The 49,230-nt window shown below is 69.5% G+C and carries 47 protein-coding genes and 3 pseudogenes; 18 read left to right on the top strand and 32 right to left on the bottom strand.

Translation table 11 applies throughout. The annotated features are described in order from the left end of the window. Positions 1-172 precede the first annotated feature (172 nt). The 3 genes from tkt to JHN63_RS17945 all read right to left on the bottom strand — a co-directional run bounded on the left by tkt (position 173) and on the right by JHN63_RS17945 (position 4,130). On the bottom strand, positions 173-2,389 hold the full coding sequence (gene tkt / locus JHN63_RS17955) for a transketolase (protein WP_200682078.1): 2,217 nt from the start codon (positions 2,387-2,389) through the stop codon (positions 173-175). A 69-nt stretch (positions 2,390-2,458) separates the two neighbouring features. Beyond that, entirely contained in the window at positions 2,459-2,932 is a 474-nt protein-coding gene (locus tag JHN63_RS17950) for a hemerythrin domain-containing protein (protein WP_200682077.1), read from the bottom strand. 364 nt (positions 2,933-3,296) lie between these two features. Continuing rightward, positions 3,297-4,130 (bottom strand): SigB/SigF/SigG family RNA polymerase sigma factor, encoded by an 834-nt coding sequence (locus JHN63_RS17945; protein WP_200682076.1) that lies wholly within the window; start codon positions 4,128-4,130, stop codon positions 3,297-3,299. Positions 4,131-4,384: 254 nt separating this feature from the next. On the opposite strand from JHN63_RS17945, the gene JHN63_RS17940 reads away from it, so the two are divergent. The 3 genes from JHN63_RS17940 to JHN63_RS17930 all read left to right on the top strand — a co-directional run bounded on the left by JHN63_RS17940 (position 4,385) and on the right by JHN63_RS17930 (position 6,645). Further along, positions 4,385-4,555 carry a DUF5670 family protein gene (locus JHN63_RS17940; RefSeq protein WP_200682075.1) on the top strand — a complete coding sequence of 57 codons (171 nt, stop codon included), beginning with the start codon at positions 4,385-4,387 and terminating at the stop codon, positions 4,553-4,555. A 268-nt stretch (positions 4,556-4,823) separates the two neighbouring features. Beyond that, complete coding sequence (locus JHN63_RS17935) at positions 4,824-5,669, top strand: SDR family oxidoreductase (RefSeq protein WP_200682074.1); 846 nt, start codon at positions 4,824-4,826, stop codon at positions 5,667-5,669. 100 nt (positions 5,670-5,769) lie between these two features. Continuing rightward, positions 5,770-6,645: an alpha/beta fold hydrolase gene (locus JHN63_RS17930; protein ID WP_200682073.1), complete on the top strand. Its 876-nt coding sequence runs from the start codon at positions 5,770-5,772 to the stop codon at positions 6,643-6,645. 241 nt (positions 6,646-6,886) lie between these two features. Here JHN63_RS17930 and JHN63_RS17925 read toward each other — a convergent pair whose 3' ends face one another. The 4 genes from JHN63_RS17925 to JHN63_RS17910 all read right to left on the bottom strand — a co-directional run bounded on the left by JHN63_RS17925 (position 6,887) and on the right by JHN63_RS17910 (position 10,817). Then, positions 6,887-8,041 (bottom strand): aromatic acid exporter family protein, encoded by a 1,155-nt coding sequence (locus tag JHN63_RS17925; RefSeq protein ID WP_200682072.1) that lies wholly within the window; start codon positions 8,039-8,041, stop codon positions 6,887-6,889. A 195-nt stretch (positions 8,042-8,236) separates the two neighbouring features. After that, on the bottom strand, positions 8,237-8,515 hold the full coding sequence (locus tag JHN63_RS17920) for a GlsB/YeaQ/YmgE family stress response membrane protein (RefSeq protein WP_200682071.1): 279 nt from the start codon (positions 8,513-8,515) through the stop codon (positions 8,237-8,239). A gap of 136 nt (positions 8,516-8,651) precedes the next feature. Further along, positions 8,652-10,268, bottom strand: coding sequence for an NAD(P)/FAD-dependent oxidoreductase (locus JHN63_RS17915; protein ID WP_200682070.1), 1,617 nt, complete (start codon positions 10,266-10,268; stop codon positions 8,652-8,654). 69 nt (positions 10,269-10,337) lie between these two features. Further along, entirely contained in the window at positions 10,338-10,817 is a 480-nt protein-coding gene (locus tag JHN63_RS17910; RefSeq protein WP_200682069.1) for an SRPBCC family protein, read from the bottom strand. Positions 10,818-11,056: 239 nt separating this feature from the next. Between JHN63_RS17910 and JHN63_RS17905 the strand changes: the two genes are divergently transcribed. The 4 genes from JHN63_RS17905 (at position 11,057) to JHN63_RS17890 (ending at position 15,426) form a co-directional block, all read left to right on the top strand. Further along, entirely contained in the window at positions 11,057-13,336 is a 2,280-nt protein-coding gene (locus JHN63_RS17905; protein ID WP_200682068.1) for a catalase, read from the top strand. Between the two features lie 188 nt (positions 13,337-13,524). Then, positions 13,525-14,514 (top strand): iron-containing redox enzyme family protein, encoded by a 990-nt coding sequence (locus JHN63_RS17900; protein WP_200682067.1) that lies wholly within the window; start codon positions 13,525-13,527, stop codon positions 14,512-14,514. Positions 14,515-14,573: 59 nt separating this feature from the next. Then, positions 14,574-15,224: a HemK2/MTQ2 family protein methyltransferase gene (locus JHN63_RS17895; RefSeq protein WP_200682066.1), complete on the top strand. Its 651-nt coding sequence runs from the start codon at positions 14,574-14,576 to the stop codon at positions 15,222-15,224. A 19-nt stretch (positions 15,225-15,243) separates the two neighbouring features. Further along, on the top strand, positions 15,244-15,426 hold the full coding sequence (locus JHN63_RS17890; protein WP_307781910.1) for a CDGSH iron-sulfur domain-containing protein: 183 nt from the start codon (positions 15,244-15,246) through the stop codon (positions 15,424-15,426). A 168-nt stretch (positions 15,427-15,594) separates the two neighbouring features. On the opposite strand, the pseudogene JHN63_RS53945 reads toward JHN63_RS17890, so the two are convergent. Next, a pseudogene (locus JHN63_RS53945) lies at positions 15,595-15,713 on the bottom strand (LPFR motif small protein). A 110-nt stretch (positions 15,714-15,823) separates the two neighbouring features. On the opposite strand from JHN63_RS53945, the gene JHN63_RS17885 reads away from it, so the two are divergent. Continuing rightward, the gene (locus tag JHN63_RS17885) at positions 15,824-16,168 is read left to right on the top strand and encodes a DUF6479 family protein (RefSeq protein ID WP_200682065.1); all 345 of its coding nucleotides are present in this window, start codon (positions 15,824-15,826) and stop codon (positions 16,166-16,168) included. Between the two features lie 68 nt (positions 16,169-16,236). Here JHN63_RS17885 and JHN63_RS17880 read toward each other — a convergent pair whose 3' ends face one another. Together JHN63_RS17880 and JHN63_RS17875 are read right to left on the bottom strand one after the other, a co-directional pair. Then, complete coding sequence (locus tag JHN63_RS17880; protein WP_200682064.1) at positions 16,237-17,223, bottom strand: YihY/virulence factor BrkB family protein; 987 nt, start codon at positions 17,221-17,223, stop codon at positions 16,237-16,239. Positions 17,224-17,320: 97 nt separating this feature from the next. Continuing rightward, positions 17,321-17,809: a flavin reductase family protein gene (locus JHN63_RS17875; RefSeq protein ID WP_200682063.1), complete on the bottom strand. Its 489-nt coding sequence runs from the start codon at positions 17,807-17,809 to the stop codon at positions 17,321-17,323. Between the two features lie 206 nt (positions 17,810-18,015). Between JHN63_RS17875 and JHN63_RS17870 the strand changes: the two genes are divergently transcribed. Beyond that, a complete protein-coding gene (locus JHN63_RS17870; protein WP_234477294.1) occupies positions 18,016-19,194 on the top strand; it encodes an AI-2E family transporter in 1,179 nt (392 codons plus the stop codon). Positions 19,195-19,271: 77 nt separating this feature from the next. Here JHN63_RS17870 and JHN63_RS17865 read toward each other — a convergent pair. From JHN63_RS17865 to JHN63_RS17845, 6 genes and pseudogenes are all read right to left on the bottom strand, one after another. Next, positions 19,272-19,466, bottom strand: a pseudogene (locus JHN63_RS17865) (cysteine hydrolase); the annotation flags it as partial. A gap of 346 nt (positions 19,467-19,812) precedes the next feature. Beyond that, positions 19,813-21,348 carry an FAD-dependent oxidoreductase gene (locus JHN63_RS17860; RefSeq protein ID WP_200682062.1) on the bottom strand — a complete coding sequence of 512 codons (1,536 nt, stop codon included), beginning with the start codon at positions 21,346-21,348 and terminating at the stop codon, positions 19,813-19,815. 632 nt (positions 21,349-21,980) lie between these two features. Further along, positions 21,981-22,622 carry a hypothetical protein gene (locus JHN63_RS17855; protein ID WP_200682061.1) on the bottom strand — a complete coding sequence of 214 codons (642 nt, stop codon included), beginning with the start codon at positions 22,620-22,622 and terminating at the stop codon, positions 21,981-21,983. Between the two features lie 241 nt (positions 22,623-22,863). Beyond that, the gene (locus JHN63_RS53940; RefSeq protein ID WP_266775348.1) at positions 22,864-22,992 is read right to left on the bottom strand and encodes an LPFR motif small protein; all 129 of its coding nucleotides are present in this window, start codon (positions 22,990-22,992) and stop codon (positions 22,864-22,866) included. A gap of 106 nt (positions 22,993-23,098) precedes the next feature. After that, entirely contained in the window at positions 23,099-23,665 is a 567-nt protein-coding gene (locus tag JHN63_RS17850) for a type 1 glutamine amidotransferase domain-containing protein (protein WP_200682060.1), read from the bottom strand. Positions 23,666-23,725: 60 nt separating this feature from the next. Continuing rightward, positions 23,726-24,052: a plasmid stabilization protein gene (locus tag JHN63_RS17845; protein WP_200682059.1), complete on the bottom strand. Its 327-nt coding sequence runs from the start codon at positions 24,050-24,052 to the stop codon at positions 23,726-23,728. Positions 24,053-24,381: 329 nt separating this feature from the next. Between JHN63_RS17845 and JHN63_RS17840 the strand changes: the two genes are divergently transcribed. Continuing rightward, the gene (locus tag JHN63_RS17840; protein ID WP_200682058.1) at positions 24,382-24,648 is read left to right on the top strand and encodes a DUF5133 domain-containing protein; all 267 of its coding nucleotides are present in this window, start codon (positions 24,382-24,384) and stop codon (positions 24,646-24,648) included. Positions 24,649-24,828: 180 nt separating this feature from the next. Here JHN63_RS17840 and JHN63_RS17835 read toward each other — a convergent pair whose 3' ends face one another. Continuing rightward, on the bottom strand, positions 24,829-25,605 hold the full coding sequence (locus tag JHN63_RS17835) for a response regulator (protein ID WP_200682057.1): 777 nt from the start codon (positions 25,603-25,605) through the stop codon (positions 24,829-24,831). Positions 25,606-25,726: 121 nt separating this feature from the next. Between JHN63_RS17835 and JHN63_RS17830 the strand changes: the two genes are divergently transcribed. From JHN63_RS17830 to JHN63_RS17820, 3 genes are all read left to right on the top strand, one after another. After that, positions 25,727-27,331 (top strand): CHASE3 domain-containing protein, encoded by a 1,605-nt coding sequence (locus tag JHN63_RS17830; protein ID WP_200682056.1) that lies wholly within the window; start codon positions 25,727-25,729, stop codon positions 27,329-27,331. Positions 27,332-27,357: 26 nt separating this feature from the next. Next, on the top strand, positions 27,358-28,521 hold the full coding sequence (locus JHN63_RS17825; protein WP_200682080.1) for a PP2C family protein-serine/threonine phosphatase: 1,164 nt from the start codon (positions 27,358-27,360) through the stop codon (positions 28,519-28,521). A 791-nt stretch (positions 28,522-29,312) separates the two neighbouring features. After that, on the top strand, positions 29,313-29,480 hold the full coding sequence (locus JHN63_RS17820) for a hypothetical protein (RefSeq protein WP_200682055.1): 168 nt from the start codon (positions 29,313-29,315) through the stop codon (positions 29,478-29,480). 2 nt (positions 29,481-29,482) lie between these two features. On the opposite strand, the gene JHN63_RS17815 is transcribed toward JHN63_RS17820, so the two are convergent. Then, complete coding sequence (locus JHN63_RS17815; protein WP_200682054.1) at positions 29,483-30,034, bottom strand: ABATE domain-containing protein; 552 nt, start codon at positions 30,032-30,034, stop codon at positions 29,483-29,485. Positions 30,035-30,147: 113 nt separating this feature from the next. On the opposite strand from JHN63_RS17815, the gene JHN63_RS17810 reads away from it, so the two are divergent. Together JHN63_RS17810 and JHN63_RS17805 are read left to right on the top strand one after the other, a co-directional pair. Continuing rightward, positions 30,148-31,476, top strand: coding sequence for an MFS transporter (locus JHN63_RS17810; protein WP_200682053.1), 1,329 nt, complete (start codon positions 30,148-30,150; stop codon positions 31,474-31,476). Continuing rightward, positions 31,473-31,901 (top strand): hypothetical protein, encoded by a 429-nt coding sequence (locus tag JHN63_RS17805; protein ID WP_200682052.1) that lies wholly within the window; start codon positions 31,473-31,475, stop codon positions 31,899-31,901. Before JHN63_RS17810 ends, JHN63_RS17805 begins: the two co-directional genes overlap by 4 nt. Before the next feature lie 168 nt (positions 31,902-32,069). On the opposite strand, the gene JHN63_RS17800 is transcribed toward JHN63_RS17805, so the two are convergent. From JHN63_RS17800 to JHN63_RS17760, 9 genes are all read right to left on the bottom strand, one after another. Next, positions 32,070-32,432: a glutamate ligase domain-containing protein gene (locus JHN63_RS17800; protein WP_200682051.1), complete on the bottom strand. Its 363-nt coding sequence runs from the start codon at positions 32,430-32,432 to the stop codon at positions 32,070-32,072. Further along, positions 32,432-32,953, bottom strand: a complete 522-nt coding sequence (locus JHN63_RS17795; protein ID WP_200682050.1) for a C39 family peptidase — start codon at positions 32,951-32,953, stop codon at positions 32,432-32,434. Before JHN63_RS17795 ends, JHN63_RS17800 begins: the two co-directional genes overlap by 1 nt. Positions 32,954-33,016: 63 nt before the next feature. After that, entirely contained in the window at positions 33,017-34,081 is a 1,065-nt protein-coding gene (locus JHN63_RS17790; protein WP_234477292.1) for an ATP-grasp domain-containing protein, read from the bottom strand. Beyond that, on the bottom strand, positions 34,078-34,878 hold the full coding sequence (gene dapF / locus JHN63_RS17785) for a diaminopimelate epimerase (RefSeq protein WP_200682049.1): 801 nt from the start codon (positions 34,876-34,878) through the stop codon (positions 34,078-34,080). The genes JHN63_RS17790 and dapF overlap by 4 nt, the downstream gene beginning before the upstream one ends. A gap of 386 nt (positions 34,879-35,264) precedes the next feature. Continuing rightward, positions 35,265-35,804 carry an NUDIX domain-containing protein gene (locus JHN63_RS17780; protein WP_200682048.1) on the bottom strand — a complete coding sequence of 180 codons (540 nt, stop codon included), beginning with the start codon at positions 35,802-35,804 and terminating at the stop codon, positions 35,265-35,267. Then, positions 35,801-36,076: a hypothetical protein gene (locus JHN63_RS17775; RefSeq protein WP_234477291.1), complete on the bottom strand. Its 276-nt coding sequence runs from the start codon at positions 36,074-36,076 to the stop codon at positions 35,801-35,803. The genes JHN63_RS17780 and JHN63_RS17775 overlap by 4 nt, the downstream gene beginning before the upstream one ends. 210 nt (positions 36,077-36,286) lie before the next feature. Continuing rightward, positions 36,287-37,132: a helix-turn-helix transcriptional regulator gene (locus JHN63_RS17770; protein WP_200682046.1), complete on the bottom strand. Its 846-nt coding sequence runs from the start codon at positions 37,130-37,132 to the stop codon at positions 36,287-36,289. Between the two features lie 27 nt (positions 37,133-37,159). After that, complete coding sequence (locus JHN63_RS17765; protein ID WP_200682045.1) at positions 37,160-37,672, bottom strand: DUF6879 family protein; 513 nt, start codon at positions 37,670-37,672, stop codon at positions 37,160-37,162. After that, entirely contained in the window at positions 37,650-37,880 is a 231-nt protein-coding gene (locus JHN63_RS17760) for a hypothetical protein (protein WP_067022411.1), read from the bottom strand. The genes JHN63_RS17765 and JHN63_RS17760 overlap by 23 nt, the downstream gene beginning before the upstream one ends. Positions 37,881-38,523: 643 nt before the next feature. Here JHN63_RS17760 and JHN63_RS17755 point away from each other — a divergent pair. From JHN63_RS17755 to JHN63_RS17745, 3 genes are all read left to right on the top strand, one after another. Continuing rightward, positions 38,524-38,940, top strand: coding sequence for a hypothetical protein (locus JHN63_RS17755; protein ID WP_307781909.1), 417 nt, complete (start codon positions 38,524-38,526; stop codon positions 38,938-38,940). Beyond that, a complete protein-coding gene (locus JHN63_RS17750) occupies positions 38,937-43,424 on the top strand; it encodes a caspase family protein (protein WP_200682043.1) in 4,488 nt (1,495 codons plus the stop codon). Before JHN63_RS17755 ends, JHN63_RS17750 begins: the two co-directional genes overlap by 4 nt. A 486-nt stretch (positions 43,425-43,910) precedes the next feature. Next, positions 43,911-44,657, top strand: coding sequence for a DUF317 domain-containing protein (locus JHN63_RS17745; RefSeq protein WP_200682042.1), 747 nt, complete (start codon positions 43,911-43,913; stop codon positions 44,655-44,657). Between the two features lie 82 nt (positions 44,658-44,739). Here JHN63_RS17745 and JHN63_RS17740 read toward each other — a convergent pair whose 3' ends face one another. The 5 genes and pseudogenes from JHN63_RS17740 to JHN63_RS17720 form a co-directional block, all read right to left on the bottom strand. Further along, complete coding sequence (locus JHN63_RS17740; protein WP_200682041.1) at positions 44,740-46,455, bottom strand: relaxase/mobilization nuclease domain-containing protein; 1,716 nt, start codon at positions 46,453-46,455, stop codon at positions 44,740-44,742. Then, a complete protein-coding gene (locus JHN63_RS17735) occupies positions 46,452-46,793 on the bottom strand; it encodes a plasmid mobilization relaxosome protein MobC (RefSeq protein WP_200682079.1) in 342 nt (113 codons plus the stop codon). Before JHN63_RS17735 ends, JHN63_RS17740 begins: the two co-directional genes overlap by 4 nt. A gap of 397 nt (positions 46,794-47,190) precedes the next feature. Continuing rightward, positions 47,191-48,120, bottom strand: coding sequence for a DUF2637 domain-containing protein (locus JHN63_RS17730; protein ID WP_200682040.1), 930 nt, complete (start codon positions 48,118-48,120; stop codon positions 47,191-47,193). 322 nt (positions 48,121-48,442) lie between these two features. Beyond that, positions 48,443-49,129: a hypothetical protein gene (locus tag JHN63_RS17725; RefSeq protein ID WP_200682039.1), complete on the bottom strand. Its 687-nt coding sequence runs from the start codon at positions 49,127-49,129 to the stop codon at positions 48,443-48,445. A gap of 7 nt (positions 49,130-49,136) precedes the next feature. After that, positions 49,137-49,230 (bottom strand): annotated as a pseudogene (locus JHN63_RS17720) (helix-turn-helix domain-containing protein); the annotation flags it as partial.

Raw genomic sequence — 49,230 nt, 5'->3', positions numbered from 1 at the left:
CGTCGGGCATCGCGGTGGCGTCGGGCATACGAACCTCCAGGAGGTGCTGGGCATCGGTCGCGCGAGAGCCGCGCGGCCCGCCCGTCCCCTGCGGAGGCGGGCGTTTTGGAGCAGTCCTACGGGCGGGTACCGGGTACGGCGGAAGCCGGACAGACCGTCCGTGTGCGCGCTGTCAGGGACGGTCGCCGGTGCCGCCGTCGGTCGGCGCGGACGTCTGGTGGTGCCCGCCGGGGCGCGGGGCGCGTTCGGCGTCGTGGATGCTGTCGCGGGCGGCTGTGGCGACGGCCTCGGGGGTGATGCCGAACTCGGAGTACAGGCGCTCGTAGTCGGCGGAGGCGCCGTAGTGCTCCAGGCCGACGATCCGTCCGGCGTCGCCGACCACGTCGCGCCAGCCCTGTCCCACCGCGGCCTCGACGCTGACCCGGGCTCGTACGGACGGCGGGAGCACCTCGTCCTGGTAGGCCGGGGGCTGGGCGGCGAACCACTCCCGGCAGGGCATCGACACGACCCGCACAGGGAGACCGTCGGCCGCCAGCAGCCCGCTCGCCTCCAGGGCGATGTGCACCTCGGAGCCGGTCGCCACGAGGATGACGTCAGGCGTGGTGTCGTGTGCGGTGTCGGTGAGGACGTATCCGCCGCGGGCCGCGTCCCGGGCGGGAGCGCAGGCACCGTTGCCGCGGTCGAGGACGGGCACGTTCTGCCTGGTCAGGATCAGCGCGGCAGGGCGGTCCCGGTGTTCCAGGACGGTGCGCCAGCAGGCGGTGGTCTCGTTCGCGTCGGCGGGGCGGACCACGTCGAGGCCGGGGATGGCGCGCAGTGCGGCCAGGTGTTCCACGGGCTGGTGGGTGGGGCCGTCCTCGCCGAGGCCGATGGAGTCGTGGGTCCATACGTAGGTGGTGGGCAGTTTCATCAGTGCGGCCAGGCGGACGGCGGGGCGCATGTAGTCCGAGAAGGTCAGGAACGTGCCGCCGTAGGGGCGGGTCAGGCTCTGCAGGGCGATGCCGTTGAGGATCGCGCCCATGGCGTGCTCGCGGATGCCGAAGTGCAGGGTGCGGCCGTAGGGTCCGCCCTTCCAGTCCTTGGTCTGGCGGTCGGGGGGCACGAAGGACGGCTCGCCGTCCATGGTGGTGTTGTTGCTCCCGGCCAGGTCGGCCGAGCCGCCCCACAGTTCCGGCAGTACCGGGGCGAGCGCGCTGAGCACCTCGCCCGACGCGGCGCGGGTGGCCATCCCTTTGGGGTCGGCGGGGAAGGCGGGCAGGGCCTCGGTCCAGCCGTCCGGCAGCCGCTGCGCCTGAAGGCGGTCCAGCAGTTCAGCCCGCTCGGGATGGGCCGCCCGCCAGGCCCCGAACCCCTCGTCCCACGCGGCATGCGCCTGGCGCCCGCGGTCGGCGGCTTGGCGGGTGCGGGCCAGCACGGCGTCCTCTACGGCGAAGTGCTGCTCGGGGTCGAAGCCGAGCAGCCGCTTGGTCGCGGCGACCTCGTCCTCGCCCAGCGCGGAGCCGTGGGCCTTGCCGGTGTTCTGCTTGGTGGGCGCGGGCCAGCCGATCAGCGTGCGCATCATGATCAGCGAGGGCCGGCCGTCCTCGTCGCGCGCGGCGCGCACCGCGGCCAGCAGGGCGTCCACGTCCTCGACGTACTCGCCCGTGCGTGTCCAGTCGACGGTCTGCACGTGCCAGCCGTAGGCGGCGAAGCGGGCGGGTACGTCCTCGCTGAAGGAGACGTCGGTGTCGTCCTCGATCGAGATGTGGTTGGAGTCGTAGAAGACGACGAGGTTGCCCAGCTCCTGGTGCCCGGCGAGCGACGCGGCCTCGGCGGTGACGCCCTCCATCATGTCGCCGTCGGAGGCGATGACGTAGACCTGGTGGTCGAAGGGACTGCTGCCGGGGTCGGCGTCGGGGTCGAGCAGACCGCGCTCCCGCCGGGCCGCCATCGCCATGCCGACCGCACTGGCGAGCCCCTGGCCCAGCGGGCCGGTGGTGATCTCCACGCCACGGGTGTGCCGGTGTTCGGGGTGCCCGGGGGTGGCCGAACCCCAGGTGCGGTACGCCTCCAGGTCCGACAGCTCAAGGCCGTAGCCGGTCAGGTAGAGCTGGATGTAGAGGGTCAGGCTGGAGTGCCCGCAGGAGAGCACGAACCGGTCGCGGCCCAGCCACTGGTCGTCGGCCGGGTCGTGCCGCATGACGTTCTGGAACAGCAGATGCGCCAGCGGGGCGAGGCTCATCGCCGTGCCGGGATGCCCGTTGCCGACCTTCTGCACCGCGTCGGCCGCCAGCACCCGGACGGTGTCCACCGCCCGCACATCCATCGCGTCCCACCCCGCGCTGTCCGCCACGGGCATCGTCACGGACCGGCCCGATGAGGTCGTGTTGCCGGACTGCTCACTCGTCATGCCGTCGCTCCTCGGAAAGGCCGCTGGTCGGTTCTGCCGTCGTGGCTGCCCTTCGTGGGCGCGTGTCCGTCATTCGTGCGCGCTGGGCACCAGCAGGGGGTCGTGAGGAGCGTCGGGCTTGGCGGCGGCGAGTTGTTCGCCCAGCTCACCCAGCCGGTTGCGGCCGAGAGCGGAGCGGACCTGCGGGAACCACTCCTTCTCCTCTTCCTCGACGTGGTGCCGCACGTTCTCCATGAGGACGGTCATCTTGGCGTCGAAGCGCTCGTCCTCCGGGTCCAGGCCCGCCAGCTCAGACAGCATCCACAGCACGACGTGGTGCTCCTCGACGCTCTCCAGTACGTGATCGGTGGTGTCCGGCACGGCGGCACGGGCGGCGGGGTAGAAGATCTTCTCCTCGATCCAGGTGTGGACCGTCAGCTCCTCGATCACCTTGTCGGCGATCTTCCGCTTGGTCTTGTAGGCGCGGTCCCCGGCCTGCTCGAACTCCTTGAAGAGCTTCTCTACCGTCTGGTGATCTTCCTTCAGCAGCACAATCGCGTCCATGAGCCCGCCTTCGCCTAGTCCGGTATTCCGGGAGCCGATCGGCTCCCAGGGTCCGGCTACCCCCGGCATCGCGTCCGACCCACCTGAAGCGCACCTTTTGCCGGGTTCGGTGATGGTGTCATCGTCGATCTCCGGGGCACCCGTTCTGCACCAGCGCTCAGGAGACAGAACAGGTTCTCTTCCTGCTGTTTCTCCTGATCGCCCTCGTGCTGGGAATCGTCGGGGTGACCGCGAACGGCCTGGGCTACCTGCTGGTGATCGGCATCGCCGTTCTTGTGACGGCCTTGGCCCTCGTCGCCGTGCGCTGGTCCCGGCACTCCGGCAGCCGCCCGTTCGATAGCGGCGACAGCGCGGCAACCAGGGACTACGCGTCCAGGAGACCGGTGCGGAGCTTGGCCAGGATGCGGTTGAGCAGGCGGGAGATCTGCATCTGGGAGACGTTCAGCGCGCTGCCGATCTCGGCCTGGGTCAGCTCCTGCCCGAAGCGCATCTCGATGATGGCCCGCTCCCGCTCGTCGAGTTGACGGAGCAGCGGGCCGAGCGCGTTCAGGTCCTCGAACAGCTCCAGGGCCGGGTCGTCGAGGCCCATGGTGTCCGTGTACGTCGGCCCGCTTTCGCCGGTCTCGGTGTCGCCGCCCGGGGTGTCGATGGAGCCGGCGACATAGCCGTTGGCGGCCATGAGACCCTCGACGACCTCGCCCTCGGTCAGCCCGAGATGGGCGGCGAGTTCCTTCAAGGTGGGGCTGTGGCCGAGCGTGGTGGTGAGTGATTCCTTGCCTTTGGCGAGGTCGACGCGGAGCTCTTGCAGGCGTCGGGGTACGTGGACGGCCCAGGTGGTGTCGCGGAAGAAGCGCTTCATCTCGCCGGTGATGTAAGGAATCGCGAAGGAGGTGAACTCGACCTCGCGCGTCAGGTCGAAGCGGTCGATGGCCTTGATCAGACCGATCGTGCCGACCTGGACGACGTCCTCCATGTCGCCGCTGCCCCGGTTGCGGAACCGGCGGGCCGCGAACCTGACCAGGGACAGGTTCATCTCGATCAGGGTGTTGCGGACGTACTGATACTCGCCGGTGCCCTCTTCCAGCGAGGGCAGCCGGTCCAGGAACAGCCGGGACAGCACACGGGCATCCTTGGGGGCGACCTTGTCGGCGTCCTCGATCCACGGCAGTGCTTCGACGACGTTCACGGTGGGCGTCATGGCGCCGCCTCAGGTGCAACAGCAGGATGAACGCTTTCTGTGCGCTCCGACCGCATCCGTCTCGGCGAGGCCCCGCCAGTCCGTCGGGGGTTGGAACGCTCGGCACGGTGGTTTCCACCACACTACTCCTGGGCTCTCATCCGGCCGCCCGATGGAAAATCCGAATTCCCTGGAATCGCGGAAATACGCGCTCGAAATTCCAGGGCGTGAAGCGGGAAACGCGGGGCAGATGAAGGGGCGGAGGTTGATGAATCATGGTTCCCCTGCTTGTAGTTCTGCTCCTCGCGCTGATCCTTTTCGGCGCCGGTTTCGCTCTCAAGGCGCTGTGGTGGATCGCCGTCATCGTTCTGGTGGTCTGGGCGCTGGGCTTCGTGGTCCGGCCCGCCGGCAGCGGCGGCCGTAAGGGCCGCTGGTACCGCTGGTAAAAAGCGCAGCTCATGGGCCCCGTCGGCCACCGTCGACGGGGCCTTCGGCATGTCATGGCACACACTGATCCGCTGAATTCACCGATCTGGCCGGTAGAGGCGTATTTGCGGGGCAGGAGTATCCGTGCGGCCGGAGCGATCGGTGTTTCGCAGGGACACCCGCGGCCTCCAGCGCCTTCCGTTCCGGCCGCTTTTCGACGGGTGCACGCAGACCAAGGCATCTGGTGTCCGGAGAGACCGGACACCAGAAAGGGAAGGGCGCGACGACATGGCGGGACCGATACTTATCACCGGTGCGGGCAGCGGCTTTGGAAAAGAGGTGGCGCTACGGCTCGCCGCGGTCGGGCACGAGGTGATCGCGGGCGTGGAGATCATCGCCCAGGTCGGCGCGGTACGGGCCGAGGCCCGACAGCGGGGTGCGGAGCTGCGGGTCGAGAAACTGGACGTGGCCGACCCCGGCGACCGGGAGAACGCCTGGACCTGGGGCGTCGAGGTCCTCCTCAACAACGCCGGCGTCTCCGAAGGCGGCGCGACCGCCGACATCCCCGAGGAACGGCTGCGCCGCCAGTTCGAGGTGAACATCTTCGGCCCCGTCCTGCTCACCCAGGGCATCGCCCGGCAGATGGCGGCCCGCCGCAGCGGACGGATCGTCTTCATGTCCTCGGTCGCCGGACTCACCGTCGACCCGTTCACCGGCGCCTACGCGGGCTCCAAGCACGCGGTGGAGGCGTTCGCGGACGCGCTGGACCAGGAACTCGCCGAGTTCGGTGTCACGGTGGCCACGATCAACCCCGGCCCTTTCCTCACCGGCTTCAACGACACCATGTTCGAGACGTGGAAGGAATGGCGCGACAACCCCGCCGACCGTCTCTACGACTACACGGCACTCGCCTTCCCGCACGAGCAGTACGACCCCGAACCGGTCTACGAGCGGACCGTGCAGGTCCTGCTGGGCGAGGACCGCCGCTACCGGCACCTGCTCCCCACTGAACTGGAGCCGCAGGCCCGCGAACAGGTCGATGCCCTGTGGAACCGGCAGCTCAACGACGGGCACCGCCAGCCCCTCGTGCAAAAGGCTTACGACAGCAGCCCCGGAACGCGGGTCGGGTCCTGACTGTTCCACCGACGCCCGGCGTTCCGCCGGTGCGATCGGGAGTGGCGGCAGCGCGCCGACGGCAGGACGCGGTACATGAGCCGAGTGCTGGGGAGGCCAGATGTTCGAGGGTTTCGAGACGGCGCAGGTCGACGTCGGTGAGGCTTCCGTCTTCGTGCGTTTCGGGGGTGCTGGTCCGCCGGTGGTGCTGTTGCACGGTCATCCGCGTACATCGGCGACGTGGCACCGGGTCGCTCCGCTGCTCGTCCAAGCGGGTCACACTGTGGTCTGTCCTGACCTGCGGGGGTACGGGCGCTCCAGGGGTCCGCGCTTCACGGCGGACCACGTGGGTTATTCCAAGCGGGCGGTCGCTGGGGACGTGGTGGCCGTGATGCGCCGCCTCGGACATGACCGGTTCGCGCTGGTCGGGCACGACCGTGGGGGCGCTGTGGCGCTGCGCCTCACGCTCGACCATCCCGAGATCGTCTCGCGAGTGGCGTTCGTGGACTGTCTGCCGGTGACGGAGCATCTGTCGCGGATCACCGCCGAGTTCGCCACCCGGTGGTGGCACTGGTTCTTCTTCGCCCAGCCCGACATCCCCGAGCGAGTCATCACCGCCGATCCCGACAGTTGGTACTGCGGTGACCCCGAGGTGATGGGACGGGAGAACTACGACGAGTGGCGGCGGGCCACGCGCAATCCCGACGTCGTGCGGGCGATGCTTGAGGACTATCGCGCCGGCCTCACCGTCGACCGAGGGCAGGAGGAGGCCGATCGAACTGCCGGTACTCGTATCGCTTGTCCGGCACTGATCCTCTGGTCCCTTCAGGACGACCTGGAAGAACTGTACGGAGATCCGCGCGAGGTGTGGAGCCGGTGGGCCGACGATGTCCGGGGCCACGGCATCGACTCGGGACATCACGTCGCCGAACAGGCGCCCGAAGCGCTGGCATCCGCCCTCGGCGACTTCTTTCAGCGGGGGCCCGGACGGCCATGAGCAGTGGCCACCCGTGGTGCCCTCTCGCGAAAGTCCCCGGGGGCTCGCGGGGAGTGAAGGCACGGCCCGGTCTGCCCGACCCTGGACCTTGCCCGGGTCTGGCTGTGAGCGCCCGTCATGTCTTGGCCGATACGTCTGCCCAGGCGGCTGACGCGAACCCGCTACCACTTTGCCCCGGATCTGTCCGTCGCTGTACCGCACGCCCTCTGGACACGACGATCGCCTTCCTTGTGCCACGGTGTCAGTCCTGCACGAGCTGATCGGCCAGCCGACGTGCCTGGACCAGCAGTGCGCCGTGTGTGGCCAGTGCGTCGGGATCATCGCGGACGGTGCCGGGCAGCTTTCGGTGGAGTTCGTCGAGGCTGCGGCGGAGTTCGTCGACGGCGTCGCGCAGGGCCTTGTGGGCCGGCCGCTCAGTGTCGGTTTCCGCGAATCGGGTCTGGCCGTAGAGCCCGATCGCTTGGGAGGTATGGCGCAGGAAGTCGGCGTAGGGGCCGGTGAGTTGGAGGTCGGTGCGGGCCGCCTCGTCGTCGTGCGCGATCTCCAGCACGGTGCGGGTCACACCGGCGATGTGTACGGCGACCTGGTCCAGGACGGCCAGCGCGTCGTCGTACCCCTTGCCGGGCCGGGAGATGCCGCCCGCGCCGAGCCCGCGGTGATTGCCCCGCATGCTTTCACGGCTCCAGCCGATCGCGGAACGGGCCTGGTCGACCAGGCGTCCCAGCCGCAGCGCGCGCTCGTGCCAGACCCGGGCCGAGTGTTCCTCCCACTCACCGTCGGCGAGCGCCTCGGCCACCGTGGAGAGAATCCGTTCCGCTTCGTCGGCGGCGTCCTTGAGGGCGGCACGGGTGTCACGCAGATACACCGGGGGCCGGACCAGCGCGTTGACCGCAATGCCGACCACCGCGCCGAAGACCGCCTCCGCGATGCGTGCGCCTGAAGTGGCCAGGGAGACCTGGCCGTCCGTCAGGACGAACAGCGCGCCGGTGGCGGCGTAGATGCCCTGGCTGCCCAGGCGTTGCCACTGCGCCAGCAGCAGCACCGCCGGAAGCACCACGGTCATCGAGACCATCGTGCCGCCCAGCACCAACGCGACGGCTGTCGCCACCACCGTGCCCACCGCGATCGCCGCCAGCTGCTGTAGACCGTGCGCGAGTGACCGGTACACCGTCGACTCCACCAGCACGACTGCCATCCACGGAGCGATGAACGCTACCGGCGCCCGCAACCACCACCCGGCCACCGCCCACGCCAGACAGGCCGCCAGCGCCGCCTTGCCGGCCTGCACCGTCAGATCCCGTTCACGCCCCGGCTCCCGCCACGCCCGCCGCACCGCCGACACCGCCGTCGCGCCGTGACGACGAACCACCCCTCCCGCACCACCCGCCCACTCCATGACTCACCAAGTGCCCCGCCGGACACGGTGGATGCGTACCTGTGGCAATCTTCATCGGCGGACGGACGCCGCCGGCCCCTGTCCGGGGCGTCACGCGACCTGGCCCTTCATCGAAGCCCTGGGCACGCCGACGGCTCCCGTTCTGTGAGACAGAAGGGAGCCGTTGAGGTGGTGCGGGCGTGTGCCGTCGGTCGGTCAGGCGTGGCGGTGGGAGCGTCGGTTGCCGGTGACGAGGCGGTAGACGAGAAGCAGGATGAGGGAGCCGACGATCGCGGCGATCCAGGTGGAGAGGTCGAAGAACCCGTCGATGGAGTCGACGCCGAAGATCACCTTGCCGAGCCAGCCGCCGAGCAGACCGCCGACGATGCCGATGAGCATGGTGACGATGATGCCGCCGGGGTCCTTGCCCGGCATCAGCATCTTGGCGATGGCGCCTGCGAGCAGGCCGATGATGATCCACGCGATGATTCCCATGGTGTGTCTCCGCTTTCGTTTCTTCGGACAAAGGCTGTGTCAGCTCTTCGTGTGCGCCGAACAGGCCCGAACAAACGTCTCCCTTCTGGATCGCGGCATCGCCGGTTCCTGATGCGTCAGTTGGGCGTGGGGGCCGTCAGCGCTGGCCTTTGCGGTCGCGGTGAGTCAGTCGGCTCTGGAGGTGGGCGAGGGCACCGGTGCGATGCCCGTGGAGGGCGGCGCGTGCGGCGTTGGCGCCGGGGGCGCCGTGGACGCCTCCGCCCGGGTGCGCGGAGGCGGATGCGAGGTAGAGCCCGGGTACGGGTGTCTCGGGGCGGCCGGTGCCGGGTGTGGGGCGGAAGACGAGTTGCTGGTGCAGGGCGGTGGTGCCGCCGTTGATGGCGCCGCCGTGGAGGTTGGCGTTCATGCTCTCCAGCGTCGGCGGGGCGAGGATGCGCCGGGCTCTGATGAGGCCGCGGAAGCCGGGGGCGTAGCGCTCGACCTGTGTCTCGACACGGTCTGCCATGGCTTCCTGCTCCCGGGCGTCCCAGGAGCCGGTCAGTTTGTCGTCGCCGGCGTCGCCCCGCACGTGGTGCGGTACGTGTGTGTAGGCCCAGGCAGACTCGGTGCCCCGGGGGGAGCGGCTGGGGTCGGTGGTGGTCATCTGCCCGAAGAGGGCGAAGGGTTCGTCGGGGACGTGGCCCGTGGCGATCTGGGCGGCGAAGCGGGTGAGGGCGTCGACGCCCTCCGCGAGATGGACGGTTCCGGCCTCTGCGGCCTCCGGACAGGTCCAGGGCACCGGGCCGTTCAGTGCCCAGTCGACTTTGAAGGTGGCGAAGTCCCACTGGAAGCGTTTCAGGTCGGCGAGCAGCCTCCCGGGGAGGTGCTGTTCCGCGACGAGGGAGCCGTAGAGCGAGGGTGCGGACACGTCGGCGAGGACGGCTCTGCGGGCCACTACCGCTTCGCCGCTCGAGGTGCGGACGCCGACAGCCCGGCCGTTGCGGACGACGACCTCGGTGACCCGCTCCCCGCAGCGGATGGTCCCGCCGAGACGCGTCAGTCGGCGGACAAGCGCTGAGGTGAGCGCTCCGGCGCCGCCGACGGGGACGGGAAAGCCGTAGGTCTGGCCGAGCATGGACATGAGCCAGCCGAAGCCGCCGCTGCCCGCCGCCTCCGGCGCGAGATCCGCGTGCAGGGCGTTGCCCGCGAGCAGGAGCCTGCCGCCCTCCCCGCCGAACTCCTCCTCACCCATGCGCCGGACCGGCAGGAGCATCGTCCTGGCCAGCCGCAACCCGCCCGCCGCCCGCAGCCGCAGCGCCAGCCGGGCCCCGGCGCGGACCGGGGGGAACGGTGTGAACAGGGCGTCGAGGATGCCGGGCCGCAGCGTCTCCCAGACGTCCCGCAGCTCCTTCCACGCGGCTCCGTCCCCGGGGGCGAACGCCTCCAGGCTCGCAGCCGTCTCCTCCAGGTCCCGGCTGAGGACCGCGCAGCGGCCGTCCAGCAACGGGTGGGCCAGCACCTTCGGAGCGTGGCTCCAACTCAGCCCCTCCCGCTCCAGCCGCAGGCCGGCCAGGACCGGGGAGGCGGCGGCGAGAGGATAGAAGGCGCTGAAGAGGTCGCTGGTGAAGTCGGGGTCCACCCCACGGTCGTGCCGGACCGCTCCTCCGGGTTCGTCCTGGGCTTCCAGCACCTCCACGCTCCAGCCCGCGTCGGCCAGGAGGTTCGCGGCGACCAGCCCGTTGGGGCCGGCCCCGATCACTACTGCGTCCGGCATGACTCGCTCCCGGCTCGGTGGGTGGTGCCGCACCCGGTGGTGCGGCTGCCTCCAGCGCTCGGCGCTGGTTCAGGCCGTGTGCGGTCGGGGTCGCCCGGCAGCGGTGCGGGACGGACTCTCGTCGTCCTCGCACAGCTGGGCGAGACGGGCCAGCATCGTGCGGCTGCGCACCTGCTGCACGGCGTCCAGCAGAGGATTGTGCAGGAGTCCGCCCGCACCGCGGAGCGGGTGCTCGTCGAGGATGATCAGCGTCTGCTCACCCCAGGGCCGCAGTTCCATCGCGATCCTCGCGGTCCCCAGCGGCCCGCTGTTCGCCTCCAGTTCAAGGATGGCGGGCGGTTCGCTGCGGCGTACCACGGTCTGGTTGTGCAGGGTGAGCGGCCCGATCCTGATCTCGTAGCGGAGGGCCGCTCCCACCTCGGGCCACACCCCCTCGTCCAGCTCGGCCCGTGAGGTACCGACAACCCAGTCCCCGTAGCGCTCGACGTCGGACAGGATCTTCCAGACGTGCTCGGGAGACTTCTTGATCAAACGGTGTCGTACGGCCATAGGGTCCTCCGCCGTTCGAAATGTCTGGTTCCTTGCGCGTTCCCACCCTGGGCCCGGGTACGCACTCCGGTGCGGGGACGGCAGTGATGAAGTCCCCTGCGGTGCCACCGCGACTGTTCGCCCGATGTGTGTGTCAGCTGTCGTGTCGAGGGGCACTCGGGGGCGGTAGCCGGTGACGGTCAGGCTCGAATGCCGATCGCTTCGCGCATGGCGCCACCCCTCCCACCGATCGGAACCCCATGAGCAAGAAGAAGAACCCCGTGTCGGCCGCCGCGGAGAAGGTCGTGGAGAAAGTCCAGGACGTTGTTCGCGGCGGAAACGAGATTCCCGGTGCTCCGGGCACCCAGGCCCCGCCGGTGGAGGAGCCGACCGAGACGCGGGAGCCGCTCCCGCCCAAGCCCGACCAGCGCGGACCGGACCCCTACAGTCCGACCGGCCAGGAGACCGGAATTCCGCAGAAGTCGGTCGCGCAGGGCGGCGAGCGCCTCACCACCGCGCAGGGCGCGCGGCTGTACGACACCGACCACTCGTTGAAGGCCGGTCCGCGCGGCCCGGTGCTGCTCCAGGACCACCACCTGCGGGAGAAGATCACTCACTTCGATCACGAGCGCATCCCGGAGCGGGTGGTACACGCCCGTGGTGCCGCCGCTCATGGTGTGTTCCGGGGCTATGGCGCCGCCGAAGGGATCAGCAAGGCCGCTTTTCTCGGCGAGGGCGTCGAGACGCCGGTGTTCGTCCGCTTCTCCACCGTCCTGGGTTCGCGCGGATCGGCCGACACCGTGCGCGACACCCGGGGCTTCGCGACGAAGTTCTACACCGGCGAGGGCGTCTTCGATCTGGTCGGCAACAACATCCCGGTGTTCTTCATCCAGGACGCGCTGAAGTTCCCCGATGTCATCCACGCGGGCAAACCGCATCCGGACCGGGAGATCCCGCAGGCGCAGAGCGCGCACGACACGTTCTGGGACTTCGTCACCCTCCACACGGAGGCCACCCACCACACGCTGTGGAACATGTCCGACCGGGGCATCCCGCGTTCCTACCGGATGATGGAGGGCTTCGGTGTCCACACCTTCCGGCTCGTCAACGCCGAGGGCGCCACCACGCTGGTGAAGTTCCACTGGAAGCCGAAGCTGGGTGTGCACTCGCTGCTGTGGGAGGAAGCGCAGATCACCGCGGGCGTGGACCCCGACTTCCACCGGCGTGACCTCGCCGACGCGATCGAGGCCGGGGCGTTCCCCGAGTGGGAGCTGGGCGTGCAGACCTTCCCGGACACCGAGGAGCAGATGTTCGAGGGCATCGACCTGCTCGACCCGACGAAGCTCGTCCCCGAGGAACTGGCCCCGGTCCGCCCGATCGGCCTGATGACCCTGAACGCCAACCCGTCGAACTACTTCGCCGAGACCGAGCAGGTCGCCTTCCACGTCGGACATCTGGTGCCCGGCATCGACGTCACCGACGACCCGCTGCTCCAGGGACGTCTCTTCTCCTACCTCGACACCCAGATCAGCCGACTGGGCGGACCCAACTTCGGGCAGCTCCCGATCAACCGCACGCACGCGCCCGTCAACGACATGCTGCGGGACGGCATGCACCAGACAGCCGTCCACACCGGGGTGGCCCCCTACCACCCCAACTCCCTCGATGGCGGATGCCCGTTCCTCGCCGGCGCGGACACCGGGGCGTACATCGAGGTTCCCGTCGAGGTCCCCGCCGCCCGCAAGGTACGGGACGCGGCGGCCTCCTTCGACGACCACTTCAGCCAGGCCCGGCTGTTCTGGCTCAGCATGTCTCCCACCGAGCGCGAACACATCACCGCCGCCTACACCTTCGAGCTCGGCAAGTGCTGGGAGACGGCGATCAAGGAACGGGCACTGAAGGTGCTCGCCGACATCGACGCGGACCTCTGCGCACACGTCGCGGCCGGGCTGGGCCTTCCGGCGCCCGAGGCGAGCCTCGTGCCCGCGGTGGTCGAACCGAGCCCCGCCCTCTCGCAGCTCGGTGGGGACTGGCCGGTCGAGGGCCGGATCATCGGCATCGTCACCAGCGGTGCGGACGACCTGGACGGCGTACGTGAAGTGCGGCGCGCGGTCCTCGACGCCGGCATGGTTCCGCTGGTCATCGCACCGGCGGGCGGGGTGCTGGACCAGGACGGAGACCCGGTCACCGTCCAGCGCACCTTCGCGACCGCCCGCTCCACCGAGTTCGACGCGATTCTGGTGGCCGGGGCACCGGCTCCCGCCGCCGACGCCTACGGGGCCCGCGATGCCAAGGTCGACGACGACATGGCCGTCGTCACCGCCATCGATCCCCGTCTGCTGCTGATGGTCACCGAGGCGTACCGCCACGGCAAGGCCATCGGGGCCTGGGGCGAAGGAGTCGGCGCCCTGGAGGCGGCCGGGCTGCCCGAGGGGCCCGCCGGTGTGGTGTTCGGTACGACCGCGCCCGCCGTGTTGCAGGCAGTGACCCGTCTGCTCGGCGGACACCGTGCCTGGGGCCGCTTCACCCCTGCCCTGTGACCGGGACGGCCGACTACGAGCCCCTCGACGGCTCCCTCGCGTGACGCCCTGATCCCGATCCGACGCAGGGGCAGTTGCTTTCCTCGCCCCCTGGCCATGAACTCGGCCAGGGGGCGACGGGCAGCCGGGGCAGTCACCGCCCGGACCGGCTTACGTGAGAGCTTCTCGATCACGGGTACCCGGTGTTCATGAACGACATAACGCCGGAACCGGCCTTGCCGTCCGCTCGTGGTCGGATCTCGGCGGCGATCATCGCGTACCTGCGGAGTACGGGACCGCTTCCGCACAGCCGGGAGATTCTCACCGCCGCCCCGCTTGGAGACGATCTCCAGCTCGCCCTGTACCTCTGCTACGAGCTGCACTACCGGGGATTCGCGGACGTCGACGCCGACCGTGAGTGGGACCCCGACCTGCTCAGAGTCCGGGCGGCTCTGGAACGACCCTTTCTCGACACTCTCCGCGACGCCGCGACCGTCCACAAGCACACCGACGAGGCACTGGAGGAACTGCTCGTCGAACCCGTCGACGGCTCGGGCGTCAGCCACTTCCTGCGGGACGAGGGAGAACTGTGGCAGATACGCGAGTACGCGGCGCAGCGCTCGCTCTACCACCTCAAGGAGGCCGACCCGCACGCCTGGGTGCTGCCCCGGTTGTGGGGGCGGGCGAAGGCGGGCATGGCGGCCGTGGAGTTCGACGAGTTCGGCGCGGGCCGCGCGGACCGCGTGCACGCCCGTCTCTTCGCCGATCTCATGGCCGACCTCGACCTGGACACCGCCTACGGCCACTATCTCGACGCGGCAGGCCCCGAGGCCCTCGCCACCGTGAACCTGATGTCCCTCTTCGGCCTGCACCGCGCCCTGCGAGGCGCTCTGGTCGGCCATTTCGCCACCGTCGAGATCACCTCGTCCCCGGGTTCACGTCGCCTCGCCCAGGCCATGCGGCGCACCGGGGCCGGACCGGCCGCCGAGCACTTCTACGACGAGCACGTCGAGGCCGACGCCGTGCACGAACAGGTCGTACGCCGGGACGTCGTGGCGGGTCTGCTCGCAGAGGAGCCGCACCTCGACGGCGACGTCGCCTTCGGCGTGGACGCCACCACGTATCTCGAAGACCGCCTCGCCGAGCACCTCCTCGGCGCGTGGCGAGCGGGGGAGTCGTCGCTGCGCATGCCTGCCTGACCGCCGTTCCGATCACGAACAGGTTCTGCGGTATCCGCGAGAACCGGAGACGACACCCCATGACCACGGTCACTCTGCCCGGCGTCTACACCCCGCAGGACGACACCGACCTGCTCATCCGATGCCTGCGTGACGAAATCCTTCCCCCGCACGCCGAAGTCCTCGACGTCGGCACGGGAACAGGTGCCGTCGCCCTGGCGGCGGCCCGACTCGGCGCCCGCGTCACGGCGATCGACATCTCCTGGCGAGCGGCTCTCAACGCCAAGGTCAACGCGCTGCTGGCGCGTGTCGCGATCCGGGTCAGACGTGGCGACCTGCTGGCGCCCGTCTCGGGCAGGTCCTTCGACCTCATCCTCTCCAACCCGCCGTACGTGCCGGCTCCCACCGCCGCGTGCCCCCGGCGGGGCGTGGCGCGGGCCTGGGACGCGGGACACGACGGCCGCCTCGTACTGGACCGGATCTGCGAGGACGCCCCCGGACTGCTGAAGCCCGGAGGAGTGCTGCTCGTGGTCCAGTCCGCGCTGAGCGACCCGGAAGAGACGCTGCGCCGGTTGCGGGCGGCAGGCTTGGACGCCGGAATCGAGGAACACCGCAGCGTCGCCTTCGGCCCCGTCCTGCGCTCCCGCAGCGGCTGGCTGCGCGACCGCGGCCTGATCGAGGACGATGCCGAGAAGGAAGAGCTGGTGATCATTCGTGCTGTACGACTCTGATAAGCGACGCTGCCGCATAGTGGCCCGGCGCGCGGGACCCCTGCTGGTCGAGGGCCCGGTGGACGTCACGCTGGAGGACGGCACCACCGTGTCGTCCGACCGGTTCTGTGTCGCCCTGTGCACCTGCCGGCGGAGCCGCACCTACCCGTGGTGCGACACCAGTCACCGCCGGTCCGAGCCGCCTGGTCCGCACCTGTCCTGATCGGCTGGGTTTGTTCGCGGCTCGGACGTGTACGCGCAGTAGATGACCGAGTTGAAGATGGAGGCAGAACGGAAGTCACGACGTTCGCACCCGGAACAAGATCCCGTTGATCACTCTGCGGTGATCGCTCCGCGGGACCGTGCGCCGAACTCCTCGGCGTCGACGTCGTCAGTGCGCCGAGCGCGAGGCTCCGCCGAACAGCCGGGCAAAGGCCCCGAACGTCAGTGTCACGACGGTGGCGATCGCGCCGCCGATGCTGCGGACACGTCTGCGATGGCACGCAACATGAAGTCCTCCAGGGGATACGTCTTGAGGGCCTCGGCATCGGGTGCCCACGAGGTGCCGGGCACGCCAGGTGGGCGAGATTCTCCCGGTGCCCCCGGGGTACCCGGCAGTGATGAACACACCGAGCATGGAAGTGGCCGCGTCGAGTGGAGCGGCCCTCGGAGTCTTTCCGGCGGTCGTCGGCTTGATCCTCGTCGTCGGGCTGATCTGGGCCGTACGGCTCGGAATGAAGGCCCGTCGGCGGGAGTCCGCGCCGCCGCACCCGGAGGAGCAGCCCCGGCTGCCGGAGTCCGGGCCGACCGGCGAGATCCAGGAGATGCGCGAGCCCGACGAGGTACCGCGCGCGAAAGACGAGAGCGAGCGACTCACCCCGCACCAGCTGTCCGGCGGTGGGACGTCGGGAAGCAGGCGCAGCGAGGACCAGAAGCGCCGGCGTTGGGGCTCGGGTTCCGCCTGATCACGGGTTCCGTCTACAGCGACGAGGCGACATGCGTCCGCTCGCCAACTCCCCCGTCACGAGCGGCGTCACTCCGTCCGGCGGTGGTCTTCCTCGCTCCAGGCTCGGGTGTCACGGGGCGGGAGATACGGCTCTTCGCCCTTCGGGAGCCCTCCGGCCACGGCACGCTGGCGGGACAGCTCCGCGTCGAATTCGAGGCCCAGCAGAACCGCTATGTTGCTGATCCACAGCCAGATCAGGAAGACGATCACGCCGGCGAGCGTGCCGTACGTCTTGTTGTACGACGCGAAGTGGGCGACGTAGAACGCGAAGCCCGCCGAGGCGAGCATCCAGACGAGCAGGGCCAGCACGCTGCCCGGGGTGATCCAGCGGAAGCCTCGGCCCTTCACGTTCGGTGCCGCCCAGTACAGGATCGCGATCATCGCCATGACCAGGATGACCAGTCCCGGCCACTTCGCGATCGACCACACCCTCAGGGTGGCGTCCCCGATGCCGAGCGCCGAGCCGGCCGCGCGAGCGAGGCTGCCGGTGAACACCACGATGAGCGCGCTGATCACCGTCAGGACGAGCAGCACCACCGTGACGCCGACCCGGATCGGCAGCACCTTCCACACGGGGCGGCCCTCGGGCATGTCGTAGACGACGTTGGCGCTGCGGATGAACGCGGCGATGTAGCCGGAGGCCGACCAAACGGCGACGACGATGCCGACCACGGCCACGACGGAGCCGAGGCCGCCGGTGGTGTGGAGCTGGCGTACGGCGTCGCCGATGATGTTCCGGGCCGAACTCGGCGCCAGTTTCTCGATGTTGTCCAGGACCTGCTGGGTCGTCGACTTGCCGGCGATGCCGAGCAGGGAGACCAGGACCAGCAGCGCGGGGAAGAGCGAGAGAACCCCGTAGTACGTCAACGCGGCGGCCCGGTCGGCGAGTTCGTCGTTCTGGAACTCCTTGACCGTGCCCCTGAGCACCGCCCACCACGACCGCTTCGGCAGTTTGCTGGGCCTGTCGGGCGAGTTGCGCTCTACCCGCTGTCCGGGTCCGGGTGTCGTTGGCATACCACTGGGGTATCCCGCCGCGGCTCGACCATGCGCCGCCGCCGCTGTCGCCTTGGCCCTCCCGGCCGTTGAGGATTCCTGGCACAACCGGCGCCGCTCAGTCTGCCGGGTGGCCCGGAGTGATGGTGTGGGCGTCGTGGAGCGTCAGCAGAGGGGTGCGGCCGGTCGCGCGATTTTCCGCCGTCTCCGGCGCGAGCAGGAAACCGACGTGGTCGCCGCCGTCGACCCGGTTCTCCACCCGGCCCACGAACCAGGCGGGGGCCTCGTCGAGGATCAGTGATCCGCCCGGACCCGTGTGCCACGGGACGTCCGTGAACTTGTCGGTACGGTCGCCGGTCTCGCCGCCGAAGAGCCGGGCCAGCCGGTCCTGGTCGCGGCGGAGGAGATGCACCGTGAGGCGTTCGGCGCGCTCGGCGACCCGGTACGTCCGGTTGGCCCTGGACAGCCAGACCATGAACCGGGCGGGCGCGATCGAGCACTGCGAGGCGAATCCGACCAGGCAGCCGGCTCTCTCCCCGTCGGCCTCGGCGGTCACGACGTACATCGGGTAGTCGAGCAGGTCGGTGAAGGGATCGAGATCGGGCACGGTGTTCGGCTCCCGCCACAAGAGATCGGATGTCCGCCAAGCGTTCCCCGGTTCCGTGTGCCGATCGGCGCGCGACGCGCTGGGCGGTGCACGGACGCGGTACGACCGGACTCCCTGGGTACCCGGGACACCCACGCCCATTCGAGGCTACGAGGCCATCCAGCCATCTGTTCGAGGCCACGAGGCCGTCTAGGAGAGTCGTCGCGATGTCTGCCCAGTCCGAGCCCGAGTCCGTCCGGGACGAGCACGCAGTTCCTGAAGGGACGGACGTGAACGGCTCCGACCCCGGCCCGGTGGACGCCGTAGAGGAGTCCCGGAAGGCGCCGCAGCGGCCCCCGCCCGGAGATTCACGCGGCGGACGTGGACGGTCGTGGGTGACGGTCGGGTTCGCGCTGGGACTGGGGGCGAGTCTGGCGTGGCTGGCCGTGCAGACCGTCATGCGGGTCAGTTCGATGCTGACGCTGCTCCTGCTGGCCGTGTTCATCGCGATCAGTCTGGAACCGCTGGTCGTGTGGTTCACGCGCCGGGGGCTGCGGCGCGGCTGGGCCGTGGCGATCGTGCTGACCGGCTTCATCGTCGTACTCGGAGGATTTCTGGCCCTGGTCATTCCGCCCGTGGCCAAGGAGATCGGCGCGCTGGTGGACGCGGTGCCCGGCTGGCTGGAGCAGGTCCACAATCACCAGTCGACGATCGGTCGCCTGGAGGACCGCTACCACGTGGTCGAGAAGGCGAAGGAGCAGATCGGCTCGGGAAGCGGGGCGTCCGGCCTGGCGGGAGGTGTCCTGGGCGCGGGTCAGATCGTCTTGAGCACCGTCACGTCCACGGCGATCGTGATCACGGTGACTCTGTACTGCATGGCGGCACTGCCGACCATGAAGCAGTTCGGCTATCGCTTCGTGGCGGCCAGTCGCCGTGAGCGCGTCGAGGGCGTGGCCGAGGAAATCATGAGCCGCATCGGCAAGTTCATGCTCGGCAACCTCGTCACCTCCGGTATCGCGGGCGTGGCGACCTTCGGCTGGTGCGTGGCCACCGGTGTCCCGTACCCAGCCGCGCTGGGCGTCTTCACCGCCCTGATGGACCTGATCCCGATCGTCGGCTCCACCCTCGCAGGAATCGTCGTCAGCCTCGTCGCGCTCTCCCTGTCCCTGCCCATCGCGATCGCGACCGCGGTCTTCTACGTCGTCTTCCGCGTCGCCGAGGACTACCTCATCGTGCCCAGGGCCATGAAGTTCGCGGTCGACGTCCACCCGTTGGTCACCGTTCTCGCGGTGCTGGTCGGTGGGGCGCTCCTCGGCATCATCGGCGCCCTCGTCGCCATCCCGGCGGCTGTCGCCGTCGGCCTGGTCCTCGACGAGTACGTGTTTCCCAAGAAGCAACGCACATGACGCCGTACTCCATGCCCCCTGGGATGCCTCCGATGGTTGCCGGGATTCCGGGTGCCCGAGGACCCGAGGGGCGGCGTAGGGCTGGCCAGCGCGATGTCGAGGAGTTCGCCGTGGTGGGAGCGCCACAGGCCGAAGGCGCTGTTCGCATAGATCACCGGGACGTTTGCCTTGCGGGCCGCGTCGATCAGTTCGGCCAGGACGGGCACGACGCGTCGGACCGACAGCACGAGGAGTTCGGCGCCCTCGTGGTCGTACGTGTTGATCACGTCGATGACTACGAGAGCGAGCCCTGTGGTTCTTCCCCCCGGGCGTGGTCTGTCCGCCGATCTGAGGAATAAGGGCAGGAGGCCGGTCAGTCCTCGCCTCGGACAATGTTCCCCTCCGCGCTCGTGCGCACCGTGGCGGGGGATCCGTTGCTGTCCACTGCGGGAACGCATGTGCGTACGCCTTTGCCGCGGCGGTGACGGGCCTTCGACCAGCCTGTCCTGGCCACCTTCAGGGCTTTCTGTTTGACGGTGCGCGCGGTCACGGCGGTTCAACTTCTCTCTGCGTCGGTCGAACTCTCGATGGGGTGTTCACCGGGTTCCCGTGGGCAACGGGCGTGAAACGCCGCGCCGTTCAGATGTCGCGCTTCTCCAACGGCCGTACGGCCGGGCCTTGGAGGATCTGTCCGTCTGGGGCGAAGCGGGAGCCGTGGCACGGACATTCCCACGCCTGCTCCGCGCTGTTGAAGGCGACAATGCAGCCGAGGTGGGTGCAACGGGCCGAGACCGCGTGGAGCTGGCCGTTCTCGTCGCGGTGAACGGCGCATTGCCTGCCGCCCGTCCGGATCACGAAACCCTCGCCGCGAGGGATGTCCTCCGGTGCCGGCGCCGGGCTTGTCAGGGCCGGTAGCCGGTCGCCGACGAAGTGCCGTGCCACGTGGGCCTGTTGCTTCAGGAACGACCCGCCTTCGCGGATCACGGAGGTCAGGCGGCGCGGATCGTAGAGGCCGCTCCACTCGCACTCGCGTCCGCGGACGAGGTCGCTGAGCAGGCCACCCGCCATGATGCCGCCGCTCAGCCCCCAGCCGCCGAAGCCGGTGGCGACGTAGGTGTGCCGGCTGCGGGCGTGGAGCGGTCCGACGAGGGGCACGGAGTCGGTGGAGTCATTGTCCTGCGTTGCCCAGCGGTGCGTGAGCGTGAGCCCGGGGAAGTGGCCCTCGGCCCAGGCGGACAGCCGGGCGAAGCGTTCCTCGACGTCGTTGGCACCGGGAGTGAAATGTTCCCCGGTGACGATCAGCAGGCGTTTGCCGTCGCCGTACGGTGCGCTGCGCACCGAGCGCGTGGCCTGCTCGGGGGTGATGTACATGCCGCGCGGGGCCAGGGCCTCGTCGACGGTGCCGGCCACCACCAGTTCCCGCCTCGGGGAGAGCCTGGTGAAGAGCAGGGCCCGGTCGAACACGGGGTAGTGCGTGGCCACCACGACCTCGCGGGCGCGCACCGACACTCCGGTGTCGGTCGTCAGCACGCAGGGTTCGCCCTCGCTGAGACCCACGACCCGCGTGTCCTCGTACACGGCACCACCGCACCGGCGCAGGTCGTCCGCGAGCGCCAGCAGGTACTTCCGGGGGTGGAACTGGGCCTGGCCCGTCACCCGGACCGCGCCGGCCACCGGGAAGGGAAGGTCGGTCTCCGTGACGAAATCGGCGGGCAGCCCCGCCTCCCGTGCGGCCTCCGCCTCGGCCCGCAGCTCCTCGACGCCTCGCGGGTCCTCGGCATAGGTGAAGGCCGCCGCCTCCTCCCACTCGCAGTCGATGTCCAACTCCTCGACGATCTCGGCGGCGTGGCGGATCGCGGCGGACTGCGAGCGCGCGTACAGCCTGGCGCCCTCGGGGCCGCGGGTGTGGCGGAGATGGTCGTAGACGAGCGTGTGCAGGGCGGTCAGCTTGGCTGTCGTGTGCGCGGTGACGCCAGCGGCGAGCCGTCCGGCCTCCAGTACGGCCACCTCGCGTCCCTGCCGGGTCAGTTCCCAGGCGGTGCTGAGTCCCGCGATGCCGGCGCCGATGACCGCGACGTCGACGGAGAGGTCATGTGACGGCGGGGGAGCGGGGGGTCCGGTGGGCGGTGTGGTCTCCAGCCAGTACGAGCCCTTGGTTTCTGCCTTGGAGTTCATGGTCGCCGAGTTCCCTCATGGCGATGGGATACGCGAAGTCGCACCGGGAGTCGTCCACACGGTGCTACTCGGCAGTATCGGCGCCCTTCCGGCGCCCGTCGCCGTCGGCTTCCTCGACGAGTACGTGTTTCCCAAGAAGGAACGGAGATGACGGCGTGATGCGCCAGGGATGTCCTCCGCCTTCGCCGCCTTCCGGGCGGGTTGGTGTGGCGAAAGCGAACAGCTGTGCGCTGCCCGCGATGTCGCGTAGGGCGGTAGTGCGTCCTTGACCCCGGCGCTTTTTGTCGTTGGACGGCGTCAACCTCCGGTAAGTGGACCGCCTCTCTCCTGGAGTGTCCAGGCGGCCGACCGTCCGGCTCAGCCACCGTCCTCTCGGCAAGCTCGTTGCTCACCCCTCCGACCGCGCCCCGCGCCAGTGCACCATCACGGTGACTTTGGTACGGGTCCGGGAAGCCGAGGCGCCGTGTCTGTAGTGCGTGCGATGGTCGGATACCGGCCCAATGGCCGGGCGACCATCGTCTTGGAGGGTGAGATCGACCTGTCTACAGCTCCCGCCGTCCAGGCGGCCCTGGCCACCTGCCGGGCCAACAAGGCGACGGCGGGGCTCGCTGGTTGAGCGGATGGGAACACCGTCAGTGCAGGATGCTGACCGCGCGGGCGATCACGAGGAGCGAGGTGAGGAGGGCGGTGACGCTCTCCACGCTCATCAGGAACTTGGCGCGGGTGGAGAGCGGCATGGTGTCCGTGGGGCTGAAGGCGGTGGAGTTGGTCACCGACACGTAGAGGTAGTCCATCAGTGTGGGTACCCAGTCGGCTGTTTTGCTGGAGCCGTCGGAGACTTCCTGGACGGCGCCGGCGTTCTCGTCCTGAGAGAAGCGAAAGTCGGCCAACGGCAGTGATTCGCGCGGTACTTGGGTCCGGCTGACGGGGCCGCCCCGGTCCAGCTCCCAGTAGGCCAGGCCGAAGACGATGATGTTGGTGAGCCAGATCTGCAACGAGGCCACCAACAGCTCCCGGCCGTCCTTGACTCCGGCGGACACCAGCTCATGGACCAGGATTCCGAGAGCGAAGAGGTTGCTGGCCCCGATCAAGGCGACGAGTGTCAGCGACAGCACGCGGAACGCCCGCGTCTGTCGCGTCAGCCGGCGCGGGTTGATCGCTATGAGGGGGATGAGCAGCACGCACTCCAGGGCGGGCAGGACGTAACGGGGGGCGATCAGGAGCTGCTGGGGCAGGAAGAGGTAGAGCGCGATGGCGACGAGTGTCGCTGCCACAGCCGGCAGCCGAGGTTCTCCGCGGCGTTCGTGCCGGGGGTGTCTGAAACGGGCTTCTTCACGTGATCGCGGCATGACTGGTCCTCCACCTCGTCCTCACCTGGGGCATGGAAAACGGCGCATCGGTCTGCGGAGGCCCGGGCCACTTCCACGGGGACGCCCGCGTGCGAGGACGTCCGGCAGTACCGGATCACTGTGCGCGCCGCTCTCCAGTTCGGGCAGACGACGCGCATCGGTGTTCTCAGTGATGTCCGTGTGCGCTGTCGGAGGCGCCGCCGAAGAGCCGGGCGACGGCGCGGAAGGGCAGCGTGACGACGGTGGCGATCGCGCTGCCGATCGACCGCAGCACGTCGGCGATGGCTTTGAGCATGGCGGAGTCCAATCGTTGAGAAGGGCGTCCCCGAGCGGGGAGCGCAATCCTGGGCCGGTCGGTCCGGCAGGGAGGGCGGCTGCCCGGCGCGGGTCGGATCGGTGGTTCAGGACCCGATGAGGGCCTTGCTGATCGCGTCGAGGAAGGCGTCGAGGTCCTTGGGTGTGCGGGAGGTGACCAGGGTGTAGCCGCCCTCGGTGTCGCTGACCACGGGCTCGTCGACCCAGGACGCGGCTCCGGCGTTGCGGATGTCGGTGCGCAGCGAGGCGTAGGACGTCAGCGTTTTGCCCCGGACGACGTCCGCTTCGACCAGGGCCCAGGGGCCGTGGCAGATGGCGGCGATGGGGCGGCCCGAGGTGGCGAACGCCTTGACGATGGCGAGGGCCTTGTCGTCGAGGCGGAGCTGGTCGGCGTTGAGGGTGCCGCCGGGGAGCAGCAGGAGCTGGTGGTCCCCGGGGTCCACCACGTCGAAGGTGGCGTCGGGCTTCACGGTTTCGCCGGGGTCCTTGTCGCCGACCAGGGTGCGGATGGGGTCGGCCGTCGCCGCGGCGACGGTGATGTCCGCTCCGTCCTCGCGCAGCCGTGCGAGCGGTACCAGCAGCTCGTCCTGTTCGACCCCGTAGTTGGTGACGAGCGCCAGTACACGGTGGCCGTTGAGGGGCCTGTCAGCCATGGGGATGCGCCTTTCTTCGTGGCGGGTCGCGAGACCAGGGGGCCGCGACGTATGCGACGGTCAGTGGCCGAGTGCCTTGGCTAGTTGCTGCTTGTTCATGGAGGAGCGGCCGTGGATGTTGCGCTTCCGGGCCTCCTCGTACAACTGGTCCCTGGTGGGACTCACCGGGCCTCGGTGCGAGCGCTCGCCTCCCCGCTGCGAGGCGGATTTCTTGTCCTGGGTGGAGACCTTGCCCGGCTGCTTCGCCTCGCCGGAGCGGGCCCGTTCCTTGTTGACCGTCCGCGCGGCGATCTCCTTCGCGCGCCCGGTGGACGCTCCCCGCTTCTCCGCACTGTCCTTGATGTGCTCGTACTGCCGTTCCCGCTTGGGGCTGGAACCTGCCGGCATGACCGCTCTCCTCACTTCGGGACCAACGTGGGGGGACGTACGTCCTCACTCCTCGGGTGCTCCGTACGGGGCGAGTCACACTCGCTTCCACCTCTTCCAGTGCACGCTGTCCCGCCGGGCCCCGCGACCGAGAGCGCACCGGGTGGCGGAGAGGGCCGGTGCGTGCGCTCCGGTGGGGACACGGAGGCCGCCGAGCTGACCGATGTCCAAGCTCAGACAGCCGGAGGAGCCGCGACTCCAGCACTTCCGCGGGGCGGCGCTGCGCAAGAGCGGCTATGCGCGCACACTTCCCGGAGAGGAGAGGACTACCGCACAGGAAGAGGGCCTTCATGATCACTCCAAAGCCCCAGGTTCTGCGCATCCTGCTGTCGCGTTACGCGGAAGCGCGCATCATGCAGTTCGAAAGCGACACCGCTGAGAACCGGCACAGACTGGACGACATGACCCACGCCCTGTGTGTCACCACCGGGGTGCACACCATTGAGCACGCCCTCGCCCTCGCGGATGACCTGCTCCAAGAACAGCGCCGGAGCGCAGAAGCTCCGGGCACCGGCCGCCCGGACACCGATCGGGCCTTCCCGGCTCCGGCCGCCTGAAAGGCTCACTAGCCCGGCGGCGTATCCGCTGCGCAGAGGCCGAGCCGGCTTCACGAGTACGTGCCTGCCCCGGCGACGCGACGGAGGCGTGTCCGCCGGTCGGTTCGGCCTTACGGCCCGGGGAAAGTCCTGGCTGCCGGGTATTGACCCGACCGACAGAAAAACGGGAAGGAACAGCTGTCAGCCGCGGGGCGGGCGGGTGACGGTGTCGAGGTAGAAGGCGTCGATGCTCTGGACGGCGTGCTCGAACTCGTCCAGGTTGACGGGCTTGCTCACGTAGGCGTTGGCATGGCTGCTGTACGCGCCGGCGACGTCGTCGGGGGCGGTGGAGGTGGTGAGCACGACGACGGGGATGGTCTGGAGGTTCTCGTCCGTCTTGAGGATCCGCAGGAGGTCGCGTCCGTTCATCCGGGGCATGTTCAGGTCCAGGACGATCAGGTCGGGGCGTGCGCTGGTGGCGCTGCGCAGATGTTCCAGTGCGGCGACTCCGTCGGTGACCTGGACCAGGTTGCGGGCGCCGCGTTCGCTGAGGGCTTCCTCGATGAGCAGGGCATCGGCCATGTCGTCTTCGACGAGGAGGACGTCGAAGGGCCGTGCGGGGGTGGTCATCATCGGATGCTCCAGGGGCGTTTCGTGAGAGTGGTTGAAGAGTCCTGGCCAGCGGCGCCGGGCACCTTGGCGGGTCAGGCCACAGGCGGCACCGATCTGCGGATAGCCGGCGCCCGCACGGGCCGCGGACACGGCCGCGTCCCGTTGGAGACGTTCGGCGGCCCGCTGGAGCTGGTCCAGCAGATGCAGCAGGGTCAGTGCCGATGCCGCCGGATCCCCCTGAGGTGCGGACGGGGCGTCGTCCCGCAGTTGAAGGGAGAGACGCCTGGCAAGTCGGTCGACCGCGGCGTCCGCGACGGCTGCCGTCTCCTCGGGGGTGGTCTGCAGAGCGAAGTCCTTGCCGGGCATGGCCCGCACCCTAGGCCCCCGGCCGGTCGTACGACAACAACGGTTGTCGCACACCCTTCCTCTACAGTGGCCGCGCCCCCCGTATGGTGCAGGCGGCTGTCACGGCGGAGGGGTACTCGGGATGAGCGGGAGCACGAGAGCGCGTGCGGGGGCGTTGTCCACCTGGACGACCCGGCGGTGGCTGCGCGTCGGGGCGGTGGTCTCGCTGACGGCCCTGGCCCTCCTCGGGGTGACGGGCGCGTGGATGCTCCAACGCACGGGATCGATCACCGAGAACCTGGTGAACGTGAAATCTCCGGCCCTGAGTACGGCACTGCAACTGGAATCGGCGCTGCTGAACCAGGAGACCGGCATCCGCGGCTACGGCCTCACCGGCACCGCCGACTTCCTCACCCCCTACCGGCAGGGGCTCGCCGACCAGACAACCAGCACCGAGCGCCTGACGCAGCTGCTCCACGATGACGCGGCCGGCCTGAAGGACCTCAAGGCCGTACGGGATGCGGCGGAGACCTGGCAGGCACGGGTCGCGCGCCCGATCTCCGCCACCCCCGCCGGAAGCCCCTCGCCGCTGGCCGCCGTACGCGCCGCGGAGGGAAAGACGGACTTCGACGCGCTCCGTGCCGCCCTGGCCGGCCAGCAGAAGCGGTTGCGGGCGGAGCGGACACAGGCCGCCGGAGACCTCTCGTCCACGATGCGGTTGCGCAACTGGGTCTTCGCCGCGATCGCGGTCGTCATCGCCGTACTGAGCGTGCTGGTCTTCGAGGGGCTGCGCCGTGGCATCACCACGCCCCTGGGGCAGCTCGGGGCGGATGCCCGGGCCATCGCCGGCGGTGACTTCGGCCATCCCATCGCCCCCACCGGGCCGGCGGACCTGCGTCGGCTCAGCGGTGAGATCGACTTCATGCGCCGGCGCCTGGTACGGGAGCTGGCGTTCACCGAAGAGGCGCGGGTGAGGCTCCACGCGCAGGCGGCCGACCTGCAACGCTCCAACGCCGAGCTGGAGCAGTTCGCGTACGTCGCCTCCCACGATCTGCAGGAGCCGCTGCGCAAGGTCTCCAGCTTCACCCAGCTCCTCCAGCGCCGTTACGGCGGTCAACTCGACGCCCGGGCCGACCAGTACATCGATTACGCGGTCGACGGCGCGAACCGCATGCAGGTCCTCATCAGCGACCTTCTCGACTTCTCCCGCGTCGGCCGCGTCCACCACGAACTCCAGAGCGTCGACCTCGATGCGGTACTGCGGCAGACCCTGTCCACTCTGAGCATGAGCATCGAGGAGAGCGGGGCGTCCATCACCCACGATCCGCTGCCCTCGCTGGTCGCCGACCCCACCCAGATGGGCATGCTCTGGCAGAACCTGATCGGCAACGCCGTCAAATTTCGCCACCCCGGCCGTCCGCCCGTCATCCACATCTCCGCCGCCGAGGACGGCGCACTGTGGCGGTTCACGGTGACCGACAACGGCATCGGCATCGGCCCCGAGTACGTCGACAAGGTGTTCGTGATCTTCCAGCGGCTGCACACCAAGGACGCCTACGACGGCAGCGGCATCGGCCTGGCCATGTGCAAGAAGATCGTCGAATTCCACGGCGGCACCATCGCCGTCGATCCCGATTATCAGGACGGCGCCCGGATCACCTTCACCCTCGCCAGTGAGCCCCCCAGGGCGATAGAACCATCAGCGATGCCCGAAGCGACCCGCGCCGACACGGAGCCAGGACCTTGACCACCCTCGCCACAGCCCCGCCCGGGATGCCCTCGCCGGACCCGGCGTACCGCATCCTTTTGGTCGAGGACGACGAGGCGGACGCCGTACTCGTCGACGAACTCCTCCACGACACCGGGCTGCGCTTCGAACTGTCCACGCGGACAACGCTCGCCGGAGCCCGCCGCGAACTCGCCTCCCGCGACATCGACTGCATCCTGCTCGACCTGCACCTTCCCGACGCCTCCGGCACCAAGGCGATCGCCGCCGTACGCGAACTCGCTCCGCACACCGCCGTGATCGTCCTCACTGGCCTGTCGGAGAAACAGGCGGGGGCCGAGGCCATGGCCGCCGGCGCCCAGGACTACCTGGTCAAAGGCAGCGTCGCAGCCGACCAGCTGCACCGGACCATCCGCTACGCCGTCTACCGCAGCCAGAGCGAACGTGCAGCCGCCGAGGCCCAGAAAGCCCGCCTGCGCGCCGAGGAGAACGCCCGCCTGGAACGGGGCCTGCTGCCTCAGCCCCTCCTCGATACGTCGACGGTCACCGTGACCGCCCGCTACCTGCCCGGCGCCGAACGAGCGCTGCTGGGCGGGGACTTCCTCGACGTCGTCGAAGGCGACGACGGCCTCCTGCACGCCGTGGTCGGCGACGTCAGCGGACACGGCCCGGACGCCGCCGCAGCCGGCGTCTGCCTCCGCATCGCCTGGCGCTCCCTCATCCTGGGCGGCCACCGCGGTCCCGGCCTCCTGCGCCTCATGGAACGCATCCTGGTCGCCGAATGCGGCCCCCGGCCCTTGTTCGCCACCTGCACCCTCCTCACCCTCGACCAGCAGGCTGCCACCGCCACCCTGTACCTGGCCGGCCACCACGCCCCGCTCCTCACGACCGCCGGCGGCACCCGCGAACTCGACGTAGAACACGGACGGGCTCTGGCCATCACCCAGAAGCCCGCCGCCTGGCCGGCCACGGTCATCCCGCTCCCGGCCGCCGCAGCCCTGACGCTCTACACCGACGGCCTCACCGAAGGACACAACGGCTCGCACACCGGGCGGCTCGGCGTCGAAGGACTCCTCGCCCTCATCCGCAACCTGTCGCCCAACGACGCAGCCGCCCACGTCGACCACATCATCAAAGAAGCCCAGGCACTGAACGCCGGACGTCACACCGACGACATCGCCGTCCTCCGACTCGACTGGGACACCGGGTAAGTTCCTGACGCCGCCGGAGACCGTGGCATGCGCGGGACTACGGGCGGCTCAGGGCTGCCATCACGTCGGTGACCAGGCGGATCACCCGCCGGACCACCCACCGCAGCGGTCGGCAGACCTCACCAGAGCACGCACGGGCCTGATGATCATGGCCTCGCGGAGCCATCCCTCTAAGGCTGTGGCCGACCGGAGCCCGTCTCCCGCAGGGCAATTACTGACGGGCTCCGGCCCCGTCCTCACAGCCGGTTCGCGATGAGGCGAACTCCCGCCCGCCTCACGGCCGCGAGGGCGACCTGATGACGGCCGTCCTCACCGGCCAAGAACGGCAGCCATCCCTGAAACGGTCCCAGACAACCCGCCGTCCGCGCCCCGACTTTGCCCGCGCCAGTCCAGGTAACTCGTCCATTCCTGTCCACCGCTGCCGGAAAGTCCGCCGGCCGGGCATACGACGTCATAGGGGTGAGGATGGGGAAGGACCGCTTCGAACCCCAGGCGTGGCGGTCATCCTGGCGGCGGAACTCGTCGGATCCCGCTCCACCTCCGACGCTGAGACGCGGGCAGCGAGTGGGCTTTGACGACCTGGACTACCAGCAACCGCGATGGGCACTGCTCCCTACGGGAGTTGACCGGAGTACATGGTGGCGCGCACCCTGCGCGTCCTGGCCGAACTGCCCCTCAACGGCAACGGCAAGACGGATCGCGGCGCCCTTGCCGCGCTGCTGTCGCGATAGCCGGGGCCTGTATGCCTTCCTCATCCCACCAATTCGACGACGCAGACCACGAGCTTCGCGGTGGCGTCCCGTCCTGCGCACGATCGCGGCGCTCGCCTGCCGACTGGAACAACCCTGGAACTCGTCGACCACACCCTGCTCATAGGTAGCCCGGCATGCACCGACTACGACGCCACCGCCACACCGCTGGTCGTGCACCGGAACCGCGAACACGGCGTGGGCGCGTGAGGCTATCGCGGCGAGGGCTGCGAACGGCGCCGACGGTAGGCCGCGGCGTTGGCCCGCCCGCCGCAGGTCTGCTTGTCGCACCAGCGGCGGCTGCCGGACCGGGAATGGTCGATGAAAAGTCGAGTGCACTCGGTGTCCACGCACGCCCGGATGCGACGGTAATCGGAGCCGCCGAGCAGGACGCACGCCTGATGGGCCACCGTGGCCCGTACCTGGTCGACGTCGCCGCGCCACACCGCGCGGCCCAACTCCTCCAGCACCGGCGTGACCTGCTTGCCGGCCGCTGTCCTGCTGATGAGCCGCAGGTCCCCGGCGCGGGGTTGCTGGTCCGACAGATCTGCGGACGCCGTGCGGTAGACGGCCTCACGCAACTTCCGCATCCGCTCGACATCGGCGTCATCGACCCGCCCGGCAACGTCCGCCAGCCCCGCCTGCTCGATCCACTGGGACAGATCCCGCGGGCCGACCAGCAGTTCGATCGGGTAGCTGCTGCGCCAAGTCAGCGTGGCGGCCAGGTCCAAGGCCGGATGACCGCTGACGAAAGTGAACTCCACCCCATCAGTGTCGCCCACGCAGGCATACATCGACAAGATCGTGGAATCAGACCCTTAACCGATAACGCTCGCGGAAATCCGGGGCCGGTTCCATACCGTGCCACGGCCCCCTGATGACGGGCAGGACCTCGATGGCCGCCACCGCCGCACCCGCCGCCGTCGCCACGCCCACGGCCTGTTACCTCGGCGTTGCGATACCGGCGCGTCTGGCCGACGAGGGAGCGCGCGTCGCACTCGTTCTGCTCGCCCTGGCCCGCGAACACAGCGCAAGCCTCGGCGGCCTCCTGGTCGCCGCGCTGATGGTGCCCCACGTGGTCGCGGCTCCCGTGGCCGGCGCCCTCGCCGACTGGGTCCGCCACCGCAAGCTCTTCCACGGCCTGGGCCTGGCCGCCTACGGCACCGGTCTGGCCGCGACGGCATGGGCGCTGGGCCGTCTCCCCACGCCCCTCGTCCTGCTCCTGGTCCTCGCGGCCGGCTGCTGCGCGCCCCTGGTCACCGGGGGACTCACCAGCCTGCTAGCCGAACTCCTCCCCGAGCGAGCCCTCACCCGCGCCTTCAGCATCGACTCCACCACCTACAACCTGGCAGGCATCCTCGGCCCCGCGCTGGCAGCGATTCTGGCCACCACGATCGGACCGGGCGCGGCTCTCTTCGCCCTCGGCACGGCCGCGCTGATCGGCGCCTGTGCTGTGACCCTGCTGCGGCTGCCTGTCCGCCCTCCCACCAAGGGCCGTACGACCGACGCACTACGGCCCGCCGTCCTCGCGGCCGGCGCGCGGGAAATCCTGAGCAACCCACCGCTGCGGTCCGTCACCTGGGCCAGCAGTATCGGCCAGATCGGCATCGGAGCCTTGCCCGTCATCACGGCGCTCCTGGCGACCGAACGTCATGCGGGCTGGGCGGCGGGCGGTCTGATGACCGCCTTCGCCGTCGGCGCCATGGCCGGCTCCCTCACCTACGCCGTCAAACCCTGGACCCGTACCCGGCCCGAACGAGTAGTGCTGCTGTGCCTGCCGCTGATCGCACTGCCTTTGGCCTTGGCCGCATGTGTCGCCGGAATGGCACTGACCACGGCGCTGTTCGCCACGGCGGGCTGGGCAACGGGTCCGCTGTTCAGCACCCTGCTCGCCGCACGCGAACGCTACGCGCCGCAGCCGTTGCGCACCCAGATCTTCACCCTCGGCGCCGGTCTGAAGAGCACGGCGGCCGCGGCGGGAGCAGCCGGGATCGGTGCCCTGGGCGCACTGGGTGCCGCACCGCTTCTGGGTATGGCAGCCGCCGCGCAGATCGTGGCGGCAGGGCTTGGTGTCGTCCTGCTGACGCACTCGCCGAGGAACGCACGGCGAGCGAGCGGAAGGCCGGACGGCAGCGTCGGGGACGGCACGTGCCAGGAACCCACCGCATCGGGAGAGCGCGCGTCCACCAGGGCGCGACGGCATTGACCGCCGACTGTCCCGGCCGGAAGAGAGAGGCCATACTGCAGTACCTGATCCAGCACAGCGCGACCCGCGCCGGCGCCTCCGGTACTGCGACCGCCCGCCTGACCCTGAGCGTCGGCGCCAACGGCCGGGCCTGCGGACTGGCCAGCGATCGCGGCAGCACGGCACACATGGTCTTCGGCTCCACCGACCAACAACTGGCCGTCGGCCAAACCGGTCTCCTGCTCGGTGCGGCCGACGACGCAAGCCTCCTGGTGCAGGTGGCGGCCGGCCTGCTCGCCGACTGCTATCAGCACTTCGGAGTCGTCGAGGCCGAACAGCTCACCCACGACGGCAAGATCAACCTGCCAGCCTGGGGACGCCGGTCTCACGAAATGATCAGTGCATGGGCGAAAGGCGTGGGCGTCGGCATTCATACCAACCCCTGAGGGTCCCGCTCGTGAGCCCACGAGTGTTTCTGTCGTCGCCCTGGCGCTCGGCCTCCACCAGGCAGGCGACGACCTGGATGCGGACTACATCCACATCCGCAAGAACCGGCTTCGCCTCAAGCACGTCACGTGCGGCTACCGCTGGCCACCCAGCAGGCCGACGGCTGTTCACAGGCCGGTGACGGGCTGCCCCGTGAGTGCTTGGGCGATCTGCCAGAGCTGTCCGCCGCGGGACGCCTTCACGAGAACGACGTCGCCGGGGCGGAGGATGGAGGCCAGGTATGCGGCGGCGGTGCCGTTGTCGCCGACCATCGCGATGTCCGGGACGCCTGCCGCGCCCGCCGCGAGGGCGAGTTGCTTGGCGAGTGTGTCGCCGACCGCTACGACGAGATCGACGCCGTTCTCGGCTGCCATGCGGCCGACCGCGCGGTGGGCTTCGACGGCTTCGTCGCCGAGCTCCAGCATTTCTCCGAGTACGGCGATCCTCCGGCCGCCTGCGGCCTGGGTCGTGTCGCCGTCTGCCTCGGTCATCAGGACTCTCCGTTGTTCAGGGGCGCGAAGGTGATCGCGCGGCCGGCGTAGGAAGGGGACAGGCGAGTCAGGGGGACTTGATCGTGCGTCTGGCCCCAGGCCGACGGGTCCCGGATGAAGATCGTCGGGTCGGGGCCGTTCTCGTAGCCGCGGAGGATGACGAGGTGGCCTCCGGAACGGCCGTCGTCGGGGAGCTGCTCGGTGACGGACACGATGACGGGTGCGTCATCGAGGTGGCCGAGCAGTTCTCCGACCGGTACGGGCTCTGCGGCCGATGGGACGCCGAGGTCGGTGGCCAGGCTCGCGATCCCTGCATGTAGTGCTCCACGCGGGGTCAGGACCTCTTGCTTGACCGCGAGTTTCAGCAGTTCCGTGACCGTGGGTGCCTCGCGCCCGTAGGCGAGCAGGATCATTCTCAGCGAGGCCAGGCCGCACGCGCGGTTGGACCATTCCACCCTGTCCCCGAGTGCCCAGCCTCCGTGCCGATCCCACTCCTCGGGGGCGATGAGCTGTCGGCACATGGGGACATCGTGGACGCGCGACACAGCGGGCGGGCTCCTACGGTGAGACGGCAGCCTCCCGGGTCAGCGTGGTGCTGGAAACGCGGGAGTGGGCAGGGGGACATCGTAGGGCGGTCGGGTCAACGCCTCATGCAGCATGGCCACTACGACGTCCGTGTGCGTGAGTCCGACCATCGCGGCGCCCACCACGAAGTTGCTGTCACGGGACATGCCCGGCGTGCTGTTGACCTCCAGCACGTACGGCTCGTCGTCCTCGGCGAGGATGAAGTCGACGCGCGCCGAACCACGCAACCCGAGTCCGTCCCACAGCGTCGTGGCGCACTCGGTGACCTTGGCCAGCACCTCCGGCGACAACTCGGCGGCCCGCACGACCACGGCGCCCCTGGAGTCCACGTCGAGCTTGGTGTCGGCGTCGTAGAACTCCGCCTCGGTCGCCTCGGTGGCCAGCGGAGGGAACACCACGACCGCGCCTTCAGGGAGTTCGAGGAGCCCCACGGTCAGCGGTACGCCGGTCAGATAGTCCTCGACCAGTACGGCATCGCCTTCTTCGCCGGCCGCGTCCGCCAACGCCCGGGGAAGATCGGCCTGTTCGCGTACCAGGCTCATGCCCACGCTGGAGCCGCCGAACGGTGGTTTGACCATCGCGGCGCGTCCGTTCCACTGCGTTGATCCGCCGGACCACACCCACCACCCGGGCGTGGGGACGCCGAGGCTCAGCATCACCCGCTTGCACAGGATCTTGTCGGCGGCCACCGCGGACGCCGCGACTCCGCTGCCGCAGTACGGCACGCGCAGGTAGTCGAGCAGGCCCTGGAGCCTCCCGTCCTCCCCGTATGGCCCGTGCAGGTTCGAGAGGGCGACGTCGTAGCCGGCCAACTCCGTGATGAAGCCCGGCTCGCACGGGTTCAGCACTTTCCAGCGGGCGCCGATGTCGTCGAGGGCCTCGGACAGGGCGGTCACGGAGCGCTGGTCCACGGGGCACTTCGAGTGGTAGAGCCGGTCCTCGGCTGACACCGGCCCGTGGACGAGGGCGACACCGAGTCCCTCGCGGTCGCGCTGCCAGTTGCGAAGGTTCTGGGCGGCCTCGCGCACCGCGAGGTCAGAGCTGGAGTCGAGGAACTGAGTCATGCGAGGACCCCTTCGAAGGTGTGGGTGACCGGACCGCCGACCCAGTGAGTCCGCTTCGGCCGGTCGGGATGTGGCCGGACCGTGAGCGGTTCCCCGGCGCGGTTGTGGACGGTGACAGCGTGCGGCGACACGAGTCCGCGCAGGGTGGCGATGACAACGGCCGCGACGGCTCCGCTCCCGCACGACAGGGTTTCCGCCTCGACGCCGCGCTCGTAGGTGCGGATCTTCAGCGCCTGGCGGCCGGCGGCTTGTACGAAGTTGACGTTCGTCCCCAGCGGGGCCAGGTCCGGGTGGTGGCGGACGAGGCGTCCGACGAGTACCGCGTCGATGGCATCCACGTCGTCCACGATGGCGACGACGTGTTCGGTGCCGGTGTGGGCGCTGTCGAACCAGGTGAGCTTGCCGTTGATGACGGTCTGCACGCGTCGGGGATGGACCGCGCCGATCTCGGCGGTGACCCACACGGAGTCGTCGCTAACGATCGCCTCGTGCATCACCCCGGCCATGCGCAGACTCATCTCGCGGAAGCCGTGGTCGTGGTGCGCGGCCCAGGCGGTACACCGCAGCGCGTTGCCGCACATCGTCGCGATCGAGCCGTCGGCGTTGAAGCAGCCGACTTCGAGGACGACCGGGCTGATGCTGATCAGGCTGCTGATGACAAGGCCGTCCGCGCCTACGCCGGTTCGCCTGGCACAGAGGCGCTCGGCCTCCTTCGACCAGTCCTTCTCACCGTCCGGCGCGGGGTCGGACAACAGGACGAAGTCGTTCCCCGCTCCGTGGATCTTGCGGAAGCGCATGGCGAAGCTCCTCGCTGGCGTGAGGTGGCAGTTCTGGTGGTGGCTGAATGGGGGCCGGGATCAGAGAAGTTCGACGGGCCGGTACGTGGTCGCAGACTCCTTCATGACCCACGGGGAGTGCCCGTCGAAGATCAGAACGCGGCGCCCTGCGGTGCCGGCGGACCTCATGTCGCAGACCCGCAGGTACAACCCGTCGAGGAACACGAAATCGCCTACGTGGACATCGCTTGGTTGCCTGTAACCGGGGATTGTGCCGAGGGGAGGAGGCACAGGGGTTGGCTCGGTGGTGCGGCGCTCGTACATTCAGCTCCTCCAGATGGCCAGGAGGATCGAACCGCCGAGCGCCAAGAGACTTGCCACGTAGGCGAGTTGCTGGTTGCGGGGACTCATGCGGCGCCGACCAGATGACCGCGTAGGCGCTCACGGACCGACGTAATGCCGATATCGGCCACGGGCACCCAGGCAGCTGTGCCGGTCTCGATCATCGTGGGGAGGACAGCTCCCGAGTGGGCCCGGAAGAGATACCTGAAGCCGACCCTGATGCGGGGGCCGTGCTCGGGCCTGGCCCTGGACACGTCGAGGAGGAAAGGGCCCTCGCCGCCGGGCTCCGTCCACACGTCGCGGATGCCGACCTCTTGGGCCAGGAGCCGCAAGGCCGCGCCGCTGAGCGAATCGTCCTGGGGCTCAGGCCGAGCCTCGGCGAGAGCGAAGCCACCTCCGTGCCGTAGGGACAGCACACGGTGGTGCTCGTCCACAACGACCGCTCCGGTCATCACCAGGGGACAGCGCATGTCGTGGAGGCAGGCTCCGCGCTGCGCGTGATCACGTGCAGCGTCGTACACGGGCATGAGCGACATCGTCTCGGCGGGGTGCTCGTGGATGTAGTGGGACAACTCCCGGACGATCTGGTCCTCCCGGATACTCACGGGGCACCGAGCCCATGACGCTGTGTGTAGATCCACAGGAGCCTTCGCGTGACGTCGGCAGCATCCCGGAGGTAGATGAAGGCGCCGAACGACGGTGTCTCCGCGGTCGGACGGTTCTGCAGGTCGAGAAGCCGGTACCCCGTACGGAACAACTCCCGTACGTCCTCGTCCTCGTCCGCCCCCAGATCCTCACCGAGCAGAAGGTTGAGGTGCCCGACGATCTCCGGCAGGGCGGTGTCCATGTCCTTGCGGGTGGAGGTGGCCATCTGCATGGAGAGGGCCGTCTCGGTGCTTTCCGAAATCGTCTCGACGTCGACGGGGAGAACTTCGGTTCCCGCGCTGTCGGTTGCTCTCGATGCCTTGCCGCTACTTGCCACAGTGATCACCGTCTCGCCCCTTCAATGCGCGTTTCCGGCCGTGCCAGTAACGCTAAGAAGGGCGACGGGAAGGGCTCTACGAGTGTGCCGGAACTTGCCCGGCATTCACCCCAGGGATTCGATGGCCGCCGTGATGATTTCTCGCGCTGCCGAGCCATAGACGGCAAGCTCGGCCAGATCCGTGAACGTCTGGGCATACATGGCAAGTTCCTGCTTCTGCGTGACGGCGAGATGGGCCGAGACGAGTTCGACGTGGACCGTGTGGTCGTCGTACAGGAAGAAACCCTCGACCGGCCAGAGGCCGGAACGGTCTGCGTCTTCAGGGATGATGCCGATACTCACCGAGGGCAGCGCCATAACGCTGAGCAGATAGCCGAGTTGGCCGGCCATCACCTCCGTCCCGCCTATGCGTTTTCGAAGCGCTCCCTCTTCCAGGAGGATCGCGAACGTGTGGTTGCCGTACACGATCTGCTGCTTTTTCACGCGCACCTTGACGGCCGCCGGCACGTCATCAATGAGGCCGCGGCGGTCGCGAATTGAGGTGAGCAGCGCGGTGATGTACGAGGCCGTCTGTATCGGGCCGGGAATGAGCCACGGCGAGTAGATACGGAAGCGCTGGGTGCGTTCCCACAGAGGGAGGACGGACTCCTGGGCCTGCTTCAGGCCGGTGCGCTCCATCCGGCGCCACTCGACGTACATGCCCTCGATGCCTCGGGCCGTCGAGACGAGATCCTCGGCCGCGCTCTCCGCGCCGCACGCAGCGGCCCACGCACGCAGGTCGCGCTCCGAGGGCGGACGCGTGCCGCTCTCGAAGCGCGAACACTTCGACTCGTGCCAGCCGAGGCTGCTGGCCAACGCTCGTTTGGTGAGCCCGGCTTCGAGCCGGATTTCGCTCAGGCGTTTGCCGAGAGCCCTGCGGGCTTCCTGAACGCTCGAAGATGGCGATGTCATGTCGCTGCGAAGGTGCTGTTCGGGTTGTCAGACCGGCTGGAACTCTGCGTGCGGTGTTGCCCGCGCCCACACGGCCTCGAAGGCCGACTCGCAGAGCTTGGCGACCGCCGGGTCGTCCGTGAGTTCCACCTCCATGTTCTCGCCCTCTCCGTCGAAGTGGTTGACGAGGACGAGGTTGGAGTCGAAGAGCCAGAAGTCGTTGCCCGGGAGTGCGAGGTCCGTGGCGCTTCGCCGGGAGAGCCAGCGGACGTCCTCGCCGGCGGCGATGTTGAGTCCGTCCGTCACGTCGTACTCGAAGCGGATGTACTCACTGACCGGAGTCGAGACGACGCGGGCCCGGCGGACCTCGACGCTTCGCGAGGTCGCCTCCGTGACGATGGCGTGCCAGTCGCCCCAGCGCTCGACCGGGTCGAGTGCGATGCCGGCCTTCCAGTCGATGAAGGCCGGGTCCGACTTCATGTAGGCGTCGCGCATCTCCAGATGGACAGCCGTCCGCTGGCAGGCGCGGAACAGCTCCTCAAACGTCGGGGTCCTCGTCAACCTTCTTCACCTCCAGGAAGAACTGCACCATGCGCCGGGGGATCTCCACCACCGACTCATGGCCGGGGATGTCCATCTGCCCGAGGCGCTCGATGTCCTCCACCTTCAGCCCCTGCACGAGGTAGCTGTCCTTCTCCTCGTCGAGGTAGATGGTGGGGGAGCCGCCACTGGGACTCTCCGGGTCCTTACCGAGCTTGCGCAGGGCCATGATGTCCTCCTCGGATGCCGGTAACGATCTCTGTGCCAGAGCTTGCCCGTGGGTGCGCCGTGGAGCCAGGAACTTGCCGAAACTTGCCAGGTGAGTACGGAAGTTGACGTTACGCGGCCGGGGGCGGGGCGACGAGCAGTGCGCTCGGTGCGGGCCTCGGGGATGGCCGGATCCGGTTGCTGCAGGCCCCAATTCACCAGTTCTGTCCTTCGACAGCGAATTTAGTCGTGTGCAGCTCGCTGACCTGGGCCGACTAGATTGGATGTCGACGAGTCTGCTCGTGCTGATGCCGTTCGAGGGGCTATGGTCACGCCACCGATGGCTCCTTGCTGCCTCCAAGTGCAGTTGCCCGCTCACCGGGGTGGCCGATTGTGCTACGTACCTCGCGCGGGGTGCGGCTCACGAGGCCATGGCGGTGAAGCCGCGCGTGCAGGCGGCCTTGATCACGCTTCGGTCTGCCGTGGGCACTCACGGGTCGCCTGATGCGGCTTCCGCGTTCTTGTCCTGCCTCACCGCTGCGGGGTGGAGTCACGTTTGTCCCGCAGAGAACAGTGGCCCTGGTCAGTCCCAGCAGCTGCCGCTAATCTCATTGCAGCCGTGAAGGCAACGGGTTAGACGCGGCGGCGACGGGGGCCTGCGAGAAGTGACGCTGAACACTAGCGGCCCGGAGGCCGCCGACGAACTTCGCTCGCTGCACGCCTGGTTGACGGATGTCGACGAGTTGAGAGGCCGAGTCGGGTGTAAAGAGAGCCCACCAGGGAAGGGCACGCTCGGTCCTTTGCTTGAGGCGCTGACGGTGGCTCTCGGTCCGGGCGCCGCGGCGACCGCGCTGGCCACGACGGTCATCGCCTGGCTGCGTACCCGGCGCAGTGAGATACGCATCAAGGTGTCGCTCCCTGACCGCCGTTCGCTGGAAGTCTCCGCCAGGAACGTGGCCGATCTCGACGCGGCAGCCCTACGGCAGCAGGTGGCCGACGTCGCGGCCCTGCTCGGCGCGCAGGGCCAGCAAGGAGACGCGACCTTGCGGATCGCCCCGCCCGAGCGCCGCGAGGAACGATGACCGATCTGGACGGCGCGGGCGTACAGGTTCTGCTGATCGCCACCGCGACGCACCAGGACGGCGGACTGCCCTCGGTACCCTCGGTCGCCGACAGCTTCAGAGATCTGCGGACGGCTCTGATCGAGCGTTGCGGGGTGCGCCCGGGGCATGTGACGGCGGTGCTCGACCCGGCCGACGCCCAGAGCATGGCCCTTGCCGTGGCCAGGGCGACGAAGCGCGCGGACACCGTTCTGCTGGTCTACTTCATCGGGCACGGTCTGCTCACCCCGGGCGGGGATCTGTACCTGGCCGCCGGCAACACCGCGGAGCTCGCTCCCGGCATGGCCGAGCACCAGGCGTACTCCTTCGCCGCCTTGCGGGAGGCGGTGCTGGCGAGCCGGGCGGCGTCCAAGGTCGTCGTACTGGACTGCTGTTTCTCCGGGCGCGCGTCGCTCGGCGGCACCTCATTAGTCACCGCTTTCAACGCGGCCCCCGGGAACGGGATGTATCTCCTCGGGTCGGCGGAGCTACTGGCCCGCGCTCCGGAGGACGCCGAACACACCACGTTCACCGGAGCGTTCCTGGAGCTGTTGGAGACCGGCGACGCCGAGGGGCAGCAGTCGCTGACCCTGGACGCGGCCTACTACGCCTTGGACAGGAAGCTGCGGGACAGACAGCAACCCGTGCCCCGCCGGGTGAGCGGAGATCTCTCCGGCAATCTCGTCATCGCGCCGAACCCGGCTTTTCGGACCCGCGCCTCGACACCGGTTCGGCAGCCGCCCGCTGACAGCGTCTGCCCCTACCCGGGGCTCGGCCCCTTCACGGTGGACCGGGCCGATGTCTTCGCCGGGCGGACAGCGATGACCGAGCGCCTTGTGGAGGCGACGGCGGCGGCTATCGGCGGACCCGGCCCCCTGATTCTCGTCGGGGCGTCCGGCTCCGGAAAGACCTCCCTGCTCAATGCCGGTCTGCTGGCCGGACTGCGCACCCACGGATTACCCGGCCTGCCCGGGTCGACCCGCTGGCCCAGCCGGCGTCTGACCCCCGGCAAGAACCCGCTCCGGAATCTCGCCGACGCGCTCGCGCCCGAGTCGTCCGACACCGCATACTCGCTGCTCGCGGACGGCCACGCGGCCGAACTCGTGGACCCGCTGCTGGACCGCCCGGGACAACGGCTGGTCATGGTCGTCGACCAGCTGGAGGAGCTGTTCACCCTCGGCGCGGACCCGGAGGAACAGACGGCGTTCCTGAGGGCGGTGACCGCGCTGGCCCAGCCTGGAGAAGGCCACGAGCCGCGGGCCCTGGTGGTCTTCGCACTGCGGGCGGACTTCTACGCCCAGGCAGTCGCACACCCCGAACTGCGGACCGTCCTGAGCGCGAGTCAGTTGCTGGTCGATCCGATGGACATCGGCGAACTCCACGCCTCGATCGAGGAACCGGCGGGCACCGCGCAGTTGGAACTCGAGGACGAGCTCGCCCCCCTCATCCTGAAGGAGCTCGGCAGGGCGACCGGCGGACGGTCCCCCGCAGAGGCGCTGCCCCTCCTGTCCCACGTGCTGCAGGAGACGTGGAGGGAGCGCGAGGGCCTACGTCTCACCGTCTCCGGCTACCTCGCCACCGGCGGCATCACGAAGGCCGTCGCGACCACCGCGGAGAAGGTCTACGGCCGGCTCAAGGCGGAAGGCCAGGAGGCCGTGCGTCTCATGCTGCCCCGGCTGGTCCGGGTGGGCGAGGACGCCGCCGACACCGCACAGCCCGTCGAGTGGCCCGTACTCCTGCACGGGGTGTCCGACGACGCGGTCGCACGGGACGCGATCAAACGGTTCGCCGACGCTCGCCTGCTCACCCTCGACCGAGACACGGTCCGGATCAGCCACGAAGCGCTGTTGCGCGCCTGGCCCCAGCTGGGGCAGTGGGTCGACGAGGATCGCGACCTGCTGCGCGCCCGTCAGCAGCTCGCCTCCGACGCGGCGGGCTGGGAGCAGTCCGAACGGGACTCCTCCCTCTTGTACCGAGGGAACCGGCTCGTCGCGATGCGGGAACGCACGGCTGCCCCGGGCGCCCCACCTCTCAGCTCGGTGTCCGCCGAGTTCATGGAGAGCTCCTGGCGCCAGCACACACGGGAGGGCCGCCGCCGCCGTGCCGCGTTCACCTTCTTCGTCGTCCTGGCCCTGCTGGCGACGACCGGTCTGGTCGGCGCGGGGATCTACTGGCGGCGGGCCGACCAGGCACAACAGCGCGACCTCGCCCGGTATCTGGCCGCCGAGGCCGAGGGCCAGCGCGAGCTCCACCCCGGGCTGGCCAAGCAGCTCAGCCTGCTCTCGTACCGGATCGACCACAAAGCCGGCCGCAGCGCCCTCCTCAACAGCCAGCGCACTCCAGGTGTGATCAACGGCGACGAACCGGCCTACGACCTCTCCTACAGCGCGAACGGTCGAGTGCTCGCCATCTCCACCGGCGACTCGATCGTCCTGCGTACCAGGAACGGCGACGGGCGGATCGGTGGAATTCTGTCCGGCCCGATCGCGGTGGCCGCCGACGGTACCGTGCTCGCCGCGGCCACCTACGACAGCGACGGCTCCGCCTCGGCGACCGTGCGGTTGTGGGACATCTCCGACCCCGGCCGACCGCGGAAGCTGGCCGCGCCCAAGACATCGGACGCCGTCACCGCGCTGGTCTTCGGCACAGACGGGAACACCCTCTTCGCCGGTACCTCGGCGGGCGAGATCCGCCGCTGGGACACCGGCGATCCGGCGGCACCGCACGCCCTGTCCCCGCTCCGGGGCAACGGTAAGCAGGTCGACTCCCTGGCCGTCTCCCCCAAGCGCGGTCTGCTCGCGAGCGCGAGCGTGGACGGGCGAGTACAGCTGTGGAAGGCAACCGGCGCCAAGCCTGTCGCCACGCTGCGCGGGGCACCGTACACGTCCTCCTACGACGAGCACATGCGGCCCCTGCACCGGATCGCCTTCGACAGTTCGGGCGGGCTACTGGCTGCACCGGCCGAGGAACCGAAGAAGACGGACACCTTCGCGTCCAGTGACGACCTGGCCCTGTGGACCCTCGACGACCCGCAGGCTCCCCGGCAGGTCGTGGCGGCCGACAAAGGCGTGTCGTCCGGCTCCAGCAGATGCTTCGACAGTGTGACCTCGATGGCGTTCGCCTCGAAGAGCAAACGGATCGTCGCGAGCTGCGGCGGCAGCTGGAAGGTCTGGATCTACACCTACGGAACCGACGCGGTCCTGCCAGGCGCGTCGAACACCGTCTACAGCTCGAACGGCGGTGTGGCCCTGTTCGCCCCCGGCAACGCCGAACAGCTGCTCCAGGCCACCGACCGCGGCGTCCAGGTCTGGGACCTCTCCAACGGGGCCCAGCCGGGGGCGCTGGGATTCATACCGCCGACGCCCGGCACCGGAAGTCAGCTCGCCCTCGCGATGTCCGGGAAAAAGCTGCTTCTCGCCTTCCAGGGTGTGGGCACGAACTGGCTGCGGGATCTCAATCTCCGGCATCTGAAGTCCAAGGCGCTGGTCTCGACGCACGCTCCCGACATGTTCTCGGGACAGGACATCGCCCTCAGCCCTGACGGCAAACTCCTCGCCGACACCGAGGTCTACAAGCAGGGCAAGCAGACATACGCCAATCTCTTTCTGCGCAGCACAGCCAGCCCGAAACAGAAGCTGAGCATGATCAACGTCAACAACGGTGTGGGAGCACTCGCCTTCAGCCCGACCAAGCCCCTCCTAGCCGTCTCCGACTACAACGGCCTCGTGGCCAGCAACCCCAAGCCCCAGGTCGTCCGGCTCTACAACATCGCCGACCCCCGGCATCCGCGGCACATCTCCACGATCGAGACGACCGGATACGGACTCGGCTTCACCCCGGACGGCAGATCGCTCGTCATGAACGAGTCCCCCCAGGGCACAAAGAAGGCGGACCGCCCCACCGCGGGCCCGCTGGTGCGCAGCTGGAACGTCACCGATCCCGCGCACCCGTCCGCGTCGTGGTCGGTGCGCCTGCCCACCGGCACCGACTTCGCTCATTTCGCGTTCCGGCCGGACGGAAAGCTCTTCGCGCTCTACGACGACACCGGAACGCTCCGGCTGTGGAACGTCCGCCGTGACCGCCTCGTCGGTTCCCCCGTCAAGGTGTCCATCGGCAGCCTCGGCGGCGCACTGGCGTTCAGCCCCGACGGGACCCGCATCGCCCTGATCGCGTACAACGAGGACAACGGGGACAACCCGTCCCGCCCCGAGGTCTGGGACGTGAGCGACTCGGCCTCACCCACCCGGCAGTTCTATATGCCGACCGCATCAGCCTTCTACTCACTGGCCTTCACCCCCGACAGCAAGATCCTCGCCGTGGTGCGCGCCTCCGCGGGCGTCGACCTGTGGGATGCCGATCCCCAGCACGTCATCACGGACCTCTGCAACGCGGTCGGCGACCCCATCTCCGAGCAGGACTGGAAGAAGTACCTGCCGGACCACCCCTATCAACCGCCATGCCAGTGACGTAGATCCTGCATTTCCAGTTCGACCGTCACCAATACAGTGCCGCCCTGCGCGCACCGAACGCGGTAATCCCGCTCCGATGAGATGTGATCCCCACACCGGTGAGCGCTACTGAAAACGAACGGGTGATGTCGGATGACGGCCGTACCGGAACCGCCTCCTCGAACCTGGCCGTCGCACAGGTCAGCAGGGGACGCCGCCGACGCATACCCGCGGCATCCCCGCACGACACATCGACGTACGACACCGCTCCGTCCTCTCCAGCCGGTACGGCCATACAACACCTCCAGCGTGCTCACCCCACACGACTAGGTTCACTGTCACAAAAGCCGAAAAGGCTTAGTTCGTTGTCAAAAGCCTCGAATGGATGTCAAAGGACAAGTTCGCCGGAGGCAGACACGGAAGATCCCGCAGGGACTGGAGTCCTGCGGCAGAGCATGTCAACGTACAACACCCTGCTCGGAGAGCCTTTCCGAGCCCATGGCCATGGAGGCGCCCCTGCTCCCGCACCATCCCGGCGAACCATCCCCTCCCGACTCGCCAGATCCCGTCTACTGGGTCACCCCGCGCCACTTGGCCGGCGACGACGGCATGCTCGCCGAGCGGATCGGCGACACCCTGGCCGAACTCGGCTGGCGCATGTGGCCCACTGCCCGCGACACCCTGCTCTACGTGAGTCCGGACGGGCTGCGCGGTGCGGAGTGGCTCCTCGCGGCCTATCCGTTCAAGCTGGGCGGGCTGTCCATAGCTTGGCAGTTGAGTGTCCGTCCGCATGCCGACGCCGCGATGGCGGAGTGGAACGCGTACTTCACCACCGGCGTTCCGTACGAGGTGCTCGCCGATCTCCTCATGGCGATCGACGCCCGTGAGGCGCCCGACCTCGCCTTCGAGGGAGCCGAGACGGTGATCAACGTACTCAGCGCGCAAGGCTGGGTCCGCGACGTGGATCGCCCTCGTACGACTGCTATCGATCCCGGACTCTCCTCCAGCGTCTCCCTCGAACCAGTGCCCCCGTTCATCCAGGACGCCGACCCACGCCCTGATCTGTTCGGTTGGCAGGCGTGGGCAGAGCCCGTTCTTGGCCTCCCGTACTTGTGGTGCGCCAGTTTCAGCGCCAGCGTTCCGCATGACCTGGTCGCTGTTTTCGCTTCCTCGCTCGCCTCGCCGGTCCCGGTGCCCCGCCGAGTGTTGCCCAAGAGCGCCGAGGGCCGGCTGACCATCCGTCGCCGCTGACGCGCCAAGTCCTGGGACCGACCTGCCTCATCGGTGCCCCTCTGCCTGTCCTAGGTAGAGGGGCACCGGCGTATGCACCGTCTCAGCGGATCTTGCGGGGCCGGTCGTCTCGGCTCGGAGCAGGCGAGACTGCCCGTCCGCTGCGCCTGGCGGCAGAAGGCGTGTGGTCGGGCATCGTGGTGGCGTCGGCGGGTAGATCGGCCATCCGGCGCAGCCGCCACACCAGCACGTCACTGATCGAGTCGGCGGTGCCCAACTCCCGTCGTCCGGCAGCCTCCGCCAACAGCGCCGCCGGATCGTGGCCGGCGCTTTCGGTGTCGGCGAGGGTGACCGCCAGGGCGTGCCAGCCCGGCTCGGCCAGGATCTGCTCGGCCAACTCGGGTACCGCCGCCCGCAGATGGGCGGCGTGCTTGTGTCGCAGGGGCTGCGACAGGCGTCGGCCATGTTGATGGAGCACGTTCATGGGGACACCGGCTGCGGCTCGGTAGGCCGTGCGCAGGTGTCCGGCGGCCTCGCGGGCTGCGGCGGCCTGTTGGGCGTGTTCCCTTTTGGCGTGCCAGTGGGCGGCGGCGGTGACGAGGAAGAACAGCATGTCGATCGCCATGGCGGTGGTGGCACCATCTTCGCCGCGGCCGAGGGCGGGGCCGCTGTGGACGAGGTCGCGGGCTGCCTGGCGCAGGGCACGGTCGTGTCCGCGCACGGCCTGGACGTGGGAGCGGGTGGCCCGCTCGAACACGAAGGCCGCCTCGCGCAGTTCGGCGCGGGTGTGGGCGGCGGAGGTCTTGGCGAGCGCGTCCAGAACCTCTCCGGCGGCGGCGATGTGCGCGGCCACCTGTGCGTCCTCACCGTGATCGATGACCAGCACCGCCTGCCACACGGCGGTGGCCGTCCGGCGCCGTGCCATTGCGGGCCCGCTCGGGGCGGGGGCGGAGGGCGTGGTGCCCGGGCCCTGGTCCGAGGTGCCGTCGGAGAAGCGCTTGCGGATGCGGGGCAGGGACAGGTCGGGGGCGAGGGTGGAACCGGCATAGTAGACCGGTTCCTTGTCCCCGTTGCGGTCGTCGGGCAGGGCGACCTTGTATCCCTGCAAGTCGCCGGACGGCAGCACCTTGGTGCGTACGAGCAGCCCGGCACCCTTGAGGCGGTCGAGGAACTCCTCCTCACTGCTCGCGCCGGCCACCGCGCGGCGCACGGTCTCGCGCAGCTCCTCGCGGGCGGTGCGGTCCCGGCCCTCGCGTTCGGCCTTGTGGCGTTCGGCGCTGGTCGGCCGCTTGGCGGCGGTGCCGTCCCCGGCCGGGACGCGGCGCAGTCCGTAGTCGACTTCGATGCGGCGGCACTCGGCCTGGGCGCGGCGGGCCTCGTTGTGCAGGCGGGGCCGTCGGCCGTCGTCGCGTACGAGGGTGGCGATGATGTGGATGTGGTCGTCGGCGTGCCGGACGGCCGCCCAGCGGCAGGCGGCTTCGTCGCCGTCGGGGGCGATGCCGGTGGTGGCGACCATGCGGCGGGCGATGGCTGCCCAGTCCTCGTCGGGCAGGATCGGGTCCTCGGGGGCGGCCCTCACGGACAGGTGCCATACGTGTTTCTCGGGTCGCTTGCCGGCGGGCAGGGCGGTGACGGGCTGGTCGAGCAGGTGCTGGAGCTGTTCGTAGGTGGCCTTCGGGTCGCGGCCGGGGTCGGGGGTGAGCGGGTCGAAGGCGGCCACCAGGTGCGGGTCGATGTGCTCCTCTTTGGTGCCGGGGCCGTAGAGGTAGCGGATCAGGCCGATGGTCTCGCTGCCGCGGTCATGGATGCTGGGGATCACGCAGGGGCACCACCGTCGCGGTGGGCGAGCAGAGCATCTGCGGCGTCCTCCATGCGGCGGGCGGCGTCTCCGACGGCCCCCGCAGCCGCGTCCAGGTGGGGTGCGTCGGCGCCGGAGTTGAGGGCCTTGGCGACCTGGTTGAACAGGCCGTGGATGCGGCCCAGGTGCCGGCGGGCGGCGAACAGCTCGTTGATGACTTCCCGTTCCGTCGCGATCTCGGCGGCGGTGCGGTTCAGGTCGCGGGCGGCCTTGTCGGCGGCGTAGGCGAGGAAGGCGGCATTGGACATCTGGCAGTGGGCGGCGGCGTCGGTGAATCGCTTGAACTCGGTGTCGTTCATACGGCAGCTGGGCTGCTTCAGTCGCTTGCGGGACTTCGGCAGACGGGCACGCTGACGTCTGGTCGACACGGACTCGGCCTCCCGCCTCCCTCCCTGCTGCGGTCCGCCCTCGGTCGCAGCCTGACTGCCCGGTGCCCCCTGGCGCCGGGCTGTTCCCGCCGCCCCCGGGGCGGGAATTCCGGAAGCATCGCTTCCGGTACAACTTGCTGCGCTGTTCAGGCCGGTGGTCATCTCCCCTTCGGCTGTGGGGAGTTCGTAGTTCGGGTCGTGCATGGGCCGGTTCTCCGTGGGTGCTGTTACCGGGTGCTTCGCTGTGCGCAATCCCCGTGCCCCGGGCTTGTCTGCCCGGGGCACGGGGTGAGCTGGAAGGGCGGGGCGGTCGGTGTGTTTGCGGGTTTCAGGTGGTGGCGACGGCGGCTGTGCCGCGTTGCCTCTGGCGCTCGGAGGCGGCTTCGTCGCGTCCGTCGAGAGGCTCGGTCTCGGAGCCGTCGTGGGCGGCGGGATCTGGCCGGTCGGTGCGCTCGGCCTGAAGGTGGTCGCGCAGGGTGCGGGCGCGGTTCTGGCTGATCCTGAGTTCGTTGCGCAGGCGTTGTGCGGTCAGCTGGTCGCCGCTCCAACTGGCAGTCAGGCGCCGGGCCTCGTCGAGGACTTCGGCGTCGGTGCGCGTGCGGTCGGGAGCCGACTTTGTGGTGGAGGGGACCTGCCCGGTCGCACGGTGCGGGGCGGCTCCGGTCGACTCAACCGTGGTGGTCGACCGTCGCGGTCGGGTGGAGCGGGCTGCCTGGTCGGCCTCGGTCGGCTTGGCCACGGGCGTCTTGGCGGCTTTTGCGGGGGCCGACGCGGTCGGCGGCTCGGGGGCTGATAGGGCCTGGTCAGAGTTCGACCGTGCGGGCTGCTCGTCGGCCTGCCGACCAACCGCTTCGGCAGAGTCGGCCGACTCGGGGTGGTGGTGCAGCACCTTCGCCACGAGGTCCGACCCGAAGTAGATCGACCCGACCGGGAGCGAGGTCGCCAGGAGTACGAGGGCCCAGTTCGCCGGGTCCCAGTCGGTCAGTCGGCCCCACCGGGTCGGCATGGTGTGCAGGGCGGGGGTCAGGCCGTGCACGTAGTTCAGCAGGAGGCTGGCGATCGTGTAGGTCGCCAGGACCCGCAGGGCGAACTTCCGGTCGGCATCGGGCAGCACGAGTGTGGCGATCAGTGCGAGGGCCATCAGCCCGTCGACCACGATCGGGTAGAACAGGGCGGCGGTGGGGTCGGCGCCGATGGCGCGGGCGACGTCGGACAAGGCGTTCCACGAGACTCGGAAGGCCATGAGGACTACAGCCATCAGGCCGAGGACGAGGGTGGATCGTGCACCGCGGTTCGGGCGATGACTCTCAGCTCGTGCGTCGGCGTGGCGGCGGTAGAGAGCTCGGAGCCGGGTGAAGGGGGAGCGGTGGCTGTCGGAGCTGGGGGTGGATGCCGGAGCTATCGGGGTGGGGGAGGCCAAGTCAGATATCTCCAGGGTGGGCGCAGGCGGGCATGAGGTGAGGTCTCCGAGGAAGCCGTCCGGGCATGGCATTGGTGCTGCCGACGGGCGGTGAAGATGGGATTCGGGTGTGGCGGAGGGGCCGTTGGTCAGGCGCCGGCGCCGATACGGCAGCCGTCGGTCACGCGGCTTCCTGCCGGGCCAGCTCCGCCACGGCGAGGTCCACGCGGGTGGGGTGCGGTCTCATGCGGGGTGCGTTGCCCCGGGCGTGGCCGTCGAGTCCGAGGCGCCGGCTGCGGCAGGGCTCGCCCTTGATGGCGTGGCACCACCGGCACGGGACGCTGAGAGCGTCGGGCTGTCCGGCGGCGACGGCAGCCTCGCGGGCGGCACGCGCGGGCCGGTAGGGGGCGAGTGCCGCGCGGACGGCCGGCGGGATGGACGATCCGACGGCGGCGAGGCGGGCATCGATGTCCCGGTGCGGGCCCCCGGTGAGCTGTCGGTGCGAGGAGGGAGCGGCCATCCCGGTGGCGACGGCGTGCCGTGTGCCGAGGAGTTCGGTGCGCCAGGCGACGGGGTTGTCCGGATCGGCGACCGGGGTGGGATCGGTGTGCCGGTCCAGGCGGTCGCGACGGTAGGCGCGCCACTTGCGGGCGACGTCCACCGGGAGGATTGGATACGGGGAGGCCAGGACGTGGGCCCGTATCGTCTCGCGGACGTCCCAGCCGTGATCGGTGGCGAAGGGCACGTCGCTGAGCAGCTCCTGCCACTGGGCGATCTGGTCACGGGCATCGCCCGTGCCGGCGGGGATGGTGCGGGGATCGAGGCGGCCGATGTAGGCGAGGACGGCGGCGACTTCGCGTCGGTCCAAAGGCGGGTTACTCCGTTCCGGTGGGTTCGTCGAGGGCGGCGAGCAGGGCGGCCGTGTGCGCTTCGGTGCGGGTCATGCCGGTGGTCGAGGTGGGGGTGGGT

Origin of the sequence: Streptomyces sp. MBT65 (assembly GCF_016612545.1) — a bacterium.
Taxonomy (GTDB): domain Bacteria; phylum Actinomycetota; class Actinomycetes; order Streptomycetales; family Streptomycetaceae; genus Streptomyces.
Note: the sequence above shows the minus strand (reverse complement) of the source record. Positions and strands in the feature narration are given on the sequence as shown.

What these genes read in the sequence shown, in the direction of transcription:
- JHN63_RS17905 (WP_200682068.1), top strand. Translation starts at nt 11,057, where the DNA reads ATGAGCAAGAAGAAGAACCCCGTGTCGGCCGCCGCGGAGAAGGTCGTG.
- JHN63_RS17730 (WP_200682040.1), bottom strand. Translation starts at nt 48,120, where the DNA reads ATGGCTGTAGTCCTCATGGCCTTCCGAGTCTCGTGGAACGCCTTGTCC.
- JHN63_RS17930 (WP_200682073.1), top strand. Translation starts at nt 5,770, where the DNA reads ATGTTCGAGGGTTTCGAGACGGCGCAGGTCGACGTCGGTGAGGCTTCC.
- JHN63_RS17830 (WP_200682056.1), top strand. Translation starts at nt 25,727, where the DNA reads ATGAGCGGGAGCACGAGAGCGCGTGCGGGGGCGTTGTCCACCTGGACG.
- JHN63_RS17915 (WP_200682070.1), bottom strand. Translation starts at nt 10,268, where the DNA reads ATGCCGGACGCAGTAGTGATCGGGGCCGGCCCCAACGGGCTGGTCGCC.
- JHN63_RS17770 (WP_200682046.1), bottom strand. Translation starts at nt 37,132, where the DNA reads ATGACATCGCCATCTTCGAGCGTTCAGGAAGCCCGCAGGGCTCTCGGC.
- JHN63_RS17845 (WP_200682059.1), bottom strand. Translation starts at nt 24,052, where the DNA reads ATGCCGGCAGGTTCCAGCCCCAAGCGGGAACGGCAGTACGAGCACATC.
- JHN63_RS17895 (WP_200682066.1), top strand. Translation starts at nt 14,574, where the DNA reads ATGACCACGGTCACTCTGCCCGGCGTCTACACCCCGCAGGACGACACC.
- JHN63_RS17860 (WP_200682062.1), bottom strand. Translation starts at nt 21,348, where the DNA reads ATGAACTCCAAGGCAGAAACCAAGGGCTCGTACTGGCTGGAGACCACA.
- JHN63_RS17825 (WP_200682080.1), top strand. Translation starts at nt 27,358, where the DNA reads ATGCCCTCGCCGGACCCGGCGTACCGCATCCTTTTGGTCGAGGACGAC.
- JHN63_RS17810 (WP_200682053.1), top strand. Translation starts at nt 30,148, where the DNA reads ATGACGGGCAGGACCTCGATGGCCGCCACCGCCGCACCCGCCGCCGTC.
- JHN63_RS17935 (WP_200682074.1), top strand. Translation starts at nt 4,824, where the DNA reads ATGGCGGGACCGATACTTATCACCGGTGCGGGCAGCGGCTTTGGAAAA.
- JHN63_RS17900 (WP_200682067.1), top strand. Translation starts at nt 13,525, where the DNA reads ATGAACGACATAACGCCGGAACCGGCCTTGCCGTCCGCTCGTGGTCGG.
- JHN63_RS17940 (WP_200682075.1), top strand. Translation starts at nt 4,385, where the DNA reads ATGGTTCCCCTGCTTGTAGTTCTGCTCCTCGCGCTGATCCTTTTCGGC.
- JHN63_RS17790 (WP_234477292.1), bottom strand. Translation starts at nt 34,081, where the DNA reads ATGACTCAGTTCCTCGACTCCAGCTCTGACCTCGCGGTGCGCGAGGCC.
- JHN63_RS17870 (WP_234477294.1), top strand. Translation starts at nt 18,016, where the DNA reads ATGTCTGCCCAGTCCGAGCCCGAGTCCGTCCGGGACGAGCACGCAGTT.
- JHN63_RS17910 (WP_200682069.1), bottom strand. Translation starts at nt 10,817, where the DNA reads ATGGCCGTACGACACCGTTTGATCAAGAAGTCTCCCGAGCACGTCTGG.
- JHN63_RS17835 (WP_200682057.1), bottom strand. Translation starts at nt 25,605, where the DNA reads ATGCCCGGCAAGGACTTCGCTCTGCAGACCACCCCCGAGGAGACGGCA.
- JHN63_RS17920 (WP_200682071.1), bottom strand. Translation starts at nt 8,515, where the DNA reads ATGGGAATCATCGCGTGGATCATCATCGGCCTGCTCGCAGGCGCCATC.
- JHN63_RS17775 (WP_234477291.1), bottom strand. Translation starts at nt 36,076, where the DNA reads ATGCAGATGGCCACCTCCACCCGCAAGGACATGGACACCGCCCTGCCG.
- JHN63_RS17840 (WP_200682058.1), top strand. Translation starts at nt 24,382, where the DNA reads ATGATCACTCCAAAGCCCCAGGTTCTGCGCATCCTGCTGTCGCGTTAC.
- JHN63_RS17950 (WP_200682077.1), bottom strand. Translation starts at nt 2,932, where the DNA reads ATGGACGCGATTGTGCTGCTGAAGGAAGATCACCAGACGGTAGAGAAG.
- JHN63_RS17745 (WP_200682042.1), top strand. Translation starts at nt 43,911, where the DNA reads ATGGAGGCGCCCCTGCTCCCGCACCATCCCGGCGAACCATCCCCTCCC.
- JHN63_RS17800 (WP_200682051.1), bottom strand. Translation starts at nt 32,432, where the DNA reads ATGACCGAGGCAGACGGCGACACGACCCAGGCCGCAGGCGGCCGGAGG.
- JHN63_RS17885 (WP_200682065.1), top strand. Translation starts at nt 15,824, where the DNA reads ATGAACACACCGAGCATGGAAGTGGCCGCGTCGAGTGGAGCGGCCCTC.
- JHN63_RS17750 (WP_200682043.1), top strand. Translation starts at nt 38,937, where the DNA reads ATGACCGATCTGGACGGCGCGGGCGTACAGGTTCTGCTGATCGCCACC.
- dapF (WP_200682049.1), bottom strand. Translation starts at nt 34,878, where the DNA reads ATGCGCTTCCGCAAGATCCACGGAGCGGGGAACGACTTCGTCCTGTTG.
- JHN63_RS17945 (WP_200682076.1), bottom strand. Translation starts at nt 4,130, where the DNA reads ATGACGCCCACCGTGAACGTCGTCGAAGCACTGCCGTGGATCGAGGAC.
- JHN63_RS17850 (WP_200682060.1), bottom strand. Translation starts at nt 23,665, where the DNA reads ATGGCTGACAGGCCCCTCAACGGCCACCGTGTACTGGCGCTCGTCACC.
- JHN63_RS53940 (WP_266775348.1), bottom strand. Translation starts at nt 22,992, where the DNA reads ATGCTCAAAGCCATCGCCGACGTGCTGCGGTCGATCGGCAGCGCGATC.
- JHN63_RS17925 (WP_200682072.1), bottom strand. Translation starts at nt 8,041, where the DNA reads ATGGAGTGGGCGGGTGGTGCGGGAGGGGTGGTTCGTCGTCACGGCGCG.
- JHN63_RS17880 (WP_200682064.1), bottom strand. Translation starts at nt 17,223, where the DNA reads ATGCCAACGACACCCGGACCCGGACAGCGGGTAGAGCGCAACTCGCCC.
- JHN63_RS17760 (WP_067022411.1), bottom strand. Translation starts at nt 37,880, where the DNA reads ATGGCCCTGCGCAAGCTCGGTAAGGACCCGGAGAGTCCCAGTGGCGGC.
- JHN63_RS17795 (WP_200682050.1), bottom strand. Translation starts at nt 32,953, where the DNA reads ATGTGCCGACAGCTCATCGCCCCCGAGGAGTGGGATCGGCACGGAGGC.
- tkt (WP_200682078.1), bottom strand. Translation starts at nt 2,389, where the DNA reads ATGACGAGTGAGCAGTCCGGCAACACGACCTCATCGGGCCGGTCCGTG.
- JHN63_RS17735 (WP_200682079.1), bottom strand. Translation starts at nt 46,793, where the DNA reads ATGAACGACACCGAGTTCAAGCGATTCACCGACGCCGCCGCCCACTGC.